The following is a 57,671-nucleotide window of genomic DNA, read 5'->3' on the forward strand; positions in this document are numbered from 1 at the left end:
GGATGCTTATCTCGTCATTGGAGCCGGAAATCCGTAGCGTGAAGAACGTCTGATCTGCTTCATTCAGTCTGACAACTATATCGCTCGGAAGTATCCCTTCACCGAAGCGAATGGTGTCGTTATAAATCCCGCCTTGGAAGACGTCGCGACCATCGCCTTTATTGAAGATATAAATATTGTCTCCAGAGCCGCCGTCGGCATAGTCGTCGCCAGTGCCACCCGAGATGATGTCATCGCCGGCTTCGCCATAGATGCGGTCATCGCCGGCCCCGGAATTTATGACGTCATTCAGATACGACGTATGAATGTAGTCGTCCCCAGATGTCGAATTCTGATCTGCGTAGGTCTGGTATAATTGAGACTGGGTCCAGATCGTTCCGTCAGCGAACTCGATCTTCTCGACGTCGCGTACGCTGACTTCATCCGTGGTCCTGGCAATCTGCAGTGTCAGGAAGGTGTGATCGGCTTCCATAAGCCGAACAATGATATCCGAAGGCGATATATTGGCACCAAACCGCAAGATGTCGGTCTCGAAAGCGCCGTCAAATACGTCGCGACCGTCACCCCGGTTAAAGATGTAGGTGTCATTGCCCCAGTTGCCATCGGCATAGTCGTCCCCCATACCGCCCGTGATGATGTCGTCGCCATCTTCAGAGTAAATCCGGTCATCACCCGCGCCGGTATTGATGACATCATCGCCGTCATATGTGTGAATGTAGTCGTCGCCCGACGACGAATTTTGGTCGGCATAAACCTGATAAAGCTGTGCCTCGGTCCATACCGTACCGTCCGCGAACTCGATCTTCTCGACATCGCGTACACTGATTTCATCCGTTGTTCCGGCAATTTTTAGCGTAAGGAAGCTATGATTGGCTTCCATAAGGCGAACAATGATATCCGAAGGCGATATATTGGTACCAAATCGCAAGGTGTCGGTCTCGAAGGAACCGTCAAATACGTCACGACCGTCACCCCTGTTAAAGATGTAGGTGTCGTTGCCCCAGTTGCCGTCGGCATAGTCGTCACCTGTACCGCCGGAGATGATGTCATCACCATCTTCAGAGTAAATTTGGTCATCGCCCGCGCCGGTATTGATGACATCATCGCCGTCATAGGTATGAATGTAGTCGTCGCCAGAGGTCGAATTCTGATCGGCGTAAACCTGATAAAGTTGCGCTTCGGTCCATACTGTACCGTCCGCGAACTCGATCTTCTCGACATCCACTACACTGATTTCGTCCGTCGTCCCACTAATCTTCAGTGTGAGATACTGATGGTTGATCTCGTAAAGCTTGACCAGAATATCCGATTTATCAATATTACTGCCAAGCTTTAATGTATCTGTTCCGGAGTTTCCGAAAAAGACGTCACGCCCGTCACCCCGGCTAAACAGATATGTGTCGTTGCCCAGTCCCCCATCTGCAAAATCATCTCCCGCTCCGCCTGATATTGTATCCGCCCCTTCCAATCCATCTAGGCTATCATTTGCGGATGTCCCGACAAGAGTATTTGCACCGCTGTTGCCCTTGATAGTGTTAAGAGTAACTGCTTGCTGGCCAACGGCAGCAGCAAGTGCACTACGATCCCAAAATGTACCGTCAGTGAACTCAAGACGTTCGATGCCTCCACCATTTGTTCCGAAGGCGTCCTTGATGACGAGTGCCGAACCATCCGACAAGTATATTCTTAGCGTATCTGTATCATAAGCATCAAAACTGAAGGTTAAGTCTGAAGCATAAATACCTGGTCCGAACACCAGACGGTCACTACTACCTTGGAATGCCTCCTCTACGATGACATCGTTGCCGTCACCGAGATTGTAATAATAGGTGTCGTCGCCCCAGCCGCCGATCAGGACGTCGTCGCCTGTTCCGCCAATAAGCTGATCGTTGTCGTCATAACCATAGAGGCGATCATCACCGGCCCCACCGTTCAGAAGATCGGTCGTATCGAAACCACGAATGACATCCTTGCCCGCACTCATCCACGAAGAGCGGAAAAGATCGAGGATCTGCTGGCGGTCAAGCGTAGTGCCGTCAGCCGTCTGAAGAACCTCCACGCCACCCAGGTAGTAGCGACCCATGTTCAGGAGAGTCAGCCGGTCGCCGTTGGCGAAGGTAATCCAGCCGTTAGCGGATGAATACGGATCCTGTGAATACGAAAGATTTGAAAGTGAGATGCCATTTCCGAATATCAGCTTATCGGCTGTACCTTGATGAGTTTCATCAACGATAACATCGTTGCCGTCACCGAGATTGTAATAATAGGTGTCGTCGCCCCAGCCGCCGATCAGGACGTCGTCGCCTGTTCCGCCAATAAGCTGATCGTTGTCGTCATAACCATAGAGGCGATCATCACCGGCCCCACCGTTCAGAAGATCGGTCGTATCGAAACCACGAATGACATCCTTGCCCGCACTCATCCACGAAGAGCGGAAAAGATCGAGGATCTGCTGGCGGTCAAGCGTAGTGCCATCAGCCGTCTGAAGAACCTCCACGCCACCCAGGTAATAGCGACCCATGTTCAGGAGAGTCAGCCGGTCGCCGTTTGCGAAGGTAATCCAGCCGTTGGCTGATGAATACGGATCCTGTGAATACGAAAGATTTGAAAGTGAGATGCCATTTCCGAATATCAGCTTATCGGCTGTACCTTGATGAGTTTCATCAACGATAACATCGTTGCCGTCACCGAGATTGTAATAATAGGTGTCGTCGCCCCAGCCGCCGATCAGGACGTCGTCGCCTGTTCCGCCAATAAGCTGATCGTTGTCGTCATAACCATAGAGGCGATCATCACCGGCCCCACCGTTCAGAAGATCGGTCGTATCGAAACCACGAATGACATCCTTGCCCGCACTCATCCACGAAGAGCGGAAAAGATCGAGGATCTGCTGGCCGTCAAGCGTAGTGCCGTCAGCCGTCTGAAGAACCTCCACGCCACCCAGGTAATAGCGACCCATGTTCAGGAGAGTCAGCCGGTCGCCGTTGGCGAAGGTAATCCAGGTAGCCGCCGCTGAATTTGGATCCTGTGAATATGAAAGATTTGAAAGAGAGATGCCGGTTCCAAAAATCAGCTTATCGATGTCACCGTAGCCATATCCTTCAATAATCACATCGCTCCCGTCACCGAGATCGTAATAATAAGTGTCATCATGCCAGCCACCGATCAGAACGTCATCCCCGGCCCCACCGCGAATCTGGTCCTTATCGTTATAGCCGTAAATCCGATCATTCCCCGCGCTGCCATTGAGCACATCTGCTTGCGACGAGCCCACGATATAATCACTATTTCTGTCCGTGGCTCTCGCGACGAGTGCATTTTTGATGTCTTGTGCAGACCAGATTGTTCCATCCGCAAATTCGAACCGTTCGAGCGGGAAACTCGACAGTTGGCCCAACACCTCAATGCGTCCTGGCATTCCGCGGAATGTAATGAGCAGCGAACGGTCGTCCCTCCCGCCCACCGACAAATGAACATCCTCGAAAGAAATGCCTGCGCCGAAAACCAGTTTATCCGCGCCCGAATTCTCTGAAATGACGATGTACCCGTCGCCTCGGTGGTAGATGTATGTGTCGTCGCCTTCTCCGCCAACAAGTTGATCATATCCACCGCCGCCACGCAGTGTGTCGTTGCCTTTGCCGCCTGATAGGATCTCGTCAGAGAACCCGCCAGCCAGAATGTCGCTACCCGTCGTCTGGTTCTGATTGATGTACAGCTTGTTAAGTTCGCTGTAAGACAGGCGGGTGCCGTCAGCGAATTCGAATAATTCGATGCCGTCAGAAAAATCGGGATTCCGATAGTGGATCGAAAGCTTGTCGTTAGTGCCTTCAACGCCAATCACAAGCACAGAACTATTGGCAGAATCCCTGGTCAAGACCAAATTAGCGGGAACAATATCGGCTCCAAACACCACCCGGTCGATGTCGCGAGAAAGACCGAGGTCGATGATGGTGTCCGCCCCATCACCGAGATTGAAGCGGTAGGTGTCAGATCCGACACCTCCCTGGAGGATATCCTCTCCACCCGCACCGGCCAGATCATCATCCCCGAACGTGCCTGCACTAGTGGTGGATGCTGAATCACCCACAGAGATAACCGATGGAAGAACGCCTTGCGTGATCGCGGAAATTATCTGACCCTTTGACCACACCGTGCCATCGGCAAATTCGAAGCGTTCGATACCGCTAAAGTCGGTCAAAAAGCCGCCGGTTATAACTAGGAGCGCTGATTGGTTGCTGTTAATCCGGATCATGAGATCATCACCGACGGCCGAACGGTGGATGATCAGGTCAGAGGGAATAATACCGTTTCCAAATACGATGACATCATTTCCGGTCACTCCGGAGTCGCTGATCACATCTACACCGCTATCAACGCGGTAAACATATCTGTCCGCACCATCGCCGCCGATCAATATATCACGTCCGGCTCCGCCTTCCAGGATGTCATTGCCGGCGAAGCCGCGCAGCACATCGTCGCCGGTACCGCCTGAGAGCCAGTCTTCGGAATCGTCACCCAATAAGCGATCGTTTCCAGATCCTCCGTCCAGAACGTCACCAAGCCCGCCACCGGACAGAAGAACATCATCTCCATCCCCGCCGAACAGCCAGTCATCGAGTTTTCCACCAATAAGAAGATCGTTACCGGCACCACCAAACAGATCATTGCCGAGGTCGCCGCCGTAGATCTGATCGTCACCTGCGCCACCGTTCATCCGCGCGGCAAAGCCAATCTCGGTTTTGCCAGCCCTGTCAAAGCCGTTAAAACCGATGAACTCGCCGGCTTTACCGGATTGCGAAACATCGCCGTCAAACCTGTCGCCATCGACAAATATATAATCAGAACGATCTCCGCCGCTAATGGTGTCTTTCTGTCCCGGCGCTATCGTGTCCGCAATAACCATTGGCGAATCCGCCCCGAGTACGAACCAGCGTTCTCCATCAAGATAAGTGAACGCGACTTTATCGCTGGTGACAGCATTATGCTGCAACCACCAGTCCCAGCCACCCGTCCAGTCGATTTCCGATCGCTGATGAATACCAAGGGCAAACACCTGCGCAAGCGTCATCTGCCAGCCGATGGCGAATTCGCTGTTCGGATCGGCAGCGATAATAGCGTTGATTGCAGAAATGTTCCGCAGATAATTCTGATATTCTTTGGCGATCATCAACGCGGACATCAACTGATTGAGAGCGTCCGAACTGGACGTCTCTTGCGTACTTGCGCTTCCGCCTGTCGGATCGATCACCGTTCTTGGAACAGCCGTCGCGCCATCGGTGTTGATCGACCACTCTTCATAAGTTTCCAACGTCGCATAGATTGCCCGGCGCGCGTAAACATCACCACCAGCAATCTCCATCGATCGCAGCGCCTCGAAGACACCTATATTGATCGTGCTCTTGGCATCCGACCCGAGATTGTACTCGTGCCCATCGATCTTGACGGAAAAATCCTTTTCGACGAAACCAAAGGTCAGGCGCGCAACGTTACCGGCCAGCACATCGCCATCGACCAAATCAAGAATGGACTTGACAATACTGATGTGGCTTTCACCCAAATCGCGCGCAACGTCTTTGTGTGTTCGATCTTCACCGTAAACCCTCGTAATTCGATACAGATCTTCGAGCGTATTGAATTCGACATCAGCGAACCCTTCTGGATCGTCGCCGAATATCCCGCCGATAAGACCACCGAGCAAACCTCCCAGGAGAGATCCGATAAATGTTCCAACGGGTCCAAGCGAACTGAAGATGAATGCGCCAATATTGGAGCCGATATTTGAGCCCATCTGCTCAGTGTAAGTATCGAAGTTTCCGATATTGTTGGCTAGGATCGTTCCCGCCACACTCCCTAGCGAGGTCAGCATGGAGGTGGAGACGCCCACATTCCAGGGATTGCCGGCAATAATATTGTCGCCGATTTTGACGATGGCAGCCTGTGTCGGGCCTGCGACAAGTGCCGCAAGCTCTGGATCCATATCGAGCAAATCGGCTAGTTGTGACCCGGCATAGGATCCAAGCGCTGCGAAGCCTGCCGATGCAATGATCTCACCGAAATTGAAGCCATTGGCAGAATTGTCGAGCGCTTGTTGCGCTTCAAACGCAATAGTTCCGCCGGCATTCGCTGCAAGGAACTCTAGCGCAGCAAGTTGCGCCAGATTAGAACCAGTTTGCTGAGCAAAAATTGACAGCGCGCTGGCAAGTGCTGGATCAATGTCTGCATCGCCAATGAGTGCCGAAACCAGTGAGCGGCCAGCGTAACCGCCTACGCTGTCAATGACGTTGAGGGCATAGCGCCCCAGCAAAAGCTCACCGTTGAAATCGTCATCGCCCAACAGGGCGTCTGCGGCTACAGAACCAAACGACCGCAGTGCCGACCCGATCAGGATATTCTGCCAAGGGCTATCGGCAAAAATTATATTTGAAATTTGGTGTAGAATATTGTCCGCAAGATTCGCCTCGTCTGTTTGCGGAAGGAAAAGAGAATCATTGTGAACGCGTATGCCATTCGCGATATAGGTATGATATATTTCAACCTCAAAATTGAATGTTTTACGAATATTTTCAGACGAAGAAAAAACATTTGAAATATCTGTCAGTTTTTTTTCAATTACATCTTTTTCATCTAAAAAAATTCGACGAGCCGTGACTGAAACTGGCGAACCATTCTTCGATAGAAGGCGGCCAGATCCGGTATTCCAGTCGATCAAGTTTTCGATAACGTCGAAATTACCGGTGCCAGTCGCAAACCTGTGACCAGGAGTGACTAATAGCACTTGTTCATCTGAGTTAGATAAAAAGCGAAGTTCGATCCATTTATCGGTCATATTATAAAACAGGCGAACGACCCTACTTGGTATCAGTTCGCCAAAGCTATTATAGGCAATTACTAAGTCATCAACGCAGATCGACTCTATCGGGCGCTGCGTACCGTCCGCCATTTCAATCAGAGTTCCTGCGGAAAAACAGTAATCTTGAGGCTTGAAAATGCCGAGATGATGTACTGAACCATCAGGATCAATTCTAAATTTGTCGAAAGGTGTGAAATTATGAACGTTACCATGCGCGTCCGTCACAATAACAACTGCGGGGTCGCTAGTGTCAATTCGCGCGCCATTTGAACCAACTATATTAGTTCCCGGCGTAGCAATTGGAGGTATACCACTATACAAAAATATATTTCCGGCAGTAATAAAGTATTGTGCGGCACTTATTCCGCCATCAAGAAAGCTCTTCAGAAGAAATTCCTGAGGATTGTAATATCTTTGATTTGCTCCGAGCTCTACAGAAGCAAAATAATTGTCATTCGAAACAAAAAATATTGGTGAATCGCCGAATTGCTCCGACGCAGCGACCATACTTCTCTCACCGTTGCTGGATCCGGGAAGAAATTGCGGAGTGGGAACTACTTGTATTTTTCCCAACGCTTGACCCTTAGCAATCCAAGCAGCAACAAGCGCCCCATCAGGGTAGCCTCCGCGCGTCACCTCAGCCAGAATCGTTGAAGTAATAACAACGGTATTATTTGGAGTAAAAAGGGAATCTAGGGCAGCATTTCCCGTCTGCAGCTGCTCTTTTCCTAGATAAATTAAGGCATTTGTATCTACGAAAGCTAATTCGGACATTAATATACCTCAGCCTAAAACACGGAAGTAAATCGGGGAAAATTGCTTAACAGCTTCTTCGAATCGCGTTAGGCATACCAAATTAGATTTTATATTATTTAGACAATTAGTAATAATCATTGCCGCTTCATTTAAATCATCACCGCCGTAAGCGGCGTATAGTTCCATCATGTAGTCCATTTCAGCGTTGTAATGCTCACCTTCACCAATTTTTTGCTTAGTATTTAAAATGAACCAGTCTTCTGTAATTCTTTTTGTTAGATCGGCATCGCCAATTACAGAAGCAATAATCTGTTTATACTTTAAGCGATGGAGCTCAGCCGTCCTATTTCGCTTGCCAGCGGCCTCCTGCCAAGAAGCGGTAACCAGAACGTCATCTGTGATTTTATCAAGATCGAATATTAATAAATTTGAGTTATATACCCCGACATCTTTTCGGCGATCCGCCGAAATAGCTTCAGTCACTGGATCTACGACTAGAAAACTTCCGTTCCAACTGGTTGGAATTCCCTCTAAACCCGAAACTTTCCACATCATGCTTCCACCACTGGATATACATTCTCTTCAAAAAAACATTCTAAAAAGGAGATAGTATTGGCAATCTCATTTGGCATCGTAGACACTCTCTCGGGAGTATCTTCAGCTCATCGTATGCAAATCGTAGACGTTGATTTTGCTACCATTCCACAACCGCCCTTCGTCCACCCGGCGCCGCCTGCAACATCTTAAATCTTTGAGCTGACAAAACCCGTGTCTTTAGTTCTTCGATCAATCCATCCTGACCCCCAAAGGGACATATGAAATCAATCAGCCACAATTGATCGCCAGACTTCCAGTCTGTTGGCATTAGGCGGCGGATGCCGTTCGTCACAATTCGCTCTTCTGCCTCGTCTCCAAGAAATGCCCACGATGCAAATCCGTAAGGGTTGCCGGCACGTTCCCACAAATGGAACTGCCCCAACATAATTGGAGGCGTTACAAGCCATTCAATATCAGTGATCATCAGGTGTTTATGGAGTGGTGAGCGCGACATGAGCCATACGGCGTGGCCGATAGCATTAACACGCGCCTGACCGGCCCCTTTGCGTAGCCCAAGCTCGTTTTGGTGATCCGAATTCGCTTTATTGGTGCTTTGCATCGCACACCCCCATTTCCACCTATTTACCTTTACAAATCTGCTTTCATTTATCAACTCAAAATTGAGATATTCAGATGTGATAGAACTTCAACCGCTCAAATTAATAGGTTATGCAAGTGGTGATCGTCGTCCGGGCCACGGCACAAAAAAACTCTGGGCGGCTCAGCAATAATTCCCCGCCTCTGAGGAAACGAAGGTTCTGTGCGTTACTGCAAGGTCGTTAGCTTTGCATGGAACTGAAAGGAAGGCCGATAAATCCCCAGTTGACATGCTCTTGAACCAAACTGAACCGCCGACCCGGTCATTTGAAGACGTTTCGCAAGAAAAGACTACACAACAGCAATCAGGACCGAGCGGACGGCCAGTTATTTGACGGCTCTCCACCTCAACAGGTAGCCAAAACCGGGCCCGATGAGAGCTCCACCGATAACCCACTCAATCAGGGTGAGCGGGCTCTCGTCGGGATCGTGTCCCGTAAGGTAGAGAAAGAGGAAGAAAGCCAGAACACCTCCGATGATCAACGCCAGAGCCAAGATCAGGCTTTTATGGGATTTCTGCATGGTAGTTCATCCTTCCGAAGTGCAAGCGGGCCAGATAGCCATGTCTTCGACATGCACGCTAGTCAAAATGTTCCCGTACGTTAGCGCCCATGCATGAAAGAGGCTCAACTCATCGACTCTGCCAGCGTCGTAAAGATGCCGAAGACGAAGCAGTCGATTGTCGTTGTGGTGTCTAGGTCGCCCATCAGGACTTTCAGGTCGATCCCTTGCTGCTTTATTCACGGTCACCATGCCAACTACTAGCGAGCGGTCGATGCGAGGGAGTTTCCTTACTAAAAGCGCGTCGCCTGCCCAAACGATCTCAAGCGCCTTCGCTGGGCAAAGCGTTTCGGCGCGCACGCCGAGCAGACATTGTCGTAGATCTTCTAGCACCCGGCACGCGCCAACCTGTCGCGTTTCAGATCAAGGTTTTGCTCGCCGGTGAAACACGTTTAGCCAGCATATCGATGCCCGCCTCCATATTAACTTAAATGTGGGAGAGTCTATCGGCTATGGTTATGTGGAAGGGTGTTTGTGAAATTCGGCGGCTTTCCAGGTCTTTTGCTGGTTTCATCTCATACTGATGGGACTATTCTAGCAGGACAATCAAGCAGAGAGGAGATTTGGGATTGTTGTTGCAATTCATGATAGCCGGAAGCTTCGCATTGGTCCTACTCGTGCTGTTGATCTTCATCTGGCCGCGGAGAGAGGGGCTGCGGCGAGTGCTTGCCAGCGGCATAACGGGTAGCTCTGGCGGCCACGACTATCTTCCGCATACCGGCGGCTGCAACGACACCGGCGGGGATAGCGGAGGCGGCGATTGTTGATGGCGAAAATCTATTATGTTGGGACCTGCCCACAGTGTGACAATCAGGGCCGCCTCTGTCTACAGAAGGACGTGACCCGACAGATGATCTATGCGCATTGCGAGGAATGTGAGTGGGGATTCCGCAAGCCCGAGGATGTCATGCATCCACATCGGGCGTTCCTGACGCTGTTGGAGGAGTATGAGACGGTGAACCCGACCGAAGACGAAATCTCGCGATCCTCTTGGGCGCCTCACGTCGTAAAGCACGTCGATGTTTGAAGGGCCTAGTCGCGTACCTGAAGCAATGTTGAACGCGTCCGAACTGGCATCAAGGCTGGGAAATCCTTATGTAGCTTTCTGTTCCTTTGCTACCCAGATCCCGAATAGGGAAAAGTTGTCATCGCCTTGAGCGGAATCGAACTGACGACCCGCAGCTCAAAATTGCTAAGCTATTGAAAACGCGGATGGTGAGCCAGTATTGAGAGGTGAAGGACTATCGCGTCACGGTGATCATCATGGCGTGGGAAAAGGGCTCAACACTTTCTCCGGTTGCTGTCGCGGTATTCCGGTCGCCAACCTAAATTTAGCGGACGAGGAGACAACAAGAAGCGACTATGATGTTTCGTACTGAGAAGTCGATCAATTGCTGGAGTCAATGCTTTGATGGCTAACGCCGCTCATACCCAAAATTTCTTAACGTTCGAGCATGTCTACCCAACCAAATAAAGCGTGCATCTTAATCGGCGCGTTTGTATTCTGTGGTTGTGTTTGGGGGACTTTATGAAATTTGACGACATTGAATGGCTGGGCGGTCGATTTACAGAGTATGGATCTGCTGCCCGCGCAGCGGCTGGCATATTGCTCAAACAGAACGGTTGGGACTGGTACTACCTGAAGTCGAGGTCAGCCTTGGAGGAAGCGCTTCAACGCGCCATACCCGGCCACGAAACTGTCGCTTGGGGCGGAGACGAAGCGGTTCTTTCGATCTCCGAATGGCTTGACCCCGCAAAGGCGGTGATCCTTGGCCGATTGTTCAAGTCAACGGCCAGGTCGCGGCCAGGGCTACGAATTCGAATTGCCCGTGATGTCTGGGACTGGGATACGACAGAAAATGCACCAGAAGTGGTTCGAGCAGATTTGGCCCATGCTCTGCCGAATACGGCAATATTTTATGACTGGCCGGTGAACCGAAAGCCTCGCCGTATCAATGTCGATCGGCCCGATGGTAAGATCGTGGTTACCTCGCCAGATGCGTCACTATCGCGATCCGTTGGCTTAGCTTTGGCTGAGGCAATTGGCGACGCGGTCTTCGAAAGCACCGGTGAAAAAGCCGATATCGTGGTAGCAACTTCCGCGACGGAGCTTCTCGCTTCGAAGATTGCGGCGAATGTCGTTATCATCCTCGAAGATAATTCGCGCGCGGTCATCGACAGGCTTGACGATATCCGCGTCGAGAAGGCAGCGCGATGCGTAGTTCGCGTTCCCCAACAAAATGCCCACGAATGGATTGGCAGCTTTGGTACCCATTGGCGGGCAAATTTCGTCAGCATTGACAGAGCCGTTCGATTTGCCAATCGCGCACAAGCCGTTGAAGCGGAACTCGTTGCAGCCAATCAAACTTTTCTCCATCAAAGTCGGCAATATCTTAGAGAACAATACCGCGAGGTTCTTCCTCGGACTGACAGCTATATCGGGGGATATCAGCCGCAGCTCCTGCCTGACCAACCGCTTTACGATACGGTCCCGGAAGCTGAGGAACTGCGTGCTCCACCGCCATCCAAGAGGATGCTCGAAGCCACCGTTTATCAAGGCAAGCGCCGAGTTCGGGACCTACCGCCCTCGGGTCAACTGCGAATCGAGCTGATAATAAGACCAAAAACGTTTTCATCGACTGGTGTACCCGACTTCCCGGATGACTTGATCAACTGGAGAGGTGACACACGGAAATTGCAGGTGCATATGGTCGAACTGGATCGAGATGTCCGCACAGCCCAGATAAGCCTCCCTCGTCGCGGTTCGTCTAACCTCATTGAGTTCGACTATGAGATCATCTCGCAGAAAGAACTCGATCTGCGTTTCATGGTTTGCGACGGCACGCAGATTTTGCAGACCGCAAGATTAAAGGCGAAGCCACGAGGCGGGATCAGGCTTTCTTTCGAGGCCGATTTTACGTCCCTTGAGAAAGAACGGAAATCTTTCGATCTGGCCTTGATGGTCAACGACTCGCTGGGTTCGCGCCCGAGCGCAACCGTCCTATCCCCCAACGGTGTCCAAATCACTGCCTTCGACAGTGGTGAAATCGGCACCTTGCGCGCGACGGCCAGCAACCTGCTTGAGACTGTCGTCACCAACCCTGAAATATCGCTTCGAGACGCGCTCATGCAGCTTGCGGACGTCGGGAGCAGCCTGCTCGAGGTCATACGGGAAGAGATCGGAGTCTGGCCCTCTGACCTTCAGCGCGTTCAGCTGACGACAAAGGACAACGCTTTTTTTCCTCTCGAATTTCTCTACGATGGCATTGTGCCGAAGGACCCGAGGGCTCCTCTGTGCCCTGACTTCCAGACGTGCCTGCGATCGAAAAAGCTCCGCGCTAGGTGTGGGACGCGCCAGGATGCTGAGGTACTATGCCCGATGGGCTTCTTAGGGCTTCGAACGGTTATCGAACGGAAGGTTTGGAGCGAGGGACCGCTAGGTCCGATTTGGCTGAAAGAGTCTCTTGAACTTGCAGCACGCCATCAAATCGGGCGGATCGGCCAAATAGCGTTTGCGGCAAGCGATATTGCCGATGAGTTCGGAGACGACGACACGCTTCCAAGCGGCCTTACTTTTGCGCGCATACAGTCGATTGTGGACGAGCTCGCACCTCGATTGGAAAACTGGGAAGAATGGGAGGAGGCCGTCGTAGATGAAGACTTCACGATGGGCATTCTAATCGCTCACATCGACGACACCAAGATTTTCATTGGCGCCGATCACCAACGAAACAGCTCACGGCTTGAGTTCGGGACTGTACCCGTCGCGATATTGCTAGGGTGTAAGAGCGCCGTCAGCGCGATACCTTCACTCAGCCTGCCGGCAAGAATCATGCGGAGAGGCAGCACGCGCGTCGTCGTAGCGGCGTTGACCGACATTCTCGGACGACATGCAAACACTGCAGCGCTCTATCTAGGAAAGCGCATTCGAGATGCTGCAAGGGGTTCCGTGGCCGTGACGTTGGGAGAGTTCATCGTGGAGCTGAGGCGGGAGCTTCTGGCAGACGAGGTAGCAACTGGGCTGGTCCTAGTCGCCCTCGGCGATGCCGATATTGTTTTAGGTGGATGAGGGGCACGATGTTTACGATTAAGGCAATCCAGGCAGACTACGGCGACAGCCTCTTCGTCGCCTACGGCCCAAATCAGCAGGACCTTCGGTACGTGCTGATCGACGGGGGAACTGCTGACGCAGCCGGCAACCTCTTGGAGGTCTTGGCCCAGCACAAGGTCGAGGGCCGGCTTCGCCTCGAGGCCCTCGTCGTAACACATTATGATTTCGATCATATTGGCGGGATCATCGAGTTGCTAAAGGAACCGCCGTCATGGCTAGAGATCGCGGACGTATGGTTCAACGGTCGCAAGCATCTCATCAAGACAGATGTCCTTGGATCAGAGGACGGCGACATGCTTTCGAAACAACTCGAAGGGCGCCACCCATGGAATTCCGCCTTCGGTGGTAAGGCGATCAAGTCCGGCGCTGGTAAAATCACACTTGAAGGCGGATTGGACGTCTGGGTGGTTTCACCTGACCAGCCGCGATTGACAAAGCTTGCAGCGGCTTGGCCGAAGGTGACCGATCGTGTGGAAAAGCCCGCCGATGTGCTGGGCGCGACTGACGTCTGGCCGCCGGGCGCGTTTACGGCTGTTGCCTCCCGTCCCTTCAAAAAGGACACTTCCGTTGCAAATGGTAGTAGCATCGCGTTGATGCTAGGTTTCGGCGGGAAGCTTGCCCTGCTGACAGGAGACGCTCATCCAGACGTTGTTTTGAAAGGCATTACGATACATTGGCCGAGCGACAGACCTAAGGTCTCGCTACTTAAACTGTCGCATCACGGGAGCAAGGGCAACACAAGCGAGCAGCTATTGAAGGCCATTGAATGCGATCGTTACCTTATCAGCACGAATGGCGACCGCTTCAAACACCCGGACGTTACGTTGTTTGCTAGAATTCTTAAAGTTCGAAAAAACCCGATCTTCCTTTTCAACTACTGGGTCGACCGCACTGTCTGGTGGGAAAAAGTCCCCGAGGGATGGCCCAGTTTTTCAAGCAGTTATCCGGAAAGCAGCGCATTGTTCAAGGAGGTTGTAATTTGATGCTGCTTGGCTCGAGTAGATAAGGCTACAAATTCAGTGCAACAGTATTTACATTTGTCGTGCTTGCAATGCACGTTCTCACTGCCCACCAAGGGCGCTTTTCCACCCCCAGCTCGCGGCAAGGTCTTTCTCGCGAGCGTCTGTAGACCGGTGCATGGCGCAGCGTCTGGAGCGGCTTGCCCTATGATCGCAGGACAGACGACATTATTGTCGTAAGGTATTTGCGCTGGGACACAGCGTATTCACATTGCTCAGCTATGGCCGCGAACCGCGCCACCAAAAATTTTGAAAGGGCATCCTGTGCCGCGCAAAGTCGTCGATACCCTAATACTTGATCTTGATAACACTCTCTTTGATTGGTTCGCGGTATGGTACGCGTCGTTTGAGCCGATTTACCGCGAGGTATTGAAACAGACTGGCCGCGCCGAAGCGGAAATTCAGGCTGAAATCCAAAATGTCCATCGGACACGCCGCACCTCGGAATACACTTTTCTCCTCGAGGAAATCGAGGCACTTGCCGACTTGCGCCAACGCGGGGACATACGGGCGAAGTTTCGAGACGCGATCGAATTGTCGCGGCAGGGTTGCGACCTCAATCTCAAACTCTATCCAAGCGTTTTTAGGTCCCTGTGGCGGATTAAAGACCAAGGCACTAAGATCGTTGCTTACACGGAATCGATGGCGTTTTATAGTGCATACCGCCTGAAGCGCTTTGGCCTGGACGGCGTAATCGACATAATGTTTAGTCCCGAGGACCACGATATGCCGAGCGGCGTGTCGGTCGATAGCATGCGAAGACTTCCAGAGGAGTTCTACGAACTACAGGTTACGGAATCTCGTCACACCCCACCAGGTGAACTCAAACCAAATCCGCGCGTGCTGCTGGATATAATCAAGACGGTAGGCGCCACCATCGATCGCTGCGCCTACGTCGGAGACAGCCTTTTCAAAGATGTTGCAATGGCGCGGGATGTCGGTGTCTTCGACATACACGCGAAGTACGGCGAGAGTCAGCGCCGTCCCGAATACGATCTTCTGCGGCAAGTGTCCCATTGGACAGAAGCGGACGTTCAGCGTGAAAAATCCATTGTTGAGAAGGGCCACGACTTCGAACCAAGTGCGGTGCTGACAGATTCCTTTGCTGAAATCTTCATTCACTGCGACTTCGAATCCTTTGATCTTCCACCTGGCACGATCGTGGACGATATCACGACAACTCAGTACGCGCTTGAAACCTGGAAGAAAACCGTCGACGTCCAACAACATTTCAATGATCTGGAAATGCGCATAAGGAATTTCGCGATAACCGTGGTGGGTGCGTTGATCGCTTCAGTGGGCTTCACCTATCAACAGGGCCTTCAGGCGGATGTCTTTGGTGTCAGAATTTCAGCCGGCGTGGGGCTCGTACTCGCCGCTGGCTTCGCCTGGCTAGCGTTCTTTTTTATGGATAGATACTGGTATCACATCTTCCTTCGAGGAGCTGTTAAACACGCCAGCACAATCGAGAAAGAGTTTGCCGACCGAATTCCAGGAATAGGTCTCGGCACAACGATCTCGCAAATGAGCGGCAATGTGAAAATCCTCTGCTGGAGAACAAATTCTGAACGGCGGCTCACGATATTCTATGCTGCTGGCTTAGCGATGCTAGGGGTAGTACTTCTCACTCTGCTAATTGCGCAGCCACAACCACCAGGTGGCGCCCCGCGCGATGCGCGCGTCATTGAAGAGCCTAAGCGATCGTAGCATCAAGAAGCGGATACTTGCGGAGCAACTGACCGTCCTGGCACAGGCGAGTGCCAGGATGCCCTCGATCAAAAAGTTTGGGGCACCAGCCAAGCCTTCCCTGCCCGGCGGGGCAAAGCGAGGTTTTGTCATCTATACGAGCCGTAGTCGAAGTAGCCGACGATGTCAGCAGAGCCAGGGGCCTCCCATTCAGGTGCCGGGCCGCCTTTCAGAACTGATCTGGAAAGCAACAGGTTCGACGCGCTGCATGAAATCTCGCTCACCATGATGCAGGCCGGGCAGGCGCCGCCGCGGCTGTCGCACAGACTGCCTGAGCCGCATCGCAGCATTCGTGGATCGATCGAGCGGCGCAAGAAGTTCATGGCGTGGTTTCGCCACATCGCCGAGATATTGGCCAAATCCGGAGTCATTCCTTTCCGGTAGATCGTGAATGCGAGATCGGCGGGGAATATGTATTCGCCGATCCCATCGCGATCGAGGCCTGAGGCATCAGCCAGCGAGTGGATGAGCTGGTGGGATAGGGAGTGAAGGAGCATGTAGACGAACGGCGCAAGCTCGCGCGATCTGCCCTGTCGTTCCTTGTTCTTGTACCTGTCGAGGAACTGGCCAAAATCCTCATAGGATTCGAGATACGCTCTTGGGAGGTCCGACGCCGAAGCCGGGAGACCTTCCACATTGTTTTTCTGGAGCCATTTCAGGACGCGCTGCTCGTCAAGCTTGATGTAGAGCGCCTCGTTCTTCTGCTGCGTGACATAAATCGGCCTGTCACCATCCCGCATTGTATCGAACGCCACCAGGCGGACGGGCATTGGGACTTTGCGGTTGTTGGACTCTCGTTGGTACACAGGGGTCGACGATACGCGGGTGTAACCGAAACTGTACTCGCAGATCGGCAGGCTCCGGAGCACATACATCTGGCTGATACCGGTCTTTCCGAAGAGGTCCCTGATGTCGGTTTGATAGCGCTTCAGTTCTTCTGCGACGCCAGCCTTTTCCATGAGTGTGATATCGGGATTGACGACATCAACCGCCGTCTTCCGCACCCCGGTCTGGCCGTCCTGAATATGCTCCTCCACAAAGGCTGCGTGTTCGATCGTCAGTCTGATCGGGTCAAACTTCCGAGCCCAGTCCTTGCGGATTCCGACCGCGAGCTCGATCGCCTCGCTTTGCAGTCTCCCTCTCTCGAGCAGGCCTGCATCGAACCAACCTTCGCGGAGCTTACGCATCGCGTTGCCGAGATCGGCGCGATCGGGCGCTCCTTCGGCCCGCTTCTGGTACGTCTTTCTCAGAAACGTATACTCGTCCCAATCTTCCTGCTTGCCAGCTTTCTCCAGGATGGCCTCAATTTCCGCATCGGACGGCTCTTGGTAGGGTATGGAATGGATCGCGGCGAGCTTCTGCAGAAGCTCTTCCGCATGTGTCGTCCTCATCAGCTCGACGACCTTGGTCTCCCGCAGTTCGATAAAGCTAGCGCGTTGCGGATAGAAGGCGCTGCTTGCTCGGTAGGATACCGGGAGCATGTCGATTTCGATCCACTCGAAGGACCTCCCCTCAGGCTGTAAACTGTCGGTTTTGAGCTTTTGAAGGACATGTCGTTCGGCCTTCTTGAGATCGCGCGGCGTCCCGCATCCTTCGCAGACGTACTTCCATTCTGAAAACACAGGAGCGCTGTTTTTCAGAGTGAAGTGCTGCCATCCGCAGGTGCAGTGCGTGATTTGCCGGGTCGTGCCCGTGCGGTCGTCGAAGGTGTAGTTATAGGGGCTCAGCGGCTCGATGGTGCCGTACCAGTGGGCATATACGACGTCGACCTGCGTCCAGCGGGATTCGTGGTCCTTGCAGCGGGCAGGCAGCTTCTTATCAGCAAGTTCGGCGACGCTCTTGTATTCTCGGACGGTCCCGCAATCTCCGCACTGAAACAACAACGGATACGGCACGTAACCCACGACGTTCGGCTGGTTCAGAACGAAATCGGTCTGGTTGACCCTGACTTCCTTGGTGGCGAGGTCGTAGAAGGCATCGTCGAGAATGAATTCGTCGGGCGCATCCGGGCACCCTTCCCTTGCCCTTTCCTTCCAGCTTTCCGCGAATTCGCGGACACCCTCGAAGATGGTGTCGCTCACGTTTCTGGGCAGCCGCTGCGAGAACGGCATCTTGATCGGGAGCGACTTACAGATGCCCCGCCCTCCTTCCCATGTCATCAGGACACCGGGAGCATAGGAAGTGGCGATTTGCGCTCGCGAGCGCTGCATGATTGGCGGCGCCGACTTCTTCGCCGCTTCGGTCTCTTCGGGAGATGGATGGCGCTTGCGGCCGCGTTCCATGTCTAGCGTCTTAGCTCCACCGCTCATATCAACCCTCTAGTCTTTCGATCTCGCCGTCTGTTTCCGCGGCATCCCCGCGCTGCCTTCGGATTGCCCTCATGACGGCAGCGATGTCGGCGGCGTCCATGATGCGTGTGTTTCCTGAGGCGCTGCGGTCGAAGTCCGCGGCGACGATCAGGCCCGCTTCGTCCACGTCTCGAAGCGAGGTCATCGGCTTCTTGAGCGCCGAATCCTGCTCTTCCCAGTAGCGCCGCAACCTGGCCTCATAATTCAGATCCTTCATCGATCTGCTGAGGTTCTGAGAAGCGGCATCGGTGCGGCTTCGGTAATATTCCCCGGCAACGGGTTGGCCGAGCGCATCAGGACCTTTTCCGGCGAACCCCATTGAGGCGAGCATGAAGGAGCCGATGTCGTTGGCAAATCCAAGCGTATCTTTTGCGGCCAGTCGGCTCAGTATCGTGGTCGAGTCCCGTGTGACGAATTCCGACTTCCGATTATCCGGCAATTTGAGGAAGTGACTGGCGTCCCCAAGCATCGCCCACGTTTGGAAGTACGAGGCACGGACTCGGTCGATCGCAGCATCCGACCACCGCTCCACGGCAGGCGGAGCGATCATTCGTTCCAGGAAGCGATGGAAGATGTCGTGTGTCTCGATCACATACCGATCGCGGCGGCTTTGCGGGGTGGGAAGCAGCATGACGAACCCCACGTGAGTTCGGCCAACGCGACTCGAGGCCTGAATGTACTCTGCGATGTCAGAAGGCAGCCCCGCAAAGAACATGCTGTTGAACCTATCCACATCGACGCCATGGCTGATAGCCGAGGTGGCGACGATGTTTCGGAGCGTCTCACCGATCTCGGGATATCCTGTCTGAGCGAATGACGTCTCGGCGTCCTTCATGACGCTCTGAATTTCCTGCATGTCGATGCCGCCAGAGATCAGGCTGCTGCGGAACTTGGTCTGAGGAATTCCCGCAACCTCGTGCTCCTGTGCCACGGCCGAGTGCAGAGCGTCGATGATCTGGTCGCCGCCCTTCTTGTTGGTCACGTAGGCAAGCGCGATGCGATGGAGATCCACGAGGGCCATGATTTGGTCTTCGCGCCCCTCGGTGGTAGCGCGGTCGATGGCGGCACGTCTCCAGGCACCCAGATTTCCGGGCGATACCGATGCGGCCAGCTCGCTGATGGCGGCCTGAGTTCTGGCGGGATCTAGCAGATCTCTCCAGAGATGGGAGATGACGGTGTGGAACGAGCTGAGAACTCCGACGGTGGTCACGGTATGGGTGGCGTCGTTCGTCATCAGGGAGACGTACAGGCGCATCCACGGCGCCGTCGCCTCCGGAGCGAGGTGGCTCGGCAGTTCCCTCGATAGCGCCACGCGTTCGGCATTTACTGGCGGGGCGCGATCCGGTTCCGCGAAGAATGAGCGATAGATGTCAGGACCAGGGTACGGATACCGCAATGGCTTTCGCTGGTAGAGTGTCCTGAGCTGTCGATCGGGATCGCTGATGGTGGCAGTTGCCGCCACGATCTTCGGAAGACGCGGAACGAGCGTGTTGGACGCGTCCCTGTATCGGCTTACAGCCAATTTCTCCCCAGCCATTTGGTCGATCGTCGTGAACGTGTTGTCGAGCAGGCTGTCGAATAGACCGCTGAACGTGCCCAGGCTTTCTTCGAGAAGGTGTGCTTCGTCCTGGATTATGAGCGACGGGAACGGGTCGACGAATACCTTGCTACCGTGCTCGTAGGCGGGAGCGACGCCACGGAGACCAACGGCCGCTGGACCGTTCTGCAGCGTCTCCCTATCGGCGGGATTCGACAGATGTCCGTCCGGACCGATCCACCGGGCAAGTCCGAACATTCCAAGGATTTCCGTAATGGTCGACGTACTCTGGCCGAGCATTGCGAGCTTGTCGACGGTGCCGAGTACGATCGCGGGAGCGCGCTGGTATATGGTGTCGTCGGTGAGAAGAAATGGAAGCGGACTCGTGCCTTGATGGGCCTTGTTCCACTCGCATTTCGCATTGAAGCACATGATTGAGGCGAACTCGGCCTTTCCGCCGGGCGCCTTGAACTTCCGCAGCCCGGTCGGCTGATCGCAGCATGGGCAGGTCGGGACCTTATTGTACGACGCCTGGACTTCCTGATACCGCTTGGCCTCCCTGCTCCGGCCGTAGCCGATTTCCTGGTCGTCCGGATAGTCGCCTAGATCAGGCAAGGCTGCCTTCATTTGGCTGAAGCGGTTTGGCGTGTTCGACGACCCGACCCAGAAGCCGATTTCGATAGGCCAGTTTCCGACGTTCTTCTCCTTGCGTACCACTTCGCTCCACACGATGAGGCGCAGGAGGCGTTGCGCCTGCTGGAGAGTAAGAAGTCGGAGCGGATAGCGGATCATCGCGGTTATGCCGCGGTCCTTGCCCCGAAGTCTGTCGAGGAAGATGGCGAAGACCAGCGCGCCGTAGAACGCTTCGGACTTGCCGCCGCCCGTAGGAAAGTAAAGAAGGCTCGCTGCCAATTCATCGCGTTCGACATCGAAGGCGTCGGCATATTCCTCCATCCGGGATGCGAAGGTCGGAATGTGGGCCAGGATGAAGGCGAGCTGAAATAGGCGCCAGCCTCTTTCGGGGTCCCTGCGATCACGTCGCGCAAAGGACTCGTTCATCATCAGCCACGCTTGCCACGGCGCCGCCTTCCGCCGAAGCCTGTCCGCCTCCAGGCCCGTCGCTTGCCTTGCGGCGAGCGCAGCCTCGCGGGAGGAAATCAGCAGTCGTACGCCTTGTTCGATATGGCGTGCCTCCAATCGCTGCCCAGCGAGATCGGTTGCGAAGCGTTCCCGTTCTCGGTCCGCGTCCTCGGGCGAGAGCCCCCGCGCAATTTCCGGTGCGAGATCTCGTTCCTCTTGATCGATCCACTTGCGATACTTGTCGGCGAGAACGAGCAGGTTCGAGACGTCATAACCGTCGGCCAGCGGTCGGAACCGGTATTCGACCCTGTCAATCCGACGCGGAACTATACGAGGCTGATTGAAGCGCGGCGACCACGTCGTAGAGAGCTCAAGCCGTCCCTCCTCGATCTCCTGGCTGTCGACGCCGCAGTTCAAGCCTATTGCCGGATAGGTCATGAAATCGCGGAACCTATATGATGGCTCCACGCGGTCGAGCTGAACTGGCCTGTGATCGTGTCTGACCATATTCAGCGAGACGCTCGTCCCAAAGATTGCATTGCACTTGTACCTGGCCTCGACCTTGGAAAGCTCGGTGCAGCCGTTGTCGAGTGTGACACGAATCGATGCGCGCGAGGGATCGAAGAAGTCCCGCTGTCGCTCGGCACGGAGTGCCACTGCTCTAAGATCTGGGAGTATTTTCGGATCGGCTGGCGCCTTTGTCAGCTCCGCAATGAAGTTGTTCCAACTGGTCTCGCTGGCCGCATCTGCGGGGGACACCATTCGATCTCGCCAGGCGATCTTCTCGCCCTCTCCTCGGAGCCAGTCTGCGAGCTGAGCCACCACCTCTGAAGCCATGCTGTTCGAAATCTGTTCGAACTGTTCCTTCAGGGTGCCTCCGGAAAGCGCTGCCGACCAAGTGAACGATGGAAGCTTCAGGTCGAGCCGCTTCCACTTCGGCGGGATGGACGCGGGCGAAAGCAGCGCCGCGGGTATCTGTGCCCCGCCTGTTACAAGGCGTCCCATGAACGGGGATGGAGCTGCGTCTGGATCCTCGGTCCCGTCGGCAGGAACTGCTTCCTCCGTTTCTTCAGCTTGGTTCGCCTCCTCGCTTCCGAACTTTTCGAGACTCGCCTTGTCCAGGACGATGCCGTGCTTGCCGTAGATGCTGTTGCGAAGGTTGTCGCGGATTTCGCGTCTGCGCGCGTGAAGTGCTTCTCGTTCTTCCTGTGACAGCTCGCTCCAATCCGAGCGGTCCAGCTTCTCCTGGGCATAGAGTTCTTGGCGTCGTTCACGGATCTCGTGGTCGATTTCCTGCTTCTTGTCCTTGCGAAGCTTGAAATCGATCGCGATGCCGAACCGCTCGGTGGAAATCTCCTCCCAAGTCGGCAGGACCCGCACATAAACGGAAAATTGTGGGGCCACAGTGAGTTTCGACGAACTCTCCGCGTCAATATTGAAATCCATACCGATAGCGGCGATCTTGATGTCGGACGTTTCGTCCTCGTTGTCTCTCGACATCCGGGGCAGGAGCTGGCCGGAGAAGACACTCCTGCGGGGCGTCTTGCCATAGACCGTCCTGCCTGCCTCGTCCGTCCCGCTTGCCCTACGGGTGATCATGTTCACCAGTGCGTCGCAGACGGCTTCCTTGAGTTCCACATCAATGCCAGCAAGTTCGCCGGGCGTCTTGGCCTTCATCATGGCTTGAATCTCCTGGTCGATCTGACTGGCGAGACGAACTCTTCCGCGAGACGTATCAGCCGAGCGATTTCATCGGCACGCTTGGCATCCCCGGCGAAAGCGAGAGAGGCGTCTGGATCAGTCAAGATGTTTAGGTAGGCGTCGTGGAACTCCATTCCGGCCTTCATCCTGAAGCTGCGCTGGGCGCGGACACCCCAGTGCCAGAAACGGTTGGCGAGATTATTGGGTATTCCCAAGGCGGCCGTAAACTTGGCGAAGGTCTCAGGTTGTCTGGGTGCCTGGGTGACCACGTCCTCAAGGCGAGCCTGCAACTGCTTCTCGAGATGAACCCATCGGCGAACAGTTGCGATCTGAAGGTTGGCATCACCCATCTTCTCGATCAGCGTGCGGATCTTGTCGCTCTCGTGGAGTCCGCGGAGCTTTGCGAAGCGCTCAGACACATCCTCGTGGTAGTCGCGGATCGCTTCGGACGCGTTGGCCTGAATGCTGAGAAGAAGACGAGCACGATCAACGAAGCTGGAACTGATGACGCAGATGTTGTCCCGCTCGTGGGCATCCTTCGCTTCAATCTTTCTGAAGGTCTGGATCGACCTAGAGGTGTCCAGGCGCACAAGAGCCGATCCCGGGCGGGCGATAATCGTCTGACCGCCCTCCATTGTGAGTTCGATCAGTTCGCCGTCGGACTTGTTATACGCCCCCACAAGGTTGATGACCGACTCGGAGGGAAAATGAACTTCCTCCGGCAGATCAGGTGTTTCTGCGAGCTTGATCGGGGCCATGCCAAGACCAGTGACATCCTTATCGGCCACTTCGGCGAACAACCTCAGCCGGTACGCTATTTCTGGTTCCCGGATCTGCTCCGCCAATCGCCAGGCATCGCGGGACGAATATTTCAGCGTGTCTCCGTCGGCGAGAATGATGACCTCTCTGGGCAGCCACGGCCGTGCGAAGAAACTGAGCACACCATCGCGTGGAGGGGAAACGACGAAGATTCTCTTGAACTTGTTCCGTTCGGATGGAGCAAGACCAGCGATATCCGAAAGACCTCCCGGACCGGAGAAGACAATCATCTCGTTGTCCAGCTTGGCCTGCAAATCCGGGATGGTCCGGCCCAGGTAGTCCACCGCAAACTCGGCAAGAGTTTGCTTGCGGAACATGAAGAGTGTCTTGGACGAGGAGTTTAGTATCCTGCGGATGGCAGTCTCCAGCATCGTCGACATTGGTGTAGTGCGATTGAAGGCCGACATTACCGTAGAAGCCTCCTGCAGCGATACGGCGAGTTCGGATCCGCCGACGACGAATGCTCGCTGGGAAGGCTGGCGAAGGATCTGCACTTGCTGCGATATCCGGTAGTTCTCAATCACGTCGGCAGCGACAGCCTGACCATGCTCGTTGAACAGATATTGGTTGAAAGCGGGGAATGATCCGGGAAGGCACGAGGTCCGACGCAGCGTCGCGATGATTTCGTTGATGGCGGCAAGCCCTGTGGGATCCCCGCCCCGCCTCACCCGATGGCGCACCGCCCGTAGGTCATCCATCACATTCCGCCCTGGCCCATTGAAGCCTTTGGCATGTACAGTCTCGACGCCTGACCAGGTCACCGATTCGTCGCTGGGTTTGAAAACCAACGATGATAATGCGGTTATCGTCTTGGATTTTGCAGGCGGAGCCTTGCGACCGCGTAAGTCATTCATCTCGCTGAAGATGTCGAACCGGGCCTTGTCGAAGGTCCAAGGATCCTCGGTGATGGCGACGAACCCCGTTCCGGGAAACGCTTTCCGCATCGTCTTGTAGATGCGGGTGGCCCGTTCGACCCATTCCTCACCGAGCCTGCCTCTGCCTGTCCGAGTAAGATCGAAAAGGATGAGATTCAGCCCACCACGGATCTTTCGGATGGAGAGTTCGTCTCCCCTTTTGAGGCCGTAGAGGAAGTACTCGGCTTGATTCCCGTCATTTGCGTACTTGCTGACGGTGTTGTGCGCCTTGAGATCGGTTCTCGATGCGGTTCTCCAAAGAAGCGAGCCGTTGGGATGGACGATGCCGTCGCAACCGCCGTGAGGCAAAATCTCGTCGAGGGTTGGATGCTCGAACTCTGGTCTTACGGTCCCGTCCCTGCCCTTCCCGGATAGGGTCGAGACGCGACTTAGTATCTGGTGATAGTCCTTGAGTGACCGGGCGTCGTCATTTGCTACGGTGTGTCTGGCCAGATGATCGAGATGGGTTCGATGGACATACTTCCGATCGACCTGGATGTCTCGAGCCAGCTCATGGGTTGTTCTGGCGTAGGGGTAGATCAGCGCCTTGAAGCCCTTGGGACGTTCGAACGATTTCACCTTGCCGCCGTACCCGTCGATCATCGTTTCTGGGGCGACAGCTACGTCCGCGAGGGCCAGGAGCGATGTGACCGCGGACAGACAGATGTCGCGCGCTGGCCATGTCATCAGGACAGTTGGCTCCCCTCTTTCCGCCGCCTCAATCGCGGCTCGGAGGATCTCATTGTAGACCTCTGAGAGTGGCTGAGGATCTTCACCAATGGGTCGAAGCGGAACACTACTCAGCGCGGAAAGTCGCGCATCCGCGATGGTAGCAATTCGGGAATTCTCATTGGCTAGATCTTCGGCCTCGAACCCTTTTGGCTTGGTCTGTGTTGAACGGACCGCAAGCAATTCGCTTCGTCGTTTCGCATTCTCTTGCTGCTGGCGAAGGCGATCGGACAGGGAAGTGCCTGGAGCTTCCCGGAAGCTATGGCGATTGCCTCCCATCACGATGCCTCCGAGAGCATTTCAACGTTGCCGGCGCTGTAGGCGATGACAGCGGCTTCCTCTATGTCGTTTGTTCTCTGCAGCGCTGCTCGGAATGCATGTGGGGATGGAAGATCCAGTTCCCGAAGCAGCGTCACGGAGACCGTTGCGGTCCCGGAAACTGCCCTGTAGCGCTCGTCCACCGCCTTGGTGTTGAGAAGGGAGACGAGAAGGTCGAGATCCGCGGCGTCTGATCCGGAGAGGACGATCGTATGGTTTTCCGAGACGAACCCCTTCCAAGGAGCAATCGAATCCCGGTCAACCATCGCGGCAACGATGCGGCGCGGCTGACTGCTGTTCGTAACGCGTTGCACAATGGCGGCAGGTCCGTCGACGATCGCAGTGCTTCCGAGTGGGACGCGGACAAAGTCAATTCCGTCGCCGCTGCGGTTCATGGGACGGCAATGGCTTTTTGCCCTAACGTTCTTCGCCCAGAACAAAGGATACGCCTGCTCATCCTGGGAATCACATATTCTGTCCCATTCTCTGTTCCAGACGAAGTATCCCGCTTTTGCCGAGACCCCATAGTCCGACAGGGTCGCACCACCGCGGTCTTTCCTTGCATCTGTACCCGCCAGCCATGGCGACGACATGTCCTTCGGAAGCAGGCCAGCCGGAACGGGATGTGACACGCCCGCCCCGGTGATGGCTGGAAACTTCACTCGCTCCTTGGTTCGATGAGGAGCGCCCCTTCTGACCAGCAAGACGCTTACATCCTGCGCCACGTCGGCGAAGACGTCCGCCCTGTTCGTGACAGTGCCGAGCGCAAGAATCTGTCCTTGGCTTGCAACGAAGGACCTCATGCGGTCGTAGAGGGGGCCGCCTCGGAAACTTGAAGGGATGACCAGGGCGACGAGACCGCCTGGTTTGGCAACGCGGAGGCACAACTCGGTAAAGATCGCGTACTTGTTGATATGGTTGCCGTACGCGACCTTCCCCCACCTGCCTTCGGGAAGTTCGTTCGGTCTCATGCGGCCATAGGGAGGGTTGGCGATTACAAGGTCGTAGGATCCATCAGTCTGTGCATGAATACTGTCTCCGACCGTGACAATCTGGCGGCTCCGGAAGCCCTCAAGCTGTTCTGCGATCAGGAATTCGGACATCCGAGCAAGTCGCTCATCGATCTCTATACCGTTCAAGCGAGCGGCGATGTCTTCCCTCGGCAAGCCTGCACGATACATCCTATCCGCAATCAGGGAGAGAAACGCAGCTCCTCCCGCGGCAGGGTCAAGGACGTTGTGCTTCTTGATATCGAATCCATGATCCAGAGCCATGTCGATGACAGCGTTGGCCAGATATGGCGGCGTGAAATAGGCGGCCTGTGCCCGACGGTCCGCAGGCGACATCATCAGCGTATAGAGCGTGCCGCGCCAATAGTTGCGGTCATGAGGCGACAATGCAGCGAGCCTATTCCTGAAGATCGCGACTTCCTTGTGCTCGAAAGGCTTCAAATCAATGCAAACGGAGTCGATGTCACAATGATCTGGTAGATTTTTTAGAAGTGCGCGCGCAGCTGCTTTCGCGACCGTGAGCATCGGCCACGCACATTGTCCCCTCGCCGTCAAATCCCCAGCCTCGCACTTCCCGCATTCCAGCATTATCGCTGGCGCCGTCCCAAGCAACCGTGACGTCTCCTCGGAGCTGCACTAGTCGCACGAACCCCGCACCCCAAAGTAGTATTTGCATTTCTCTGAAGATGTCAAAGTCAAATCGATGTTTGCGGGTTGCTGCGTTCGCTTCTGGAGCCAGCTACTGGCTGTCGGTGTCGTTGTATGCATGCGCTTGACATTATCTTCCTGGAAAGTGTGTGCCCTTGAAATTCAAAACCGTCGGAGACGGCAATCGCAAACTGATGAAGGCAATGAGACGCCCAAACTGGAGGACGTGGTGAGAAAGTCTTACCAATTTAGAGACTTTAAAGCTCATTCGAGACCTCGATGTCTTGATTCAAGACGGCGCTCTCGACGAAGTTTCCGAGCGCACGAGCAGTTGAGTCATAGATCGACTTTTCTCCGTCCGCGCTTGAAAGCGTAAGCACGAACGCAACTTCTTGCGCCCCCGCCTGGCTGTGATGCGTCCACCCAAATTGGTAGAGATCACGCATGAACACGCGGGCATAAAGCCGCAGGTGTGGACCGGAAAAGCCAAGCCCGCTCCCCTTGGAAAAGTCTCTGCAGTGCCGTCTGATAGGCTGCCATTTGCGAAGCTCATCGCGGGCGTTGTTTTCCGGAAGCGTCGACTCTTTCATTGAGCCAAGTAGCGACGGCCACTTATCCGCTCCCGACTGATACGCCAGAGATGTCTCCAAGCGGGAAGCGAAGTAGTTTGCGCCGCCAAACGGCGACACGAGAGGCCGCAAAACAGCGGTCAAGCTGGCGCGTCCGAACAATTTTCCGTCACGCACCAGCTCGGGAGGAATAGGAATATCGTTCCAGTAATATGCGGTTCCCGGCTCTAGCTGTGCCCGCCACGCAAGCGTGACACTGCCGGGCGCGCAGGTCCAAGGAAGGTGCCCTTGATACGGAGTTCCCCAACCGAGGTTGGGATCGTGCTCACTTCGCTCGGCCGAATTGATGAGTAGAGCCTTAACCAGATCCGGCGTTGGTTCCCGTAAGCTATCGAAAGTGTGGGCTGCCAAAGACGATACCAATGGCGTTGCGTAGCTGCTTCCCGTATCGACGACCCCACCCAACATCCTAAGATTCGAAAACCATGATAGGTCCGGTTTCATCATCCCATCGGGGCCGGGACCGGGGAGACAGGCAGGGCAACGGTCGCCTGGCGTTCCATCCGGGAGCGCCTGACGGCCACCTACCACAATCGCCGCTTCGCAATCAGCTGGCGGATTGGGCCGGGAATTGTTGTCCGGGCTGACATTTCCAACGGAGATCACTGGAAGAAATCCCGCAGATCTCGCCAGAAGACTGATTTCATGGCCGAGGACGCTTACCTCGGAGGGATCCAAACCGGCGCCGTCCTGATTGGCAGAGATGTTCCAGACGCGCGCTTCTGGATAAAGACGCGCAACCTCCGCCAGATAGTCCACCAACTCCCGCTCATCGAAGCGCCGATTGGCGTTCCGATGGGGGACGGCCTGAACAGTTCCGATACGGCAGTTTAGTTCAGGCAGCGAGCGATTTTTGTTCCAGGCGTGCCCATGGATAACGAGGGAGCTAACGCTATTTCCGTGCGGCTTGTCGGCTTGGGCGTTCGTGACGAAAGGTGTCGCCCTGAAAGCTTCAGCCGCAGTGTAGGTTCGTGCATGCAGACCGCCATCGACGACGGCAACGATTGGAGCATTCTCATTGATTATTGGTGCAGGAGGCTCCGCTCCTTCGCCAGGTGCTGCCACTCTGATCGGCCGCACAGGATCAATGCGATACGAAGCGCCTGACGCAATGAGCTGTCTCAACCCTTCTTTGTTCGGAATTCGAACTGTAGCGCGTCCGACGCCGGTGTTTCGATAATCTCGCATTGCCCGTGCAATGCTGGATTGTCGTGGTGTCGTGAGAGAACGCGGTTCTTCCGCTTCCTCAGATGTCCCGAGCGTGAGCCGCACGCTGGTAAATGTCGGCATGACCAGCCTCTCATTGGCAAAACCCTGGATCCGCTCGAGGACTTCGGCCTTGGCATCTCGATCGCGAAACGGCGCAAGCCAAACAACGAACAAACGTCCGTCATCATCTTCCGGTGCGGAATTCCAGAGTTCATTGACCGATCGACCGCGCAAACGACTTTTGGCATCAAATTGTTCGAGAGACGAAACACGGGATATGTCGGCTTGCACCGCATAGCCGATTGGATGTTCGATTGCGTGAAGGAGGCGAGGCAATTCTTTGACTTCAGCCTCGATCAAATAGCCGCCAGGAAGAGGAGCAACGAGCCTGCATCCATGACGCTGCGAGAACAGGTCATCGGGGGTGTGCGTTGGAGCAAGGGAATCCTCACTGAACATCCGAACGACTAGGTGCGTTAATCCCGAGTATGTGGGCAACTCTGTCCGGTGTTCATAAATGTCGCGTGTTTCGCTCGCGAGCACGTCCTGCTGCCGGCCGAGCCGCTCCTTGACGATGCTGTCGATGCCTTTGCCACGCCCCGTCGGACTCCGCAGCGCCGGATCCATCTGAAGGCTCAGAACGGGATAGAGAAGGGGTTGGTCTCTAGGCTCCGCCATACTACACCTCCCCTTCCTGTTGCTTCAGGTAAGCATAAATGGCTTGACGTGACACTCCGAGAATGCGGGCGGTATCCGCGCCCCCAATGGCGTGCTTCTCCTTGAGGGCAATTGCAACCTGGCGTTTCTGCTCCGCATCCAATGGCTGCCGCTGTACAGGGACAGTACGGCCTGAACGCGGCTCAAGCAGAGCCGCAACGATGGCTCCAAAATCAATGTCACGCGACTCATGAACGGCATGACGCCGCGCCGACAGACTCATCGTTTCGATATCGGCCCCCGACAACCCTTCGGACACGACGGCGAATAGCTCGGCGCGACTCTCCTCATCTTTGTCCTCAAAAAGAAAATGGCGCCAAAGGTCAGCGCGAACGCTTTCATCCGGAAGACCGAGTTCAATTTTATAAGGAAACCGCCTCCATATTGCAGGATCAAGAAGATGCGCATGATTGGTTGCAGCAACCACTATCGAGCTCGGGTCCAGCCCGTCCAACGCTTGAATGACGGTATTGACGACGCGTTTGAGCTCGCCCAACTCGTGCCGATCGTCACGCAGCTTTGCGACTGCATCCATCTCATCGAGAAAAAGAACGGCATTTCGCGCCGGCACGAAATCAAACACCGAGCGGATATTTTTGGCGGTGTCCCCGAGCAAAGAGGAGATGACCGAGTCGAGCCGGACAACATATAGCGGACGAGACAATTGCGCAGCGATATGGCCGGCAAGGAGAGACTTGCCCGTTCCTGGCGGGCCCGAGAGCAGAAGCCCAAGACGTGACGCCAACCCTTTGGCGCTCAAGTCATCAATGCGCCGGGCATCCGCGATGAAATCGCTGAACACATGCCACCCGCCTTCGTTGAGAAAAATGGGCGTATCGGGCCAGGTCTGCTCCTCGACAAGCGGCAAGCGGGATTTCGAGTCCACGGGTAGCGATTCCACGTAGCCAGACGCCTTCAAGGGCACCCCTCTCTTGCGCACCAGGGCCTTCAGTTCCTTGGCAATGGAAGTCTCACCATTCTTGTCGAGATCTCGCGCGAGCGCATTCGCAGCTCTGCGTACGCGCGTGTAGTCAGCGGAAAGTGCCGCATCGGCCAACTCCAGCACATTTTTCATCTCAATGGTCATGATCACTCCATGCGTAAAATTTCTATCCCAATTCGTAAACCACAATAGCCGTATTGACAATTAAATTTTAATTAATGTAAATTGGTATGGCACTCAAGAAAAAGGAATCTGATGCAATGACAAAGAAAAATCAGCATGTGGTTCCCCATAACGGCGAATGGGCCGTGCGGGGCGCTGGAAATCAGCGAGTGACCTCCACGCATGGAACACAGGCCGACGCGGCTGCTGCTGCTCGCAAGATTGCGATCAACCAGCAGAGCGAAGTGGTTATCCACCGTCCCAACGGACAAATCCGAGACAAGGATTCCTACGGTCGCGATCCGTTCCCGCCGCGTGGCTAAAACCTGAGGCCGTCTGGAGTGAGGCGGCCTCTTCATCAAAGGAGAGAAGAAATGCAGTTTGAAGGCGCATTAGTCCGCGAGCAAGGCGTCACATTCGCCATCGTCATAGTTAAGCCGCACGTCCTGAACAGCGGCTATCAAGCCGATGAGGTTGCGTATAGCTTCCAGCCGGCATTCCCGGGCGTGCCGATTGTTCTCATGGCGCAAAACAGCCGGGGCGTACCGACATATCGTGGCCGACGTGATCTCGTTAATTTTCTGTCGCGGGTGCCTATGCAGACCATACCCTGGAAGCGCTACACCTTGAACTGACCGGGAAGACTGCGTAGATGCTCAAAACCGATACCCGTCAGGCTAATTGGCGACGAGCCAATCCCGCAAAGTATGAGGCTCACCTCGTCGTGCAGCGTGCAGTGAAGGCGGGCGAGCTGAGAAAGGACACGTGTGAGGTCTGCGGCAACGAAGCCGTCGATGCCCATCACGACCAATATGATCAGCCTTTGAAAGTCCGGTGGCTATGCCGTCGCCATCACACGAGGCTTCACCATTACGGTGAGGACCTGTTTCCCATCCGGTCTTCGTGTTAGCGCTCATCGCCGAGGTGCGCAGAAGAAAATATGAGCCATGAAGGCATGGGCGACGGGAAAACGGCGGCGCAGACGGCGGCAACAGAACTTTCCGACTAGATAATCCCCCACGCTCGAAACCTCCCCCTCCCCGTCATCTCGCGCAAGCCCAACTCCAAAACAATCCGCCGCGCCGCCTGCGGCGTCACATCCAGCGTTTTTGCCACCATTCCGGCGGACACCAGCGGCTTCGCCATCACCAGCTCGACCAGTTCCGGCAGTTTTGACGACGTCCGACGCCCTTCCAGCTTTCGCTCCATCAGGGTGCGCGCCAGCACCAGCCGGTCGTGTTCCTTGAGCCCGATCTCAGCCGCCGCCAGAAGTCCGTGGGCGATGGCCAGCAGTCGCGTCTCCCGATCACGACTTCGGCGCCGATCGACGGGAATGGTTTTCAGGCCAAGGTTGATGGCCGTGAGATGGGCGCTGGTGGTGATGCCAGCTTCCCGCAGGATGGAGGCGCAAAGAAGCCGGCCGAGCCAGGGTGCGTGCTGCAGCACGGAGAGCTCGTTCCAGGCATCGAGGGCGATGATCGCCTGCAACACCGCCGGCAAATTCTCCGCCTGGCGCAGCACGCCGCGCCATTCGTCGAGCCGGGCATCCTCATCCCAGTCAAGATCATAAATCATCGGGTCCTTCTCGGCTGCGGCGCCGCCTCTGGTCCCGCCAGGCCGAGTTGCATTTTCGATCGCGGCCGACGAACGCGCCAGCGTCGCATCGATGGCAGCGAGGTCGACGCCGGGGAGACTTTCCGCGGCATCACCGTCGTCCCCCTCCCCTTCCCGCTCGACCACCTGTGCAGGCTCCGCGGTGTTTTCAGAACCGTCTGATGGTCCAGGCCACGCCTGGGTTTGTCGCAAGGTTCGGATACCGTCTGGGGACAAAGCCCAGTCGGGTGACTGTCCGGAAATCCGCCGGCGGGTGCGCAAAACGTCGCGGGCGATGGTGAGTTCGTGGGTCGGCGTGCGGATGTCGCGGGTCGCGTCGTGGAGGACGAGGTCTTCGAGATGGACGAGCTCGCCGTCAATCCACAGCGAGGCGCAGGCGTCGGCGAAATGCATCCTCTCGATCCATCCCTGACCGACCGGCGAGCGAGCGATGCGCTCGTCGAGACGGGTGAGCGCGACACCGGCGTCGAAAGCCGGCCGCATCAGGGCGCTCATGCTGATTTTCGCGAGATCGTAAGCCATTGAAATCATGGTAAATGATTTCCTAAAGGAACGCTATATGAATATTAATATTCCTCACATGATATGATTTCTGGTTGAGGTCATAACCATCGATAAGTACCTCTTATCGATGGTAGTTGATTTCGCGGCGCAAATCGAGGAAAATCCGGGCAAATCACGGTCCAGCGGCCGCCGAAACACACGATTCTGGAGCCTCTCGTGGCTAAAGCGAAGACATCACAGACGTCCGTCGAGCGGCGCGCCGAAGAGCTCGATACCATTGCGTCCGTCCTGCCGCTCGAACGCCGCGACGAGCTCGCCGAGCTGTTGACCGATCAGGACGTCGAGACGCTGCGCCATCTCGTTAATCAGGGCATGGGCGACAATACGCTGCGCGCACTCACATCCGACCTCGCTTACCTAGAAGCCTGGGGGCTGGCGACCACCGGCAGTTCTCTTCCCTGGCCCGCACCGGAAGCACTACTGTTGAAATTTGTCGCCCATCACCTCTGGGATCCGGAAAAGCGCGCAACAGATCCCGACCACGGCATGCCAGCTGCGGTCGATGAAAACCTCCGGCGCCAGGGTTTTCTGAGATCCGTCGGCCCACACGCACCATCGACGGTGCGCCGGCGGCTGGCCAACTGGTCGACGCTGACCAGGTGGCGCGGCCTCCATGGCGCCTTCGCCTCCCCTGCCCTTAAGTCAGCCATTCGTCTGGCCGTGCGCGCCGTTCCGCGAACCCGGGCGCGCAAGAGCGCAAAAGCGGTCACAGGCGACGTTCTGGCAAAGCTGCTTGCGACTTGCGATTCGGACAGCCTGCGCGATCTACGCGACAAGGCAATCCTGATGGTGGCCTTTGCCTCCGGCGGCCGGCGGCGCAGCGAGATCGCCGGACTGCGGATTGAACAGTTTGTAGTCGAGCCGCCGATCGAGGTGCCGGACGGCCCTCCCCTCCCCTCTTTAGCCATTCATCTTGGCCGCACCAAAACGACGGCCGGCGAGCAGGACAACGTCGTCTATCTCACAGGCCGGCCTGTCGAGGCGTTGAATGCCTGGCTGGCGGCCGCCAGGATCGACAAGGGCAGCGTGTTTCGCGGGATCGGAAAATGGGGAACGGTTTCCAAACGGGCGCTAGATCCACAGTCGGTCAATGCAATCATCAAGCAGCGCGCCGAAATAGCAGGGTTGGAGGCAGGCCAGTTTTCGGCGCATGGTCTGCGGTCGGGCTATCTGACCGAAGCGGCCAACCGCGGAATTCCCCTGCCAGAAGCCATGGAGCAATCACGCCACCGATCGGTACAGCAAGCATCCAGCTATTATAACAGTGCTACACGCAGAAGCGGGCGAGCGGCCCGATTGTTGTAGATCGGGTCTCCTGTCAGAATTGCCAGGGCGAGATCAATTCGAGCCCTGTTGTCTCGAAATCTTTGAGGTTTCGGGTCGCCAACCGGCCACCATTGATCCGCGCTATCGCCGCGATCATGTCGTTCGGAGCCGACATCCCCCTCCCCTGCCGCGCAGCGTCTCCCATGATATCGCCATAGGCCAATGCTGCTTCTTCCGTGAAGGCAAAAATCTTGTCGGAGAACCGGCGACGCCAGCTCACAAGTCCCTCTTCCAGGCGATCGGCGCGCTGATACGGCCTGATCTTTTGAATACCAAAAGCGATCTCAGCAACTGCAACCGTCTGCAATGCCAATTCGGCGTCGTGACGAACCATCCATGCTATGACTGCAGAATCGGGAGCTTTCTTCAAAGTCTCCGGCATCACATTCGTGTCGAGAAAAATCAAAGCTCGACGCCTTTGTGAGCGCGTCTGTTTTCATCGATGATACTGTCGAAATCGATATCCGTACCCGACTGCGATGAAAGACGACTATAGAATTTCGCAGCGGGTTCAAGTCCTGCCTCACGAGCCTCATAGGTTTCGAGCGCGCGCTCAACGATATCGGCAATCGTGCGATTTTCTCGGCGGGCGAGCTTATGGGCGAGGTCGCGCGCTTTGGAACTGCGGACGGATAGTTGCGGTGTTACCATTGAGTGCTCCTTTCTCTGGATCCACAGTAACTTAACTTGAAATAGCCATCGAGATGGCAGATGCCATCTTGATGGCTATCTAGTATTTCTGATTTGGCGCCCCGTGGTTTGGTCATCGTGCATGTTCGTTCCGCGTGGAGGCCAACACATCCCCTCCCCGAACACCACACTTTAAGCAATTTCCGCCGTGGACGGCCATCAGAGTGTATTTCAAGCAGGTCGTGGCCCGGATGTCGTTCGACGCCGCGTTTTGCGTCTGACAGGGCTGCATTCAGGTCATAAAACACGCTTGCAACTACTCATTTTCTCACGCATTCCTTATTTGTACAAAGCACCTGAAAAACGCACGAGAGAACCATGGCAAAACGGCAAGTCGCCAATCCATCGCCGGCGCCTAAACGCCTTATAGGCTATGCACGTGTCTCTACCGACGATCAGGTCCATGACGCTCAAATGGACGAGCTGCGTGCTGTCGGCTGCGAGCAGATATTTCAGGAGCAAGGCTCGGGTGCATCACGCGCTCGGCCGGTTCTCACAAGACTTCTCGGGGACCTCACCGCCGGCGACGTGCTGGTTGTCGTCCGGTTGGATCGCCTTGCCCGGTCTGTCAGCCACCTTCTGCAAGTGATCGAAGATCTCGAGGAGCGTGGTGTCCATTTTCGTTCGATCTGCGATCCGATCGATACGTCCACGCCACAGGGCATGTTTTCTCTCCAGGTTCTTGGCGAGCGAATAGCTGCAGTCGCGCACTGAGAAATCCTCCATGCCGACCGGCAAGGCGATGCGCTTCGAGAAGCTCTGGAAAATATCTTCGCCGGTCTGCTGCCGGTAGATCGTGCCGATAGCGCTGAAATCCCAGTTGTTGTAGAACCAGAACGTGCCAGGCGCATGACTACCCCGCTCTGGTCGTTTATGGCGGATATCAGCAGTCTCGTAAGCCGCGACCTGGTAGACGCCAGATCGCGCCATGAGCAAATCGCGGATTGTCGCCCGCCGCTCGGTCGCCGTAAGCGCCGGGCACTTATCGTCAATACCGAAATCAGCAAGGGTACTGCCGAGATCGATGCGGCGCTCTCCGACCGCAATGCCATAAAGTGCGCTGAGAAGGCTTTTGCAGACAGAGGCGACATTCACCTTGCGGGACACGTCGCCCCAACTGGCAATCACCTTGCCGTCCTGCACCACCATGACGGCGGTGGATTTCAGGCTGGTTGCGTAATCCTGCGCTGCCTTCAGCCTATCAATCGACCAGCCAGCAGATGCAGGATCGATGTTTTGCCACGGCTACGCATTTACCCCCCGGCAAAAGAGCCGACAGCAAAAACAATCAAGCGCATAGAATGACCTTAGAAAAGTCACCAGTGTGAACGGCTTTATCTATCATGACGACGCAAGCGTGGCCTCGTTAGATTGTCCCCGTACAAATTCGCTATGTCTTAGAAAGGGATCTTTGCTATCCGTCGGCCTTCCAAGAGAGCCTGTCGCAAAATCCCAATTATAGCGACACTTGTTTTAGCGACGGTACAAGCAGCGAATGCGTGAACGTCGGCGATAGTTTTTTGCGTTGGTTGACGTTTCAGCACCGATCAGGAAAACCTTGTCAGCTGACAAGGTTTTTGGGGCGCCGATCTGACCCCGGATCAGTTCTTCTCGCTTGAGCAAGTCCAGATACCAGACGATCAATTGCTGCGACCGGTGAGGGGTGCCCAGCGTCCAAGGGCATCGGTTTAAAGACGTCCGCTACCCGCGACCTTGTCAGCTGACAAGGTTTGTAGTCGCACATCAACTTGAACGGTCAAGTTACACCTCGGAGGAGGGGAAGGGGGAGGGGCGGGCGGGTAGATCTCATGCGAAATGGTCGGGACCGCATATTCTTAGAAACGGCCACCACAATCACGACGAACCACACCCCGCGCCGACATCTGCTCGGGGAGGGGAGGGGAGGGGAGGGAGGCAAACAAACAAAATCCCAGCGAATTTATCATCCGAGCCCGTGAGTTGCCGCAACGGACGGACTTGATATGCTGAAACAGAAGGTGGACTTCAGTGTGAGGATAACTTCTGCCGCTCGAACAAAGGTCACCAGCACCGCGCCTTGAATCGGAAATTACTCAATCTGGGCGCCGAGGTAAACCCACAGGCCTGCGGGGGGAGGGGCGACGGTTGGCGAACTGCCTGCACCCACCAGATTATTCTAGAGCACGATAGCTGATCAGCTGGTTCGGTTGGTCTCCCACTCACGGGCCTCCAAGTCCGATTGCCCATCTTTGAACCAAATAAAAACTGCGGATCTGTCATGGCGAGCGTACGGCGAGCGACACAGCGTCTATGAAGTAGAACGGTAACGTCCCTCTGCTGCACAGCCGCATTAACGTTGCTGCCGAGCGGTTGGGAGAGCCCGACAAAGGCACTTTCAGAACCCCTTAGGCTGCCGGTCGCAGAATTTTCCGTGATTTCATATTAAGATTTGTTAGGTGAACCAGCGGATCGATGTCGCCAACCAATGGAACCTCCACCGATATCGTTGCATGGCCAACAACTTTGTTCAGCAATTCGCTTAACCCCAACATGCCATCACCCGGCGCCAACCGTCCTTCGCGGGCTTCACTCATCATGTCTTCTGGACGCTTGGGTGCCGGCCCAACTACGTCACAGAGCTGCACATGCCGTACGATATCAATTTTGATCTCGTCAATGTTTCCGCCATTTCGAAAAAAGTGAATGGCGTCGACCAAGACACCTGCATTGTCTTGGCCGGACGCCGTGACCAGTGAAGCAGCCTTGCTATAGGTGTTGATAGTGCGCCAACCCATGTTCTCCACGTCGACGGCCAACCCATATCGTCCAGCAAGCTGGCAGAACTCCGTCAAATTGCCGACTAGGCGTTGCAGGTCGCCATCATCGCCGCATGCGGAGAGTCGCTTGGCTCCGATATCGGCCGCGGCAGCGACGATGTGTTCGACCAAGGTAGCGTTGAAATCCGGGCCGATAATGAAAAACTCAATATCAAAAACGTTGATGCCTTCGCTGTCGAGCAAAGTTCGAAACTCCAGTGCATCCCTGCTGCCCTGCGGCAGCTCGTAATAGGCTGCCCCGGGGAAAGCGGGATGCAGCCGAAGTCCTACGGAATTGAAGCCTGCGACTGCAGCATGCCTGACGAACTGCTGGGGCGGCAGTTGGATCGCAGAGAAATGGGCGATGCCTACGGGCGGCTCTTTCACCGCAGCATCGGTCATCGCACAACTCCTGTACGAGCCAAATGATCAAGCAGGTTAGCGCCGGTGCGATGGATGTGCTGATGAAGCTTGTCAGTCGCGTAATCGCTGTCTCTCGCCACAGCGCCCTGAGCGATTTCACTATGCTCCTGGCTAACATTTCGGTCGCCTGAAGTCTGGGTCAGGAATTTTCTGCGATATCGATCATTCAAATTGAGCAGGGTCCTGCAGAAATGCAGGAGAAGTGGCTTTCCGCAGCCCGAAATAAGGGTGAGATGGAAGTCGCGATGCGCCATCTCCCAATATTCGAGAGTTTCCGGCTTGTTCGTATCGCGTTCGGCACGGTTGAGCTTGTGAAGCGCGCGCATGACATTGCTTTCCCACTCCGCGTCACCGACCCTAATCGACTCTTTCAACGCGAAAACCTCCAACTCTTCGCGAAGACTCGTGATCTCTTCCAGATTTGCGAGTGATACTGGCGCGACCCGGTAGCCGCGATTGTCTTCAAACTCCACCAGCCCATCGGAAATCAAGCGCGCAAGCCCTTCGCGCAAGGGGCTGAGGCTCACATTGAATGACTGTCGCGCCTTGTCGAGATTGATCTTGCTGCCAGCCTCCAGCCCTCCCGAAATAATTGCTTCGCGCAGCCGGAATGCCAGTTGGCTTCCAATCGTGTTCTTGCCGTCATCGGCAAAGTCACCGTTTCCGGCTTGCTCGTTGGGTGCGTCGGGTGAGTCACTCTGTCGCTTCATAAAACCTCCCACGAGAATGTCGCGCTTGATTGATGGGCGATATTATAAACGATTATTATTGTCAACGAATTTGGATTTTTCCGTCATGGTCGACAATAGAATTCACGATATTGAGTGAAATACTCCAATATCGGTGAACTATCTCACAATTTTGAAATTTCACAGAATCCTGACGCTGGGTGCGTCGATGAGCACTTGACAAATAATCGATTATTTACGTATCACTCGGACGGTGGGAGGTGACGATGGTGATTAAATCTGAAAGGGACTTAACGCCCGCCGTGATTGCGGCCATGGGCCAGACTTCAGATCCGAGGATGCGGGACATCCTGATGACTCTGGTGAAGCATCTTCATGCTTTCGTTCGCGAAGTACGGCTGACCGAGGTGGAATTCCGGGAAGCGACTGCGGTTCTCAACGAGATCGGCCAAATGCAAACCGATAGTCATAACGAGTTTGTCCTCATGTCTGGCTCACTTGGCGTGTCGTCCCTTGTCTGCCTGCTCAATAACGGTGACGAGGGGCAAACAGAGACTTCGCAGTCGCTTCTTGGACCATTCTGGCGCCTGAATTCTCCAAGAGTTGAAAACGGCGGCACGATCATCCGGTCCTACACGCCCGGTGTCCCGCTTTTCGTCCATGCTCGTGTGATCGATCGCGAAGGCAATCCTATTTCCAGTGCCGAGGTCGACGTCTGGCACGCATCCCCTGTCGGTCTTTATGAGAACCAGGATCCAGACCAAGCGGAGATGAACTTGCGCGGCAAATTCATGACGGACGGGGAGGGACGTTTCTGGTTCCAGACGGTCAAGATGGTTGGTTATCCCATCCCCGTCGATGGCGTCGTCGGACGCCTGCTCAAGGCTCAGGGCCGCCATCCTTTTCGACCGGCACATTTGCACGCGCTGATCTTCAAGCGGGGCTACAAGACGCTGATTTCGCAGGTTTTCGATCCGAGCGATCCGAATATCGAATCTGACGTTCAGTTTGGCGTGACTGCGGCGCTCACCGGCGATTTCATTCGCCACGACGAACCGCATCCAACCAACCGAGACATTCAGGCGCCGTGGTTCTCGCTCGACTACACTTATGTCATGGAGGCAGGCGAGGCTGTCTTGCCGCGCCCGCCGATCAAGTAACTTCATTTGGAGCCGGATAATGATCACCGAGGAACAACGCCAGTCAGCAGCCAGGGCCATCCTGGAGGCGGAAACCACGCGGACTCCCATTGTCCAACCCAGCAAAACTTATCCCGAGCTCGAAATTGAGGATGCGTATCGCATTCAGGCGCTTTGGGCCGAGTTGCGTGTTTCGCGCGGCGCGCGAATTGTCGGTCACAAAATAGGTCTGACGTCTCGCGCCATGCAAATGGCATCCAAGATGACCGAACCGGATTATGGGGTGATCCTGGATGATGCGCTCTACAATGATGGCGCGCAAATTAATGCGGATTTGTTCATCAAGCCGCGCCTGGAAGTCGAGTTGGCATTCGTAATGGGTGAAGACCTGGAAGGGGCGGGCACCCGTATCTATGACGTCATGCGCGCGACGGAGTTCATTCTGCCTGCGCTTGAGATCATCGATTACAGAACCGAAGTTCCGCGTGCGATTACAGACACAATCGCCGACAATGCAGCCTTCGGAGCAATCGTAGTGGGTGGGCGGGTAATCCGCCCGTTTGATATCGACATACGCTGGGTCGGAGCAACTCTGTCGAAAAACGGCATTATCGAAGAGTCCGGGGTTTCAGCCGCGATCATGGGTCATCCGGCGGCCGGCGTTGCATGGCTGGTCAACAAACTTCATGCCGTCGGTGGCGGCTTGAAAAAAGGTCAGATCGTCCTTGCGGGCTCATTTACGAGACCGGTCGACATCATAAAGGGCGATGTCATTCAGGCTGATTATGGGCCAGTTGGCTCGATCGGCATCTCTTTTACGTGAGGTAGAGATGGATCTTCCAGTCAATAAATTTAAAGCAAAACTGCAGGCCGGGCAAAGCCAGATAGGACTTTGGTGCGGGCTTCCAGGGAGCTACGCTGCCGAAATCGTGGCGCCAGCCGGGTTCGATTGGCTGTTGTTTGATACCGAACATTCCCCCGGCGACGTGCTGACCGTGCTGCCACAATTGCAGGCGGTCGCGGCTTACGATGTCGCGCCGGTGGTGCGCCCAGCTGTCAATGATCCAGTGCTGATCAAGCGGTTCCTGGATATTGGTGTACAATCCCTTCTAATCCCCTTTGTTCAAAATGCAGACGAAGCGAAAGCCGCGGTGGAAGCAACCCGGTATCCACCGAAAGGAATTCGAGGCGTTTCGGCGCTTACGCGTGCCACACGTTTCGGCAGGGTAAAGAACTATGCCCAGCAGGCGGAGAGGGAGATTTGCGTTCTCGTTCAAGTCGAAACGCGGGAGGCCATTGCTCATATCGAGGCCATGGCATCGGTCGAAGGGGTGGACGGGATATTTATCGGCCCGGCGGATCTCGCAGCCAGTTTCGGCTATCCGGGACAACCAGGCCATCCGGAAGTGGTCGAGGCGATTGAAAATACGATCGCATTGCTCAAACGGCTCGGAAAGCCGGCAGGAATACTCACGCCTGACGAGAAGTTCGCGGCCCGTTGCATGGAATTGGGAACGCTGTTCACTGCCGTCGGTGTCGATGTCGCATTGCTGGCACGCGGATCAGAAGCATTGGCGGCTAGGTTTTCGAGACAGTTGTAGACATGCAAGCTTTCGGGCACGTCGTCACCGAACTTGCGCCTATGGGCGTGAACCGATTGGCATGTGGAGAGCGATGCGGCCATTCGATCCAAACGCGTGCCAACTCGCATTAGAGGCCGAGAGCGGTCCGACCGTATCGGTGTCAACAGTCTTTCCACCCGGCCTGATAGCCAGCATGCACCTGCGCGCGGCGTCGTCTCGCTCCTGATTGAGGAGCCCAGTATCACGTTGGCGACCGGCACAAAGGAGGCGAGGCTGCGTCAAAAAGACCATGCCTGTCGATCTTGTAATTGAGTTGTTAAAGGAGCATTTCGGGTGTGTCCTATCCTGAAGGATAGACAATTCCAAGCAACAGACTGGAAGTACTCGAAATGGCTGACCTGGAATGGGTAGACTTTTTCCCAATAGTTTTCTTGCCGTTCAAAATTATCGTACTGGGCATTGGCATGTACTACGCCATCAAGTGGCATCACGATCAGGCGAAGAAAGATAACGAGGCCAAAGGAAACTGAGCGCCGACAGGTGTCAACTTGCTTCAATCCACATTGGTTTGGAAGCAGAATGGACCTTCTCCAAACCCGCCCCGACTAAACGTAGGGGGCGATTTGCGTAGCAGGAGATCGAGTATAGACCTCGCCTCAGGCACATGGCCCGCTAGATTATCCGCAAGCCCTTATGTATGCATGTATTTGACCAGCCCCGCCACGTAACAAGGTGGGGCTGAACTAATTTCTCTCGACCGGACCTCTCGGATAGAAAAGTGGAGGCATAGATTGAGAAACGTCGCGGGGAAGCGCGGCTTAAAGCAATGGCACGCAAGTCGTGAAGCTTACTTGCTCAGCGTTTGCGCGATAAGATCGAGACGCCATCTTCGCATTCATTGAATCGGATAACCCGTCAGCTGCCATCATGGTTGACGAACGGATCGTTTTGCAGTTCGTCGCTTGGTTGATTTTCCTGCGAGTAGTCGTGTTGGCAGAATTGTCGGGACACGCCAACTGGTTATTACTGTTGCGCCGTACCTCACGGCTTATGCCGTGGCGCCACCGGCGAATCGTATTCTCCACGTTCTTCACGGCACGAAAGAATGGCCAGACATTATATCCATGTAGGCATTGAGCCCGATGATTGGTTCAACTGGTAGGCCAGTTTGATTCCTTTCAAGGCGATGACAACTTTTCCCTATTCGGGATCTGGGTAGCAAAGGAACAGAAAGCTAGCGAGAAGCTTGCGAAGTGAGCGTGGCATCAATTTGCCGTCATAGCCTATCAAATACACTCGCAGGTAAATATAGTATCTTGTCCAATCTCGAATTCGCTCCCTGACCTCAAACATGGATTTGCTTTCGTCTTACGAGCCGCACTGGCCTTAGTTGGACTTTTCGATGCGGCGGAGCCATGCGTGATAATGGCTGGCGCTTTCTGGCGTTATCTGCGCCAACGGCAACAACGCCGCCTGCTCATCCTCATCGAGGTATGACGCAAAAGCGACAGCCTGGATGGCTTCCTGCTCGCCAGCGAATATCCTGAGGAAACCCTCGAGAAATTTCCTGTCCACGCCCAGATCGAGCGCGCCTTCGTTGTACGCATCTCTTAGGAATTCCTTGATAACTTCGGCGTTGATCATGACTGGTCTCCGGGCGTTAGCTGGAATTCTGGAATGACGCTGGCAGTCGTCAGGCGTACTTCAGTTCCGGACCGTCAAGATGATAAGGCTCAACAAGGCAATCGGCAGGAATTCCCCATTCCTTGTGCAGCCGGTGAATCATTTCGACAGTCAGAGCACGCTTTTTGTTCAGCACTTCGGATGCACGAGAACGAGAAGCGAACAGCGTCGCGAGGTCACTCTGGCTGCGTCCTGTCAGCTCCATGTGGGCCTTGATAAGTTCAATCGGCTCGGGTGCATCGATGGGGTAGTGCTTGTCTTCGTACGCTTCGATGAGATCGGAAAGGACATCGAAGCGCATACCATCGGTACTGAAAGGATCGGGCGGGTTATCGAAATACTGGCTGACCTCTGCAATGGCCCATGCGAGGTCATCATCGTTTCTGATGGCGCGGATGTTGTCCATTACACTGTCTCCGGGTTAATCTGGTCATATTCCTTGTGAGTGCCAATGAACTTGATCAGCACTCGTTTGTAGGGGTAGGCGACGTGGACAATGAGCCGGTATTTGTTGCCCGATATGTCGAAAATGATGCGATTATCGGAAACGAAATCTACCGTCGCGCCAAATGTTGCCTTCACATCGGGCCGGCGTCGTCCATTCGGCTTTGCTGACCATCGCGTGCCACGTTTTTAGGGGCGTCTCGGCGTGAGTGTGAAGCTCCCAGAATTGTCTCAATGTAGACTTGGCGATGATCTGCATAATCTTTGTCTACCACATTCCCAAATTGGGAACAAGAGGGATATTGGATGCGGAGAATAGCAAGATTAATCTCCGCAATTATGCGGATTTTATCGTGCTTAATCTCAGCACGGCGCTTCAATCAGTGATGCTAGCTGGCGCGATGAGATGAAGAGGCTGGTCGATCTCATTCAAATCGTGCCAAGAAATTGCTTTGGTAAGACAATCTCCCAACCGAGGAAAATTGATTAGCAGGGTCGCTGGTTCATATCCTTTCAAGGCGAAGACGACTGGTTGCAATGCTGATCGCGTGTGCCTAAGAAGACCTATACTGTATATCCCATTGACATATCCCACGCGAAGAACTATATAGGCTACACAGTTATTGATGCAATCCGGAGGGATGTAGATGGAGCAGGGTGCAGTATTCCAGAGCAATCGTAGCCAAGCAATACGTTTGCCAAAAGCGGTCGCTTTGCCCGATGACGTAAAGCGTGTCGATATCGTTGTGGTGGGACGCACTCGCATCATCGCACCAGCCGGTGAGATCTGGGACAGTTGGTTTGAAGGAGCGGAGGTGACATCCGACTTTATGATTGAGCGTGACCAGGCTGCTCCGCAGGAGCGCGAGGCATTCTAATGCTAAAGTACATGCTCGATACCAACATCTGCATTTTTACGATCAAGAATCGACCTCAGCAAGTGCGCGATGCGTTCAATCGCTCACATGATCAGCTTTGCATCAGCTCGGTCAGCCTAATGGAATTGATTTACGGAGCGGAAAAGTCAGCCAGTCCAGAAAAGAACCTTTCTGTTGTGGAGGGCTTCGCGGCGCGCCTCGAGGTGCTCCCATACGATGAATTAGCAGCAAGCCATACGGGTCAATTGCGAGCCGAACTAGCGCGCAGTGGCACTCCGATCGGTCCATATGATCAGTTGATTGCGGGGCACGCGCGCTCGCGCGGATTGGTTATGGTTACCAATAATCGTCGTGAATTTGATCGCGTACCCGGATTACGAGTGGAAGACTGGACTTCTTAGTTTCAAACATTGATCACCTGGCCGATCACAGAAGCATTCAACTACCGGGCCGTCGCACAATATCCCACTAAGAGCTTAATTGGACACGTTCATTACGGCTCGCAAGGTATCGTTGATGCGCTCTTGCGAGCCCGGACCGTCCCCCTGAAAATGCGCGAGGACATCGCTGCCGATCTTCAATGATACAAGCTCCTTGGTGGTAGGGATTGCAGGCCGTTCAACGGCCAGCGCTGCGACCTTCGTTGCCCATTTGAAAAGCGCAGCCGGTCGGTTTTTTTCCAGGCTGTATGCCCACACAGCGGTGGTCGCAAGCCACGTGTAGTTGGCAGCCGAAGGAATGCAATTGCTGCTGATAAACTGACCAGCCGCCCCGAAATCCCGAAGAGATCGCATATCGTGAAGTGAAACTCCACTGGCTTCCTGCAACTGCCGAACCGGTTGGAGGAAGCCTCAACCGACAATAGCGTTCGATCTCCGCTAGGAGTTTAGTTGTTCTAAAAGCCTGCCAAGCCTGCTCCGGAAACCGTTGGTGTGAAGTCCTGAGGTTGCCGTTGAGGGGTACCGTGACGACGTTATCCATTTATCATCTACACCTGCTGGATGATGCCGGTTTCCTTATGCCGTTGAAGATCAAAAAGCAGCCTTCAATTTCAGTAACCTTTCGTGGACTGAGTTGGAGCGGCCACGAGTTTCTAGACAGTGTCCGACGCAAAGACGTTTGGGATCATACCAACGCTATTTTGAAAAAGGCGGGAGGAGGCACCTTCGAGATCGCGAAGGCAGTTGCTGTCGCTTATATTTCTGAGCAGCTATCATCGCAGTTTGGTATCGCACTTAAAAAGTAGATTGGCCAAAGACGAGCGCTAGATTTTGTAATTCAATTGCATTACTATTAGATATCAATCTGGAGATAGCTATGGCTGCAAATGCGCTCGTTCAAACTCGTATCGATGCTGACATTCGTGACCGGGCGTCCCTAGTTCTTGAAGGTATGGGACTTACGGTGTCAGACGCGGTCCGCATATTGCTTACGAGAACCGCCAACGAGGGCGTGTTGCCGCTTGAACTTTTTTCAGGCAGCGAGACTCACGATACTTGGTTTCGTGCCAAGGTGCTTGAGGTGCTAAATGATACAAGACCGGATATTCCCGACGATGAAGTCGAGGCTCATTTCAAAAAGCGTCGACAGACTGCACGCAATAAGGCGGCGGGTATGACGTCTTGAGACTAACCTGGTCGGCATTTGCCTTATCGGATCGCGATGCAATTTTTACTTTTATCGAGTTGGAGAGCCCGGCCGCCGTCATTTTGGTCGACGAACGCATCGTCGTTGCAGTCCGTCGTCTGATCGATTTTTCCAGCAAGTGGCAGAGTCGGGAGAATTGCAGATAGAAACACCGGCGCAACGGGAACACCTCAGCCATTACGTCAACGTCACCCCGTTGCCTTCACCGGATGACCGGCCGCCCGCAATAGCGCCATCAGCACCGGCCCCAGCGAAAACTCATCTCGCTTGGCCCGATTGGTTAGGTCTCTGAGATACCCGCCGGCCGAATTGATGTGGCCGCCCCGCTCGAGAATGCAAGCGATCGTCACTGCCGCGTTCTCCGGACCCATTACCTCACAGGCCTCCTGATATGCGGACGGGCTCACCCCGAGCATCGATCTGACCACCACGGCGGCCGTCATGAGTTCTCGCCAGTTTCTGATCTGGCCTTCAGGACCGTAGTTTAAAATCTCGGGGCAGGCGCGCAAGACGAGACCAATCGGAAAAGCCTTAATCGGCACATGTTCGGCCCGCTTATTCTGGCTCGGCTTCGCCTCCTGCTCTTTTTCAGAGCGAGGTTCAAGTTCATTAAGGTGTTTGGTATTTGAATTCTGTATGTGACGCTCATTTTGAGCATCATTGGTGGTCATTTCTGAAGAAAAGTCATCGGAATTCAACTGGTTGATGATGTTCTGCCGCAAATTATCCATCTCGATGCCCAAATCTCTCAGTTCGTCGAGCGTCGGGTTTCGAGGAATTCGCCTGACAGCGGCCAGATATTGCCCTTCCAGCTCGTCCCAATCGCCTGCAGCCCTCTCTTCGACGGCCGCCGTAATCAGCTTGCGGATATCCCGCCGGCAGATCGTCAGATTCTCCTTTGCCCTGCGGAACGCGATCCGATCGGCAGCCACCTGCTGGGCAAGGCATGCCAGTTCCTCGGCGCGCATCAGAAGCGGCGATATGTCAAAACCGAAGGCGTGCTCGATCGAGCCTTCACCATCCTTTCGGGCATAGCGTTTGCCGTTTGCACTATCCTTGCGGATGATCAGCCCTGCATCGACAAGCAGGGCAAGATGACGCCGCAGGGTAGCGCCCGCAATGCCATGCGCACGAATTGACAGCTGGATGTTCGACGGGAAAACGATAAGCTGTGCGTCCTGGCGCAGCTCATTTTCAGGATAGAAACTCAGAAGCGCATCGAGCACTGCAAGGCTGCGGTCCTGCAGACCAAGAACCTCTCGCGCCTCCGATGCGTCGCGGAAGACTTTCCATTTGTCTGCCGACTTGCCTTCCTTGATCCTGGTCGTGGCAATCTGCTGCTTCACAAGCGCAAGCGTTACCGACCGCCGCCCAAACGGCGTCGTCACTTGTCCACCTTCCATGTCCCTCGCCTCTTCAAAAAGGCAAAAGATTTACGCTCACCAAAACGGTGCCAAAGACTCTTGACTAGGATTCATGGAAATGCGATTCTCTAGCTCTCACACGACGAGAAGGGCTTCCATGACGGCAACGTTTCGGGGGCCTTTTTCTTTTGCGCGTTTTCCTTACTTAAAATTGTTCCGAAGTCTGTTTCTCGGCTTCAGTTCAAATCTTTGGTCTTTCGCGCGTGAACCGCTCAGCCAGTGACGGCAGCTGCGCTTCGATGAAACGCAGGAATTCTGCTCCGGGCCGGTGTATCCACCGAAATACGGATATCCTTGTTCGTGCGCGAAAAACTGCCAAGTGGTTCGCCTGCGGCGCCGGCAATCATCTTGCCGGCCTTCGACGGTGCGGCAGGTTTCAGGACGTTAAAGGCAGCCAGAAACTTTTGATCGGATCCAAGCCGTCTTTGCGTAGCGACGGAAAGCACTCTGCGCAGTTCATCATGCAGGTCAGGCTGTTCCGAGAAAGCCTTTGCAAACTCCACCCACCTCGGACGACCGACCTTGGCTGCCCGACCAATTGTTTCGACGATTTCGAGCGGAAGGGCGCGATAAACCGCTCGCATTCGCGCAAGCTCGGGATCGTCGATAGACAATGCTGCCTTGATATCACGAGGCTTCACATCGGCATCATCCATACGGCGGGCAAACAGGGTGCGCTCGATCCAGGTCAGATCCTGGCGATCGGCGTTTTCGATACCCTGCGCAATGACAAGCTCAACATCGGAAATCTCGACTTCGATCGCCTTGACCGGAATTCCAAGATCTCGGGCTGCCTTGAGCCGGCGATGGCCGTAGATTACCTGATAGCGATCGGGCGATGCTGGTGACTTGCGGACCTGGATCGGGACCTTCTGACCCTCGGACTTTATTGAATTCCTGAAAGACTCGAAATCCGATGCGTCGTCATCTGGAAGACGATCGGGAAAGGGAGAGGGATCGACCTTTGACGGGTCGAGCTCTCTGATCGCACCACCACCCGATTCAACAAGCGCCTTGAGGCGGTCGCGTTCCGATTTGATGTCGTCGATCGCCCTGTGCGCCGCACCGATCACGCCGGCACCGACACGGGCAGTCGCTGCCGGTTGTTGCGGGGAAACAGGAGCATCGGTCGCCAGCCGGTTTTCAAGTTCCGCCGACAGCAGGCCAAAATTTGCAACGATGGATTTACGCGATGACTTGTTGGTCATGTGCGTCCCCAGCTGGTGTTGATGAGTTTCACGACCGCTTCGTTGACGGCATCAACCGCCTCGCGTGCGCGTTTATGCGTGTCACGGCCGATCTGGCCCATTTCGAGTTCGTAGATCGAGCGTTTTGCAAGTCCTGCTGCCTCGACAGCGGTGCTTTCAATCAGCGTCGGAAGAAGCACATCCGTTCCGAAGAGATGGCGCATCAGCGCAACGACCTGAGACTGTGGTGCGTCGTTGGGGTCATGGCGGGTAATGAGATAGCGGATGAAATCCTGATCAAGCTGCGCTCCGCTCTCATTGAGCACGCTTATCAGATCTCCCATCATCAGGAGAAACTGGCTCATGGATGCGACATCGAGCATCGCCGGGTGTACCGTAATAATCATGCTGGTCGCAGCATAAATCGCACTCAGCGTCAGAAACCCGAGAGACGGCGGAGTGTCGAGAATGACGACGTCATAGTCCTGATCAACCTCGGCAAGAGCAAGCTTCAACCGTTCGAAGAAGATCGCTCCCGAGCCCGATTTCTGCGCCAGAACCCGCGGCGTTTCATGCTCATATTCCATCACTTCGAGGTTGCCGGGGATCAGATCGATCCCGTCGAAATAGGTCTTGCGGATGATATCGCGGATTGGCCGGCGCTCGGCGTCATCGTAACGAAGAGCAGCGTAGATCGTTTCGTTGGCACCCACATCGAATTCGGGCTGCGCGCCGAACAGCGCAGAAAGTGATGCCTGCGGATCGAGATCAAGAGCAAGGACGCGGTAGCCTTGCAGCGCGAGATAATGCGCAAGATGGACGCAGGTCGTGGTCTTGGCACTACCGCCCTTGAAGTTGGCGATCGCAACGACCTGGAGATGCTCGCCCTCGCGTCGGCGTGGCGAAAATCTCAGCGCTTCAGAAGGCTTTTGGGCGGCAAAGAGCTCGCGCAATTCATTGATCTGAGCAAGCGTATAGACACGATGGTTATTTTCCAGCCGGCCAGGGATCGGTCCACGGCCTTCGCTCGACATGAGTTTCAGCGTAGAATCGGGTATTGAGGTCAGCTTGGAGACTTCGTTGGTGAGGAACGGCCGCAGGCTTTTCTCCGACTTCGGAGGATACATGCGGGTGCGAAGGTCCTGCAACTGCTGAGACAGAAGACCCGCATGGCGCATGATCTTGGCGCCCGCGTCTTCCTTCTGACCGCTCGTCATTTCTGCATGTTTTGCTATCGCCATATTTTCCTCTTGGCGGGCAGTCGCCGGTTTGCCGACCATCGTCCGCCAAAGGTACAACATGATTCTGTTTCGCCGTCCAGTTATTTACGGTTAACCGGATCTTGACGTCCGTGGTTGACAGGGGAATAGAGGCGGCCATTTTATAAATTATAATCAGATACTTATAGAATATTTTGGCCATCCTGCCCCTGCGGTGGCAACTGCATTTTTGCTCGGCAATCAAGGTCATCAGCGTCGGTCGAAACGAGATTTTCAATGCAAAAAAATCTACCCCATAGCGAATCGAACGACATTCGATCTCAAGAGGCAACCACTCGGCCATACTAAAAGGGCCGCTGCGAGCCGATCTATCGTATTTTGTCTGACCGAGGACCATCGCCGTTTTTACGTTGGTGATAATTGTGACAGCGGATCGATCGGCGAGGGGCCGTCACAAAACGACGGAGGGATCAAAGCAGCTTTTCAAAACCGTCTACCGAGTCAAAATGCTTCCCGCATGGAGGCACGTTCAACGATTTCGGTTTTCAGAACGACCTTGCGGGCGATCTGACCTTTGCCATTTAGCCGCTCGACCAGCAACCTGGCCGCCGTCGCACCGAGATCGTAGACGGGTTGGCGCACGACAGTCACGGGAGGCGTCGTTACAGACGTCCAATCCGCATCATGGAACGATACCAGCGACAGGTCGTCCGGGATGCTAAGCCCCAGTTGACGGTGAACCTTGAACACCTCCAGGCCGATTATACTGTCCGATGCAATGATTGCCGTCGGACGCTGCGCCGACTGGAGCATTTCGGTAACGATGCGATGCGTCTCTTGCTGCGTGACGGCACCGACCTGTACCCAGCTTTCCATGTTGGTCAGACCAGCCTCACTGCACGCACCAAGATACCCTTCGATGCGTCGCCTGACCGAACCGGTACTGATGTCGTTTGCAGTGCGAAACCGATGATCCGGCGTGTCGCAGGCGGTTAAATAGGCGATGCGGCGGTGGCCGAGCGCAATCAGCCGGCGTGTAATATTCTCGGCGGCATGCCGGTCGTCGGCAATAACAGTGTCGACATCGAGCGTGTCGCTTCCACGATCGAGCAACGCGAGCGGCAGCCCCGAGCGAATAACCTCATGCAGATGCTCGACATCGTTTTCCTTGGCCGGCGAGACGATGAGACCGTCGACACGCTTGGCAAGCAGAGTACGGATGGCCGCTCTTTCCGCAACGACGTCTTCACCCGAGTTAATGAGGATGACGGTGAAGCCTGCCTGCCGGGCAATATCCGTGATGCCTCGCACGGCGAGGCTGAAAAAGGGGTTTTCAATATCTCCCACCACTACGCCGATGGTGCCTGAACGACCTGTCGTCATGCTGCGAGCAAGCTCATTGGGGCGATAATCGAGGGACCGAGCCGCTGCCAGGACCGCCTCTCTCACCCGGTCGCTGACGGTTCCGTAGCCACCCAGCACGCGTGCAGCCGTTGCCTTTGAGACGCCGGCTTGGCGTGCGACGTCAGCGACTGTAACGGAAGGAGTTTTAGGCGGGATCTTGTCCATAAGCGGTAGCCTTACAAGAGAACTTGACGACTGGCAAATGCGAAGATAACAATTGCCAATATTCAAAGAGACCGGTCTCTTTCCAATTGAGACCGGTCTCAAATATAAAAAGACTTCCGACATGCGAACTGCATGGGCCGGGTAGGTGACGTCATGCCGCCGACCGGGTGGGACCCGTGCGCCTTGAATTTATCGCAGACAACGACACCAGAGGAGAAGAAACCAATGCAATTTACCCAAGCCTTAACATCCGCCTTCGCAAAAATTCGCGCGACCACGGCCGCGATCACACTCGGTGTCCTTGCAGGCGCTGCGACGCCCGCACTTGCCGACAATCCGCTTGGCCTCATCGATCCCGCCACCATCAGTGTCGGCACGATGGGCGATGCCAAGCCTTATGCCTTCACCACCGCCGACGGCAACTTTACCGGTTTCGACATAGAGCTGTTCCTCAACGTAGCCGAACGTCTTGGGTTCAAGAAGGAACAGGTGGTGTTCACCGGCCAGGAATTCTCGGCCCTGATGCCCTCTGTCGCCAACGGCCGCTTCGATGTTGCGGCCGCTGCGATCGGCACGACTGCCAAGCGCAAAGAGACCATTGATTTCTCTGATGGTTATCTTGCAGGTTTCTTGAGCGTCCTCACTTCGGAGGCAGGCATCACCGATGCAGCGGGTCTCAAGGGCAAGCGTCTCGGTGTGGTGCAGGGTACACTTCAGGAAATCTATGCCGAGAAGAATTTTGCCGGCACCGATCTCGTGAAGTTCCCGGACAACAATTCTGCCGTTTCCGCACTCAACAACGGGACGGTCGATGCACATTTCCTCGATTTCGAGGCTGCAAAGGACTATTCCGCCCGTTATCCGGCGCTAAAAGTCGCAGTCAACATTCCGAGCTTCGATGCGCCCGCCGGCTTCGTCATCCGCAAGGGTAACGATGCATTGCGCGAGGCGCTTAACAAGGGCCTGAAAGAGGCCATGCAGGACGGCACCTGGAAAAAGCTGCACGAAAAATGGTTCCCCGGCACGCCGATGCCGCAGGCATATCTTCCCAAGCAGTGATGCCACCTTCCGGTCCGGCCTTTACCGGTCGGACCGGCCTTTCTTTCAAGGGATATCCTGATGAACTGGCTTGAAAACCTGCGCCGTAGCTTCCTCGACTGGAATGCCATGGCCGAAGTGCTGCCGACCATGATCACCGTTGGTCTCAAGAATACGCTGATCCTGGCTGCGACCTCGACTGTGCTTGGCGTCGCCATCGGCATGATGCTTGCGATCATGGGTATTTCCCGCTCGCCCTGGCTGCGCATTCCCGCTCGTCTTTATACCGATATTTTCCGCGGCCTGCCGGCCATCGTCACAATTCTCCTGATTGGCCAGGGTTTTGCCCGCATTGGCCGCGAGCTCTTCGGTCCGTCGCCTTATCCGCTCGGCATTCTGGCACTCAGCCTGATTGCCGGTGCCTATATCGGCGAGATTTTCCGCTCTGGTATCCAGAGCGTCGACCGTGGGCAGATGGAGGCCTGCCGGGCATTGTCGATGAGCTATGGCCAGGGCATGCGCCTTATCGTCGTGCCGCAGGGCGTGCGCCGCGTGCTGCCGGCCCTCGTCAACCAGTTCATCGGCAACGTCAAGGATTCGAGCCTTGTCTATTTCCTCGGGCTTCTGGCCTCCGAGCGTGAGATATTTCGCGTGGGACAGGACCAGGCGGTGGTGACCGGCAATCTTTCACCGCTCCTGCTGGCGGGCGTGTTTTACCTTGTCGTTACCGTGCCGCTTACCCATGTCGTCAATGCGATCGACAATCGTCTACGGGTTGGCAAGCAGCGCCCCTCCGTCATCACCAGCGGACTGGAGGAAGTCAGTGAACTCGACAGTGCAGCTCGCGCGACTGGCGTCTCGTTCAAGGGTGGCAGCCTCGATGTGCGCCGTCTCGGTATGGCCTATGGCGATCTTGATGTGCTGAGGGGTGTCGACCTTTTGGTCAAGGCGGGCAGCGTCACCTGCATCATCGGCCCGTCCGGATCCGGAAAATCGACCCTGCTGCGTGGGCTCAACCGTCTGGTCGAGCCGAAGAGCGGCGATATTCTTATTGATGGCGAAAGCATTCTCGCAATGAAGCCGGAAACGCTGCGCCGCCGGGTCGGCATGGTCTTCCAGCATTTCAACCTCTTTCCCGACCACACGGCGCTGGAAAACGTCATGCTGTCGCTGACGAAGATCAAGGGCCTGCCCGCAGCCGAGGCCGAGCGCATCGCCAAGGCAAGGCTTGCCGATGTCGGCCTTGCGAGCCGCCAGCACCACCGTCCGGGTGGTCTTTCCGGCGGGCAGCAGCAGCGCGTTGCCATTGCCCGTGCGCTTGCCATGGAACCGGAAGTCATCCTCTTCGACGAGGTGACGAGTGCGCTCGATCCGGAATTGGTCAAGGGCGTGCTCAACCTCATGGCCGAGCTCGGCACGCGTGGCATGACCATGGTCGTCGTCACGCATGAAATGGGATTTGCCCGCCGGGTCGCCGATCAGGTCGTCTTCATGGACGAGGGGCGCGTCGTTGAAGCCGGCACGCCAGAGGCAATATTCGACAAACCGCAAAGCCCGCGTCTACAGCGCTTCCTTGCTGAAGTGCTCTGAGCGCCGGGAGGAGAAAACAATGACACAAACGATACGATGGGGCGTGCTCGGTTGCGCGGGCATCGCTGCCAAGGCGGTCATTCCCGCCATCCAGTCCAGCCGCCTGGGGCGGGTTGCGGCAATCGCCTCGCGCGATGCCGCAAAGGCGAAGGAGATGGCGACCCGCTTCGGCATCGCCAAGTCTTATGGCAGCTACGAGGAACTGCTTGCCGATCCGGAAATAGACGCAATCTACAACCCTTTGCCCAATCATCTGCACGTGCCTCTGACAATCAAGGCACTGGCGCAGGGCAAACCCGTGCTCTGCGAGAAGCCGATCGCGCTTGATGCCGCGCAGGCGAGGGAACTGGCAGCGGCACAAAAGGCGGCGGGCCTGCCGGTCGCGGAAGCCTTCATGGTGCGCCACCACCCGCAATGGAAGAAGGCGCGCGCGTTGATTGCCGAGGGGCGCCTCGGCGAGGTGAGGGCCATCCAGACGATCTTTTCCTATTATCTCGACGACCCCGGGAATGTACGCAACCAGGCTGATATTGGCGGCGGCGGTCTGTTCGACGTTGGTTGTTACGCCATCAACACGGCGCGGTTCCTGTTCGACGCGGAACCGGTACGGGCGATCGCCCTCATGGAGCGCGATCCCGTCTTCGGCACGGACCGGCTGACGAGCGGGCTACTGGCGTTTCCAGAGGGAAGGCAGCTTGCCTTCACCTGTTCCACACAACTCTCCCTCACGCAGAAGGTCACGGTGCTTGGAACGCGCGGGCGTCTGGAAATCCCCATTCCCTTCAATGCACCGGCTGACGAGCCGACCATCCTTGTCTTTGATGATGGCCGCGATCTTGCCGGCGGCGGCCGCGAGGAGATCACGATCGGGCCTGTCGACCAGTATCGCGAACAGGCCGATGCATTCGCCGAGGCTGTCCTCTCCGGCGGACCACTCGAGACGGGGCTTGGCGACGCAATCGCGAATATGACGGCGATTGACGCGCTGTTCCGCTCAGCAGCCAGCGGCCGCTGGGAGATCCCCGAATGCCTTACCCCATCCGTATGACAATTGATTGAAAGCCAATTCCATGACCGACAACACCATCTCTTCGGCCGTCATCATCGGTGCCGGTATCTTCGGCGTTTCCACTGGCGTACAGCTTGCGCGGCGCGGCATTAAGGTGACGATTCTCAATGACGGCCCGCCGGCCAATGGTGCCTCCGGCCGCTCGCTGTCCTGGCTGAACTCGGCACGCATGCGCTCTGAGCCCTATCATCGGCTGCGTATGGCCGGCATCGACCGGTATCGCACACTCGCGGCGCGGAATCCCGGCGCAGAATGGCTTCGCTTTGATGGCGGGCTGACCTGGGACGCGGATGACGAGCGCAACGAGATCGACACGGCCTATCGCCACGAAGTTTCGCTTGCCTATGATGCGCAGCGCCTTTCCGCAGCCGAAGTCGTCCGCGTCGTGCCCGGTGTCGACGCCGGCGCAATCACTCCACAGGGTGCAATCTACAATCCCGGCGAAGGCTGGGTCGATCTGCCGACGCTGATTGGCGTGCTGCTTGAGGAGTTTTTCGCACTCGGTGGCGTTCTGGTAACGGACCAGGGTGCTGCACGGGTGGTGATCGAGGGTGGTCGTGTCATTGGCGCGCAAACTGCAAATGGTGTGCTCCATCGGGCGGATGCCGTTGTGCTTGCCACCGGTCCGGCCGTCCCGAAGATGGCTGCGGAAAGCGGACAGACCATTGCCGACGGGACACCGATCGCCCTTCTCGTGCAGACGAGGCCGCTCGCCCATCCCCTGCGCGCTGTTCTCAATACACCGCGCGTCGCTGTTCGCCCGGCGCCGGGCCGCACATTCTCACTGGATGCCGACTGGGCGGCCGATGAGGGTGTGACAGTGCGCGCAGACGGCAGCTATGATATCGACGATAGCGTGGTTTCAGAGCTTTTGGTTGAGGCTGCGCGGGTGATGGAAGGCAATCCGAAACTCGAGGTGGCTTCCATCGGCGTTGGTGGCAAACCGATCCCCGGCGATGGCGAGCCGGTGATTGGAGCCATCAAGGGTATTTCCGGTTACTACGTGGCCTTCAGCCACAGTGGTGCTACACTAGGCCTCATCGTGGGCGAGCTGCTCGCGTTCGAGGTTGCGACAGGCACCGAACATCCCATGCTCGCAACCTTCCGACCTGAGCGTTTCCCCTTGAATTGAGCAATGTGAGGCAGATATCGCCAAAATGAGCCGGCCGCCGCCGCGGCCGGCATTTTTTTATTGATATGGAAACGTCGGCCCGGTCTCTCACATAAGGCTAATGCGCTTGTCGACGGCACGACCCTGAAGAAAATCAGGGATTCAAAGATACCATCATACCTTGGCCCCACATACAGAAACGGGCGCCGCGGGTGGAAATCGGCACGTTGCGTCGCGACGCACAGACGAAGTTGATCGGTGACCGCACTGCTCGATCTGCCTGCCAACTGTTCCGCCAGTTGTCTCCCGTGCCCTGTCGATCGTAGCTGTTTGCAGATTTAGTCGAATCCGATGTGCGAAGCACATTTTAGTGCTTCAGGACCTATGTCCGACGCTCAGAGAACACAACTTCAAGATGAAACTACACCATATGAAAACTAATCGTTGACGCGACGATTTCAGTCCGTTATACATAGATCATCGATCTTTTGCTTGCCGAGCTTTGTCTACCGCGCGATTGGCACCGCGCTTTAAGCGAACTTCCATTTCAAAAATAGTCGGTTTCCTCGCTGCGCAGCATCAGCTTCGCGGTCCTACACTCTATGCTTTGAAAGGGTTCAACATGACCACTGGCACAGTAAAATGGTTTAATTCCACCAAAGGCTTCGGCTTCATCCAGCCCGACAATGGCGGCGCTGATGCGTTCGTTCATATCTCCGCTGTCGAGCGCGCCGGAATGCGCGAGCTCGTTGAAGGCCAGAAGATCGGCTTCGAACTCGAGCGCGACAACAAGTCGGGCAAGATGTCTGCTACCAATCTGCAGGCCGCATAAATCAAGATTTGCTTCCCTTTGACCACGGATGTACTGGCACTGTCGGAAGCTGCTTCATTAAGGTCAGGCGTTTTGCCTGGCCTTTTTCGTTTCGGTTTCAAGCCGAACCAATTGAGATTGCAAGAGCAGAAAAACAAAGTGGATCCGGCGCGCAG

The 57,671-nt window shown here is 55.5% G+C and carries 41 protein-coding genes and 4 pseudogenes (1 of these 45 only partly in view); 21 read left to right on the forward strand and 24 right to left on the reverse strand.

Annotated elements, in window-relative coordinates:
- The 4 genes from CRO62_RS02970 to CRO62_RS02985 all read right to left on the reverse strand — a co-directional run.
- Window positions 1–7,624 carry the 5' portion of a calcium-binding protein gene (locus tag CRO62_RS02970; RefSeq protein ID WP_097099129.1) on the reverse strand. It extends 2,723 nt beyond the left edge of the window, so 7,624 of the gene's 10,347 nt are visible here — the first part of the coding sequence; the start codon lies at window positions 7,622–7,624; the stop codon falls past the left edge of the window.
- A 9-nt stretch (window positions 7,625–7,633) separates the two neighbouring features.
- Complete coding sequence (locus tag CRO62_RS02975) at window positions 7,634–8,161, reverse strand: hypothetical protein (RefSeq protein ID WP_097099130.1); 528 nt, start codon at window positions 8,159–8,161, stop codon at window positions 7,634–7,636.
- A gap of 139 nt (window positions 8,162–8,300) precedes the next feature.
- Window positions 8,301–8,762 carry a toxin-activating lysine-acyltransferase gene (locus CRO62_RS02980; protein WP_097099131.1) on the reverse strand — a complete coding sequence of 154 codons (462 nt, stop codon included), beginning with the start codon at window positions 8,760–8,762 and terminating at the stop codon, window positions 8,301–8,303.
- 365 nt (window positions 8,763–9,127) lie between these two features.
- Window positions 9,128–9,322 (reverse strand): hypothetical protein, encoded by a 195-nt coding sequence (locus CRO62_RS02985; protein ID WP_097099132.1) that lies wholly within the window; start codon window positions 9,320–9,322, stop codon window positions 9,128–9,130.
- Window positions 9,323–10,889: 1,567 nt separating this feature from the next.
- Here CRO62_RS02985 and CRO62_RS27000 point away from each other — a divergent pair.
- The 3 genes from CRO62_RS27000 (at window position 10,890) to CRO62_RS03015 (ending at window position 16,198) form a co-directional block, all read left to right on the forward strand.
- On the forward strand, window positions 10,890–13,430 hold the full coding sequence (locus CRO62_RS27000; protein ID WP_143539379.1) for a hypothetical protein: 2,541 nt from the start codon (window positions 10,890–10,892) through the stop codon (window positions 13,428–13,430).
- Between the two features lie 8 nt (window positions 13,431–13,438).
- Window positions 13,439–14,455, forward strand: coding sequence for a ComEC/Rec2 family competence protein (locus tag CRO62_RS03010; RefSeq protein WP_179784443.1), 1,017 nt, complete (start codon window positions 13,439–13,441; stop codon window positions 14,453–14,455).
- 300 nt (window positions 14,456–14,755) lie between these two features.
- Window positions 14,756–16,198, forward strand: a complete 1,443-nt coding sequence (locus CRO62_RS03015; protein ID WP_097099138.1) for an HAD family hydrolase — start codon at window positions 14,756–14,758, stop codon at window positions 16,196–16,198.
- Between the two features lie 128 nt (window positions 16,199–16,326).
- Here the strand turns inward: CRO62_RS03015 and CRO62_RS03020 are convergent, their stop codons facing one another.
- The 6 genes from CRO62_RS03020 to CRO62_RS03045 all read right to left on the reverse strand — a co-directional run bounded on the left by CRO62_RS03020 (window position 16,327) and on the right by CRO62_RS03045 (window position 30,983).
- Window positions 16,327–18,519, reverse strand: a complete 2,193-nt coding sequence (locus CRO62_RS03020; RefSeq protein ID WP_323455446.1) for a hypothetical protein — start codon at window positions 18,517–18,519, stop codon at window positions 16,327–16,329.
- A gap of 28 nt (window positions 18,520–18,547) precedes the next feature.
- Window positions 18,548–22,882, reverse strand: coding sequence for a DEAD/DEAH box helicase family protein (locus tag CRO62_RS03025; RefSeq protein WP_097099140.1), 4,335 nt, complete (start codon window positions 22,880–22,882; stop codon window positions 18,548–18,550).
- Window positions 22,879–25,644: a hypothetical protein gene (locus tag CRO62_RS03030; protein WP_097099141.1), complete on the reverse strand. Its 2,766-nt coding sequence runs from the start codon at window positions 25,642–25,644 to the stop codon at window positions 22,879–22,881. The genes CRO62_RS03025 and CRO62_RS03030 overlap by 4 nt, the downstream gene beginning before the upstream one ends.
- Window positions 25,644–27,218 (reverse strand): class I SAM-dependent DNA methyltransferase, encoded by a 1,575-nt coding sequence (locus CRO62_RS03035; protein WP_179784444.1) that lies wholly within the window; start codon window positions 27,216–27,218, stop codon window positions 25,644–25,646. The genes CRO62_RS03030 and CRO62_RS03035 overlap by 1 nt, the downstream gene beginning before the upstream one ends.
- A 380-nt stretch (window positions 27,219–27,598) precedes the next feature.
- Window positions 27,599–29,857 (reverse strand): S8 family peptidase, encoded by a 2,259-nt coding sequence (locus CRO62_RS03040; RefSeq protein ID WP_097099142.1) that lies wholly within the window; start codon window positions 29,855–29,857, stop codon window positions 27,599–27,601.
- Window position 29,858: 1 nt separating this feature from the next.
- Window positions 29,859–30,983, reverse strand: coding sequence for an AAA family ATPase (locus CRO62_RS03045; protein ID WP_097099143.1), 1,125 nt, complete (start codon window positions 30,981–30,983; stop codon window positions 29,859–29,861).
- A 116-nt stretch (window positions 30,984–31,099) separates the two neighbouring features.
- Here CRO62_RS03045 and CRO62_RS03050 point away from each other — a divergent pair, with 116 nt between their 5' ends.
- The 3 genes from CRO62_RS03050 to CRO62_RS03060 are packed head-to-tail and all read left to right on the forward strand — an operon-like array spanning window position 31,100 to window position 31,911.
- The gene (locus CRO62_RS03050; protein WP_020918827.1) at window positions 31,100–31,324 is read left to right on the forward strand and encodes a DUF2188 domain-containing protein; all 225 of its coding nucleotides are present in this window, start codon (window positions 31,100–31,102) and stop codon (window positions 31,322–31,324) included.
- 51 nt (window positions 31,325–31,375) lie between these two features.
- Window positions 31,376–31,636, forward strand: coding sequence for a hypothetical protein (locus CRO62_RS03055; RefSeq protein WP_179784445.1), 261 nt, complete (start codon window positions 31,376–31,378; stop codon window positions 31,634–31,636).
- Between the two features lie 17 nt (window positions 31,637–31,653).
- The gene (locus tag CRO62_RS03060; RefSeq protein WP_097099145.1) at window positions 31,654–31,911 is read left to right on the forward strand and encodes a hypothetical protein; all 258 of its coding nucleotides are present in this window, start codon (window positions 31,654–31,656) and stop codon (window positions 31,909–31,911) included.
- A gap of 95 nt (window positions 31,912–32,006) precedes the next feature.
- Here CRO62_RS03060 and CRO62_RS03065 read toward each other — a convergent pair whose 3' ends face one another.
- Complete coding sequence (locus tag CRO62_RS03065; protein WP_097099146.1) at window positions 32,007–33,146, reverse strand: RHE_PE00001 family protein; 1,140 nt, start codon at window positions 33,144–33,146, stop codon at window positions 32,007–32,009.
- 189 nt (window positions 33,147–33,335) lie between these two features.
- Between CRO62_RS03065 and CRO62_RS03070 the strand changes: the two genes are divergently transcribed.
- Entirely contained in the window at window positions 33,336–34,484 is a 1,149-nt protein-coding gene (locus CRO62_RS03070) for a site-specific integrase (protein ID WP_179784446.1), read from the forward strand.
- Window positions 34,485–34,497: 13 nt separating this feature from the next.
- On the opposite strand, the gene CRO62_RS03075 is transcribed toward CRO62_RS03070, so the two are convergent.
- Together CRO62_RS03075 and CRO62_RS03080 are read right to left on the reverse strand one after the other, a co-directional pair.
- Entirely contained in the window at window positions 34,498–34,911 is a 414-nt protein-coding gene (locus CRO62_RS03075) for a type II toxin-antitoxin system VapC family toxin (protein WP_097099147.1), read from the reverse strand.
- On the reverse strand, window positions 34,908–35,156 hold the full coding sequence (locus CRO62_RS03080) for a type II toxin-antitoxin system VapB family antitoxin (protein WP_097099148.1): 249 nt from the start codon (window positions 35,154–35,156) through the stop codon (window positions 34,908–34,910). The genes CRO62_RS03075 and CRO62_RS03080 overlap by 4 nt, the downstream gene beginning before the upstream one ends.
- Window positions 35,157–35,513: 357 nt before the next feature.
- Here CRO62_RS03080 and CRO62_RS03085 point away from each other — a divergent pair.
- Window positions 35,514–35,882: pseudogene (locus CRO62_RS03085) on the forward strand (recombinase family protein); the annotation flags it as partial.
- A gap of 30 nt (window positions 35,883–35,912) precedes the next feature.
- On the opposite strand, the pseudogene CRO62_RS03090 reads toward CRO62_RS03085, so the two are convergent.
- From CRO62_RS03090 to CRO62_RS03100, 3 genes and pseudogenes are all read right to left on the reverse strand, one after another.
- Window positions 35,913–36,428 (reverse strand): annotated as a pseudogene (locus tag CRO62_RS03090) (serine hydrolase); the annotation flags it as partial.
- A 1,151-nt stretch (window positions 36,429–37,579) separates the two neighbouring features.
- Entirely contained in the window at window positions 37,580–38,392 is an 813-nt protein-coding gene (locus tag CRO62_RS03095) for a sugar phosphate isomerase/epimerase family protein (protein WP_038496224.1), read from the reverse strand.
- Window positions 38,389–39,123, reverse strand: a complete 735-nt coding sequence (locus tag CRO62_RS03100) for a GntR family transcriptional regulator (protein ID WP_097099149.1) — start codon at window positions 39,121–39,123, stop codon at window positions 38,389–38,391. Before CRO62_RS03100 ends, CRO62_RS03095 begins: the two co-directional genes overlap by 4 nt.
- Window positions 39,124–39,368: 245 nt before the next feature.
- Here CRO62_RS03100 and CRO62_RS03105 point away from each other — a divergent pair, with 245 nt between their 5' ends.
- From CRO62_RS03105 to CRO62_RS26825, 4 genes are all read left to right on the forward strand, one after another.
- A complete protein-coding gene (locus tag CRO62_RS03105; RefSeq protein ID WP_097099150.1) occupies window positions 39,369–40,262 on the forward strand; it encodes a dioxygenase in 894 nt (297 codons plus the stop codon).
- A 19-nt stretch (window positions 40,263–40,281) separates the two neighbouring features.
- Window positions 40,282–41,064 (forward strand): 2-oxo-hept-4-ene-1,7-dioate hydratase, encoded by a 783-nt coding sequence (gene hpaH, locus CRO62_RS03110; protein WP_097099151.1) that lies wholly within the window; start codon window positions 40,282–40,284, stop codon window positions 41,062–41,064.
- Window positions 41,065–41,071: 7 nt separating this feature from the next.
- Entirely contained in the window at window positions 41,072–41,842 is a 771-nt protein-coding gene (gene hpaI, locus CRO62_RS03115) for a 4-hydroxy-2-oxoheptanedioate aldolase (protein ID WP_097099152.1), read from the forward strand.
- 371 nt (window positions 41,843–42,213) lie between these two features.
- Window positions 42,214–42,354, forward strand: coding sequence for a hypothetical protein (locus CRO62_RS26825; RefSeq protein ID WP_003518781.1), 141 nt, complete (start codon window positions 42,214–42,216; stop codon window positions 42,352–42,354).
- Window positions 42,355–43,210: 856 nt separating this feature from the next.
- Here the strand turns inward: CRO62_RS26825 and CRO62_RS03125 are convergent.
- The 3 genes and pseudogenes from CRO62_RS03125 to CRO62_RS03135 all read right to left on the reverse strand — a co-directional run bounded on the left by CRO62_RS03125 (window position 43,211) and on the right by CRO62_RS03135 (window position 44,210).
- Window positions 43,211–43,468, reverse strand: coding sequence for a hypothetical protein (locus CRO62_RS03125; RefSeq protein WP_097099153.1), 258 nt, complete (start codon window positions 43,466–43,468; stop codon window positions 43,211–43,213).
- Between the two features lie 49 nt (window positions 43,469–43,517).
- Window positions 43,518–43,913, reverse strand: coding sequence for a helix-turn-helix domain-containing protein (locus CRO62_RS03130; RefSeq protein ID WP_097099154.1), 396 nt, complete (start codon window positions 43,911–43,913; stop codon window positions 43,518–43,520).
- A pseudogene (locus CRO62_RS03135) lies at window positions 43,913–44,210 on the reverse strand (type II toxin-antitoxin system HigB family toxin). The gene CRO62_RS03130 and the pseudogene CRO62_RS03135 overlap by 1 nt, the downstream one beginning before the upstream one ends.
- 388 nt (window positions 44,211–44,598) lie before the next feature.
- Here CRO62_RS03135 and vapB point away from each other — a divergent pair.
- On the forward strand, window positions 44,599–44,829 hold the full coding sequence (gene vapB, locus CRO62_RS03140) for a type II toxin-antitoxin system VapB family antitoxin (RefSeq protein ID WP_097099155.1): 231 nt from the start codon (window positions 44,599–44,601) through the stop codon (window positions 44,827–44,829).
- Window positions 44,829–45,230, forward strand: coding sequence for a type II toxin-antitoxin system tRNA(fMet)-specific endonuclease VapC (gene vapC, locus CRO62_RS03145; protein ID WP_038496209.1), 402 nt, complete (start codon window positions 44,829–44,831; stop codon window positions 45,228–45,230). Before vapB ends, vapC begins: the two co-directional genes overlap by 1 nt.
- A 75-nt stretch (window positions 45,231–45,305) precedes the next feature.
- On the opposite strand, the gene CRO62_RS03150 is transcribed toward vapC, so the two are convergent.
- Window positions 45,306–45,527 (reverse strand): BrnA antitoxin family protein, encoded by a 222-nt coding sequence (locus CRO62_RS03150; RefSeq protein ID WP_323455463.1) that lies wholly within the window; start codon window positions 45,525–45,527, stop codon window positions 45,306–45,308.
- 254 nt (window positions 45,528–45,781) lie between these two features.
- Here CRO62_RS03150 and CRO62_RS03155 point away from each other — a divergent pair, with 254 nt between their 5' ends.
- Together CRO62_RS03155 and CRO62_RS03160 are read left to right on the forward strand one after the other, a co-directional pair.
- The gene (locus CRO62_RS03155; RefSeq protein ID WP_323455317.1) at window positions 45,782–46,075 is read left to right on the forward strand and encodes a DUF2513 domain-containing protein; all 294 of its coding nucleotides are present in this window, start codon (window positions 45,782–45,784) and stop codon (window positions 46,073–46,075) included.
- 71 nt (window positions 46,076–46,146) lie between these two features.
- Complete coding sequence (locus CRO62_RS03160; RefSeq protein WP_097099158.1) at window positions 46,147–46,455, forward strand: type II toxin-antitoxin system RelB/DinJ family antitoxin; 309 nt, start codon at window positions 46,147–46,149, stop codon at window positions 46,453–46,455.
- A gap of 209 nt (window positions 46,456–46,664) precedes the next feature.
- On the opposite strand, the gene repC is transcribed toward CRO62_RS03160, so the two are convergent.
- The 4 genes and pseudogenes from repC to CRO62_RS03185 all read right to left on the reverse strand — a co-directional run bounded on the left by repC (window position 46,665) and on the right by CRO62_RS03185 (window position 51,876).
- A complete protein-coding gene (gene repC, locus CRO62_RS03170; RefSeq protein ID WP_097099159.1) occupies window positions 46,665–47,879 on the reverse strand; it encodes a plasmid replication protein RepC in 1,215 nt (404 codons plus the stop codon).
- Window positions 47,880–48,081: 202 nt separating this feature from the next.
- Window positions 48,082–49,108 (reverse strand): annotated as a pseudogene (repB, locus tag CRO62_RS03175) (plasmid partitioning protein RepB).
- The gene (gene repA, locus CRO62_RS03180; protein WP_013637017.1) at window positions 49,105–50,388 is read right to left on the reverse strand and encodes a plasmid partitioning protein RepA; all 1,284 of its coding nucleotides are present in this window, start codon (window positions 50,386–50,388) and stop codon (window positions 49,105–49,107) included. The pseudogene repB and the gene repA overlap by 4 nt, the downstream one beginning before the upstream one ends.
- A gap of 420 nt (window positions 50,389–50,808) precedes the next feature.
- On the reverse strand, window positions 50,809–51,876 hold the full coding sequence (locus CRO62_RS03185; RefSeq protein ID WP_097099160.1) for a LacI family DNA-binding transcriptional regulator: 1,068 nt from the start codon (window positions 51,874–51,876) through the stop codon (window positions 50,809–50,811).
- A 225-nt stretch (window positions 51,877–52,101) separates the two neighbouring features.
- Between CRO62_RS03185 and CRO62_RS03190 the strand changes: the two genes are divergently transcribed.
- From CRO62_RS03190 to CRO62_RS03210, 5 genes are all read left to right on the forward strand, one after another.
- A complete protein-coding gene (locus CRO62_RS03190) occupies window positions 52,102–52,935 on the forward strand; it encodes an ABC transporter substrate-binding protein (RefSeq protein WP_038497368.1) in 834 nt (277 codons plus the stop codon).
- Between the two features lie 60 nt (window positions 52,936–52,995).
- A complete protein-coding gene (locus tag CRO62_RS03195) occupies window positions 52,996–54,504 on the forward strand; it encodes an amino acid ABC transporter permease/ATP-binding protein (protein WP_097099161.1) in 1,509 nt (502 codons plus the stop codon).
- A 19-nt stretch (window positions 54,505–54,523) separates the two neighbouring features.
- Window positions 54,524–55,552: a Gfo/Idh/MocA family protein gene (locus CRO62_RS03200; protein ID WP_097099162.1), complete on the forward strand. Its 1,029-nt coding sequence runs from the start codon at window positions 54,524–54,526 to the stop codon at window positions 55,550–55,552.
- Between the two features lie 22 nt (window positions 55,553–55,574).
- The gene (locus tag CRO62_RS03205; RefSeq protein ID WP_097099163.1) at window positions 55,575–56,705 is read left to right on the forward strand and encodes an NAD(P)/FAD-dependent oxidoreductase; all 1,131 of its coding nucleotides are present in this window, start codon (window positions 55,575–55,577) and stop codon (window positions 56,703–56,705) included.
- A gap of 601 nt (window positions 56,706–57,306) precedes the next feature.
- Complete coding sequence (locus tag CRO62_RS03210) at window positions 57,307–57,516, forward strand: cold-shock protein (protein WP_003519318.1); 210 nt, start codon at window positions 57,307–57,309, stop codon at window positions 57,514–57,516.
- The last annotated feature ends 155 nt before the right edge of the window (window positions 57,517–57,671 follow it).

It is taken from the genome of Rhizobium sp. AN6A (assembly GCF_900215635.1).
GTDB classification, from domain to species: Bacteria; Pseudomonadota; Alphaproteobacteria; order Rhizobiales; family Rhizobiaceae; genus Agrobacterium; species Agrobacterium tumefaciens.

What these genes read in the sequence shown, in the direction of transcription:
- CRO62_RS02975 (WP_097099130.1), bottom strand. Translation starts at nt 8,161, where the DNA reads ATGATGTGGAAAGTTTCGGGTTTAGAGGGAATTCCAACCAGTTGGAAC.
- CRO62_RS02980 (WP_097099131.1), bottom strand. Translation starts at nt 8,762, where the DNA reads ATGCAAAGCACCAATAAAGCGAATTCGGATCACCAAAACGAGCTTGGG.
- CRO62_RS02985 (WP_097099132.1), bottom strand. Translation starts at nt 9,322, where the DNA reads ATGCAGAAATCCCATAAAAGCCTGATCTTGGCTCTGGCGTTGATCATC.
- CRO62_RS27000 (WP_143539379.1), top strand. Translation starts at nt 10,890, where the DNA reads ATGAAATTTGACGACATTGAATGGCTGGGCGGTCGATTTACAGAGTAT.
- CRO62_RS03010 (WP_179784443.1), top strand. Translation starts at nt 13,439, where the DNA reads ATGTTTACGATTAAGGCAATCCAGGCAGACTACGGCGACAGCCTCTTC.
- CRO62_RS03020 (WP_323455446.1), bottom strand. Translation starts at nt 18,519, where the DNA reads ATGGAACGCGGCCGCAAGCGCCATCCATCTCCCGAAGAGACCGAAGCG.
- CRO62_RS03025 (WP_097099140.1), bottom strand. Translation starts at nt 22,882, where the DNA reads ATGATGAAGGCCAAGACGCCCGGCGAACTTGCTGGCATTGATGTGGAA.
- CRO62_RS03030 (WP_097099141.1), bottom strand. Translation starts at nt 25,644, where the DNA reads ATGGGAGGCAATCGCCATAGCTTCCGGGAAGCTCCAGGCACTTCCCTG.
- CRO62_RS03035 (WP_179784444.1), bottom strand. Translation starts at nt 27,218, where the DNA reads ATGCTCACGGTCGCGAAAGCAGCTGCGCGCGCACTTCTAAAAAATCTA.
- CRO62_RS03040 (WP_097099142.1), bottom strand. Translation starts at nt 29,857, where the DNA reads ATGGCGGAGCCTAGAGACCAACCCCTTCTCTATCCCGTTCTGAGCCTT.
- CRO62_RS03045 (WP_097099143.1), bottom strand. Translation starts at nt 30,983, where the DNA reads ATGACCATTGAGATGAAAAATGTGCTGGAGTTGGCCGATGCGGCACTT.
- CRO62_RS03050 (WP_020918827.1), top strand. Translation starts at nt 31,100, where the DNA reads ATGACAAAGAAAAATCAGCATGTGGTTCCCCATAACGGCGAATGGGCC.
- CRO62_RS03055 (WP_179784445.1), top strand. Translation starts at nt 31,376, where the DNA reads ATGCAGTTTGAAGGCGCATTAGTCCGCGAGCAAGGCGTCACATTCGCC.
- CRO62_RS03060 (WP_097099145.1), top strand. Translation starts at nt 31,654, where the DNA reads ATGCTCAAAACCGATACCCGTCAGGCTAATTGGCGACGAGCCAATCCC.
- CRO62_RS03065 (WP_097099146.1), bottom strand. Translation starts at nt 33,146, where the DNA reads ATGATTTCAATGGCTTACGATCTCGCGAAAATCAGCATGAGCGCCCTG.
- CRO62_RS03080 (WP_097099148.1), bottom strand. Translation starts at nt 35,156, where the DNA reads ATGGTAACACCGCAACTATCCGTCCGCAGTTCCAAAGCGCGCGACCTC.
- CRO62_RS03095 (WP_038496224.1), bottom strand. Translation starts at nt 38,392, where the DNA reads ATGACCGATGCTGCGGTGAAAGAGCCGCCCGTAGGCATCGCCCATTTC.
- CRO62_RS03100 (WP_097099149.1), bottom strand. Translation starts at nt 39,123, where the DNA reads ATGAAGCGACAGAGTGACTCACCCGACGCACCCAACGAGCAAGCCGGA.
- CRO62_RS03105 (WP_097099150.1), top strand. Translation starts at nt 39,369, where the DNA reads ATGGTGATTAAATCTGAAAGGGACTTAACGCCCGCCGTGATTGCGGCC.
- hpaH (WP_097099151.1), top strand. Translation starts at nt 40,282, where the DNA reads ATGATCACCGAGGAACAACGCCAGTCAGCAGCCAGGGCCATCCTGGAG.
- hpaI (WP_097099152.1), top strand. Translation starts at nt 41,072, where the DNA reads ATGGATCTTCCAGTCAATAAATTTAAAGCAAAACTGCAGGCCGGGCAA.
- CRO62_RS26825 (WP_003518781.1), top strand. Translation starts at nt 42,214, where the DNA reads ATGGCTGACCTGGAATGGGTAGACTTTTTCCCAATAGTTTTCTTGCCG.
- CRO62_RS03125 (WP_097099153.1), bottom strand. Translation starts at nt 43,468, where the DNA reads ATGATCAACGCCGAAGTTATCAAGGAATTCCTAAGAGATGCGTACAAC.
- CRO62_RS03130 (WP_097099154.1), bottom strand. Translation starts at nt 43,913, where the DNA reads ATGGACAACATCCGCGCCATCAGAAACGATGATGACCTCGCATGGGCC.
- vapB (WP_097099155.1), top strand. Translation starts at nt 44,599, where the DNA reads ATGGAGCAGGGTGCAGTATTCCAGAGCAATCGTAGCCAAGCAATACGT.
- vapC (WP_038496209.1), top strand. Translation starts at nt 44,829, where the DNA reads ATGCTAAAGTACATGCTCGATACCAACATCTGCATTTTTACGATCAAG.
- CRO62_RS03160 (WP_097099158.1), top strand. Translation starts at nt 46,147, where the DNA reads ATGGCTGCAAATGCGCTCGTTCAAACTCGTATCGATGCTGACATTCGT.
- repC (WP_097099159.1), bottom strand. Translation starts at nt 47,879, where the DNA reads ATGGAAGGTGGACAAGTGACGACGCCGTTTGGGCGGCGGTCGGTAACG.
- repA (WP_013637017.1), bottom strand. Translation starts at nt 50,388, where the DNA reads ATGTTGTACCTTTGGCGGACGATGGTCGGCAAACCGGCGACTGCCCGC.
- CRO62_RS03185 (WP_097099160.1), bottom strand. Translation starts at nt 51,876, where the DNA reads ATGGACAAGATCCCGCCTAAAACTCCTTCCGTTACAGTCGCTGACGTC.
- CRO62_RS03190 (WP_038497368.1), top strand. Translation starts at nt 52,102, where the DNA reads ATGCAATTTACCCAAGCCTTAACATCCGCCTTCGCAAAAATTCGCGCG.
- CRO62_RS03195 (WP_097099161.1), top strand. Translation starts at nt 52,996, where the DNA reads ATGAACTGGCTTGAAAACCTGCGCCGTAGCTTCCTCGACTGGAATGCC.
- CRO62_RS03200 (WP_097099162.1), top strand. Translation starts at nt 54,524, where the DNA reads ATGACACAAACGATACGATGGGGCGTGCTCGGTTGCGCGGGCATCGCT.
- CRO62_RS03205 (WP_097099163.1), top strand. Translation starts at nt 55,575, where the DNA reads ATGACCGACAACACCATCTCTTCGGCCGTCATCATCGGTGCCGGTATC.
- CRO62_RS03210 (WP_003519318.1), top strand. Translation starts at nt 57,307, where the DNA reads ATGACCACTGGCACAGTAAAATGGTTTAATTCCACCAAAGGCTTCGGC.